Below are 57,671 nucleotides of genomic sequence, written 5' to 3'. Positions count from 1 at the left end.
TCGAACACCTGACAAAGCGCAATGACGGCGAAGAATGGGCCAACGAGGAAGCCAACGACGCAACTAAGCGCTCCGATGGGGCCGCGAAGTTGTTCGCCCATGCAAATAACCAGATTGACCACATTCGCGCCAGGCAACATTTGTGAGATAGCAAGACTGCTGGCGAAGTCATCTTCATCGATCCAGCGATGTTGCAGCACGAACCCCTGATACAGCCAGCCGGTCAGGCCGCCGCCAAAGCTCAATATGCCTATCTTGAAGCAGAGCATGAAAAGCGAGCGCAGGCGCGGCGGCGGCAAGGAGTGGGAAAGATCTGACACGGGCAATGCCGTCCTTTCACTGAGACCCTCAGGAGGTGGACCGCCCATGGATCAAGCCTGTATTCAAATCCAACACACCACTGGCGGATCAGGGTAAGAAAGCGCCGCCATTGACGTGCAGCGTCTGGCCGGTGACAAAGCGGGCCGGCTCGCTCGCGAGATACATGACCGCAGCTGCAACTTCCTCAGGCGTTCCGCGCCTTCCCACCAGCGTGCGCGTGGTGTTGTGGTGCGCCGGCTCACCGCCAGACGATGCGTGCACGCGGTTCGTATCGATCATCCCGGGAGAAACCAGATTGACCGTTACTCCACGCGGTCCAAGTTCATGGGCCAGTGCCTTGGTGAAGCCGTCGAGCCCAGCCTTGGCCGATATGACATGGGCGCGGTGCACCGCGCCGGTGTAGGCCGTCAATCCGCCAATGTTTATGATGGTACCCCTTCCGCCGGAGAGTAAATGAGGGATCGCAGCGCGGCTCATGAGGAACGCGCCATCGAGCGTCACGCTCATTACTTCCCGCCAATCCTCGAACGACAAGGCTTCAATGGGGGCTTCACGCCGTATGGCGGCATTGTTGACGAGGATGTCGAGGCGCCCGAGCTGTTCGGCCGCAAGCCCGACGAGGCGGTCGGCATCGGCTTCATTCGCCACATCGCCAAGAAGGACGACGGCGCGGCTGCCCCGTTGCTCAACCTCACGTGCGACAGTCTCCGCCGCTGCCTGATCCGATCTGGCCACAATGGCGATCCCGGCGCCGGCGTCAGCCAGGGCAAGGGCGATCGCCCGACCGATATTGCGCGAGGCACCGGTTACCAGCGCCACCTGTCCGTCGAGTTCCCGCCGCGTTGTTTGATCCGCGTTCATGCGCGTGCTCCCGCCAGATCGATAGGACCGCCAGCCGCGATTTGTTCGAGGGATGCGCGCAGCGCCGCAATGCTGCGCTCCCCCAGGCCACCAAAGCGCAGATTCGCTTCGAACTTGCTCGCCATCTCGGCGTCAGGCAAGGGTTCGCGCGCTCCGCCGCGCATATAGGGCTGGTGGAATTCATGAATCGTGCCGTCTTTCAAAACCGCCTTGAGATGGCCGGTAAAGTTCGACGGATAGGGATCGGCCGGATTGATTTCATACGAGATCTTGGCTGCCAGCGCTCGGATCGCGGCATCGCGCACCCGCTCATCGGTAAACTGCCCGAGCCCGGCCTCCCCGTCCAGGAATCCGACTGCCATGCAATAGGGTGTCGAAAACTTGCCGGCATACCCATTCGGCGGCCTTTGTTTTTCGGCCAATGGCTCCCATAGACGATGAACCGTGCCCTCCCCGACCTTGCAGACGATGGATGCTATCTCCTCGGCCCCGATACCGAGCGCTGCCAGCTTCTTGGCGCAGTCGATGAAGGGTTGGGTCATGGTTCCGCAGGCGTATGGTTTGAACGCCAGCGTCTCGACGATCCACTGCTTGCCCAGCCCCTCGAGCAACGGCATGAAATCGGGTGCCTTAGACGGAGCAAAGGCCCTGTACATTCCATGTGAGCCTTCGAAAACGCTTATGGGACCTGTGAAGCCGGCTTCTGCGAGCAGGGCGGCTCGCACGCCGGCCTGCGCTGCAGCGCCCGCATGCAGACGCTTTGTCGAGCTGCCATCTGCAAGATACTCGATGATGCCGGAAGCAAGGCTGCCCGAAATTCCGAGGGCCCTGCCAATCACGTCGGGCCCTAGCCCCAGCGCTGCACCGACAGCCGCCGCCGCTGCCGGCGCGCCGAATATGGCTGTCGGATGAAAGCCTGCCTTGTGCGTTGCCTGCGGTGCTACCAGGCTCATCCGGCACATGAGTTCGGCGCCCACCGCGATGCCGCGCATGGCGGCGCGACCGTCAAGTCCGCGCCTTTCGGCGATCGCAAGGACCGCGGAGACAACCACTGCGCCCGCGTGGATCGGACCACCTTCGAAGGTGTCATCGAAATCTTCGCCGTGTGCGGCTGTGCCGTTGACGAGCGCGGCGTCGTAAAGCCCAAGCTGGCGTTCATGACCGAAAGCGGTGCAGCTTCCGGCATCCACGGCACTTGCCAGTGCTGCTCCGACATAGTCGGTGCCCCGGGCAGCAACGGCCAGACCGACAATATCGAAGAGGAGCCGCCGGCTGACTGCGTCGACGGCGGCCGGCGGTGTGCATTCCGCGGCAAAACTCGCCAGTCTTGCCGCGACGGGCAATACTGGGGGAACGGTCTGGTTCATGAACGGGCTTCCTCTATTCTGGTCTTGCGGGCGTCGCGCACCTCGCGGCTAAGCGAGAAAACGACGAATATGAGCGCGATGGAAAGCAGCGCCACGGCGATAGGATCTTGAAGAAAGATCATGTGGTCACCCCCCGAAAGCACCAGCGAGCGGCGATAACTCGATTCGACCATGTGGCCGAGCACGACGCCAAGAATCATCGGCAGGACCGGGAATCCGGCGATGCGCATAAGGAAGCCGACCAGACCAAGCGCGAGCGCAATTCCAAGGTCGAACAGGCTGTTGTTCAGCGTGAAAATGCCCGACAGGATAAGCGCGAAGATGAAGCCAGCGCGGTAGGGGCGCGGACGATTGACCAGCCAAATGCAGGCCGGAAGGATGATGATACCGACACCGATTTGCGCAATGATCGCGATGAAGGAGCCGACATAAATGCTGTCGATCACCTGGGCGCTCTGTTCGAACAGGCGCGGTCCAGGAATCAGCCCGTGCATCAAAAGGCCGCCAAGCAGGACCGCCGTCGAATTCGAACTCGGGATGCCGAAGCTGAGAAGCGGGATGAGCGCGGTGCTTGCCACCGTGTTGTTGGCCGCCTCCGGCGCAGCGACGCCCTCCTCGGATCCCTTGCCAAACAAATGCGGTGTCTTCGACCAGCGCTTGGCCTCGTTATAGGACATGAACGCTGCAATCGAACCGCCGCCGCCGGGGGTGAGCCCCTCGAACAGGCCAAGCACGCAGCCGATGAACTGTGAACGCTTGAGCCTGTTCATGACAGCAAGGCTTGGCAGCTTGATCTTGATTTTCTGATTGAGTTGCGCCGTGTTGGTCGATCCTGATTGGCTCATCAACTCGGTCAACGCAAAAAGGCCGACCATCACAAGGACGGGTTCGACCCCGCCCAGCAGGTCCGGGATGTCAAATGTAAAGCGCGTCACGCCCGATATCGGATCGGTGCCCACTGTTGCGATCATCAGGCCGACAGTAGCAGCAGCAAGACCCTTGATGAGCGAGCCTCCGCTCATCGATGCAATAACGCTGAGGCCAAGGATACCGAGCCCGAAATAGGAGGCAGGCGTAAATGCCAGCGCCAGCCACGACAGTGGCTCCGTTAGCATTATCAGCATTGCGAGGCCGAACAGGCTGCCGATCACCCCTGACATAAGGGAAATGCCCAGCGCTTCGCCGGCTCGCCCCTGGCGATTGAGTTCGTAACCGTCGATCACAGTGGCTGCGGAAGAATTGGTGCCCGGCGTCCTGATTAGAATAGCCGGGATCGAGCCGCCATACTCGGCGCCGATATAGACGCAGGCGAGCAAGGCGATCGCCTGCGCAGGATCCATCGTATAGGTGAACGGCAAAACGAGGGCCATGGTGATGGAAGCCGAAATGCCCGGCAGGGCGCCGCCGAGAATGCCCCAGGTGAGGCCGGCGATGGAAACGAAAATGAGCGGCGTTTCCGTCAGAAGCCTGATTATGTCCATAATCGTCGTCATCAGAATAACCCCTGTACCAGCGAACCTGCGGGCTGGTGGACCCCGAGCAGTTTGACGAAGACAGCCCAGTAGAAAATGCCACCGCCAATGGCGGCAACCGGTACGACCCAAGTGCGCGGCGCGCCCTCATAAAGCGCGATCCCCCCGATGAGGAGTGCGGTACCGATGACGTAGCCGACGAAAGGCAAAAGGATCACGTAAGCGGCACCGAACAGCAGGAAGCCGACGGCACGCGGAAGACGCGCATCTCTTTCATCGTCATCCGCACCCGCCGCCACCTGCCGTGCCTGGCTTGCGAGCAACGTTCGCCCCATAAGCAGTATTCCGAGGATGGCAAGTACGATGGCAAGCACATGCGGCAGTCCGGCCGCGCCAACCTCGTCCGCCAAAGTGCTGTCGGCGATTTCACCTGCCCAGGCATAGTAGGTACCTGCGCCAGCAAGGAGAACGAGGCCGCTGATAAGGTCTTTTCTCATGGATCAACCCTTAACGATGATCGACGAGGGGCCAGCCTTTTCGCCAGCCCCCGCGATCAATCTCACTTGATGGCGCCCGTCGATTTCAGGAATTCCTCGGTCGACGTGGCAAAATTGTTGATGAATGCCGGATAGTCCTTTTCTCCGATCAACTGGGGAACGAGCACTTCGGCCGTGTAGGCTTTCTTGTATTCCGGATCGGCCAGCAGGTTCTTTATCGCCTCGTCCCAGACCGCCTTGGTGGCATCCGGAACGCCCTTGGGGCCAGCGAGGCCTCGGAATTTCACCAGGCTGACGTCGTAACCCAATTCCTTTACGGTAGGCACATCGGGCTTTTCGGTGATGCGTTCAGGATTGAATGTAGCGAGCAGCGTAATCTTGCCGGCATCGAGTTGCGATCGAAGCTCCTGGATCTCGCCAATACCGATGTCGAGCGTGCCGTTGAGAACATTGAGCATCATGTCGCCGCCGCCCTCATGGGTGACGATCGCCGGTGTCACGCCCGCGGCGCGCTTCAGCTGCTCGGCCGCCTGCCGTTCCAGGGATGCGGGATTGGCAGCGCCCCACCGGCCGCGTTCTTTCTTGGCATGCTCGATCACATCCTTCAGCGACTTGTAGGGCCCATCCGTACGCGTGTAGATCACTTCGCTGTCGGCGAAGATGTTAACCAGCGGATCCATGTCCTTGTAAGTGCTCTGCGGCTTGCTCATCAAGGATGTGTAGATATAAGTCGGGGTCGTCGCATAGAAGACGCTCCCGTCAGCTGGTCCGCTCGCAACCCGAGCCATGGCCTTGGCGCCGCTGCCACCCTGTACATTTTCGACGATGAACGTGGCGTCGATGTACTTGCCGAGATATTTGGTCATTTCGCGCAGGAACACGTCGCTGCCACCGCCGGGACTTGAGTGCGTCACCAGCGTCACCACCTTGTTCGGGTATGGCAGAGGTTCAGCTTGGGCATTTGCGCCGGAAACAATCGCTAGCGTGGCAAGGCCAAGCACTGCCTGGCCGATAGACTTGATGAATGTCATTTCTCTCTCCCATTTAGCTACCGTTTCTCCAGAACGGCTTCCTCAAACTCAGTTCACGGGGCTTTTCCTTCCCCGCTGATCAATTCCATACAGCGACCGACGTCGGCGCCGGCATCGATATTTCGCACGAGCGCCAGCAATTCTTCCTGCGCTTCACGATCAATGACGCCCTCGGCACACATGCGGAACTTGTCGTCCAGACCGGCATCGCTGATCGGGTTGGACGGGCCGCCCCGATAGCGCTCGTCCGCCTCCTGCACCAATGTCCGGCCGTCCTTCGTAACCACTTCGATGCGCGACCGTATGCGGTCGTACCCTGCCGCGTCGATAGCCGGATCGTTTATCACGTCGGTTCGTGCCTGAAGATCCTGCATAGCCTCGCCGGCAACAAAGCTGTCCTCGAATTCATGATGGCTTGCCCGCCGGCACAGAATGATCATGGCGAGCAGTGCGGGCATGGAGAACTTCGCCTGAAGATGGTTCTGCGCAATCGGATAGCGGATCGGTTCGATGATATTTTTGCCGGCAAAGAATCTGATGCGCTCTACCTCTTCAGGCTTGAGATCATGGTCGATCACCAGCTTCAACATCGCATCCATTGATTGATGCGTGAGAATGCCCGAAGGGTACGGCTTTATGCTGACGCCGGGCTCGATGATCGTCAAGGGCGCGGCAAATCCCGCAGCTGCCTTGTCCGGATCGAGACCCTCGCCCATCACCGAGAAGAAACCCCACTGTCCGTCGAGGACTGATGGGTCCGCCTCAAAGCCACGTGCGGCAAGCAGGGCAGCGGTTACGCCATTCTCGCAGGCTCGGCCGACATGGAGCGGCTTCGTCATGGTGCCGAAATTGGCGCGTATGCCAGCGGCAAAACTTGCGGCCAATCCGAGCGCGTGTGCGAGCGCGTCGCCCTTCAATCCGAGAAGTTTCGCGGCAGCCGCCGTCGCCCCGAACGTGCCGACGGTACCGCTCGTGTGGTGGCCGCGCCGATAGTGGCGTGGTTTCATCCATTCCGCGATCTTGCATTCGACTTCGAAACCCACCTGGAACGCAAGCATCAATTCACGCCCGTCCACGATCCCTTCGCGGCTTGCGATGATGAGCGCGGCGGTGAGGGGTGGAACAGACGGATGCGTAAGCAGGCCGTAGACATGGGCCGGATCGTGCGAAACCTGCGTATCATCCCAATCGTGGGCGTGTCCGGCAGTGCCCCAGACGCGGGCGGCCAGGGGGGCCGGAACCTTCTGCGTCCCGGCGCCTGGCAGGGGCGCGTCCTCGCGCCCGGCCTGATCCAGTGCATCGCCAATAAGGATTTCAACCGAAGCCTCGCGGCTGCCGGCCAGATATAGGCCTGCCGTATCGACCATGCAACGCCGGCCAATAATGAGCGCCTCTTCCGGCAAATCCGCATAGGTCGTGCGTTCTATGAAACGTATGGCCTGGGCCGTAATGTCGAGTGAGGGAGTCACACATATCTCCAGTGCTATGCAAGAGGGTTTGTCGCCGCCATGAGCCGGCCCTTCGCCGTCTCGACGTGGTTGGCGTGAGCTTTGAAGGCCTGCACCGGGTCGCGAGCGGCGATGGCATCGACCATCATGTGATGTTCCAGGTTGGAAGCGTGGATCGCGTCGCCGTGCATCAGGCTGTGGGCCCGGTGGAGCCTGAGCTGCTTGACCAGCGTCAGATACTGCTGAGCCAGAACTTCGTTTCCTGATTGAACGACAATGAATTCATGCAAGGCGAAATTAAGCGAGATATAGCGGGCATGGTCATCCGCGCCGATGGCTTCGTCCATGTCCCCGACGAAGCGCCTCAGCCTTGCAATATCATCGTCGGTCGCGCGTTCTGCCAGAACCTTTCCGGCAAGACCGAAGAGCACCATGCGCACGTCATAAACGTCGGATGCTTCTGCTGCGCTGAGCCGGCGGACGAAGAAGCCACGGTTGGGTACCTGCTCGATGAGGCCTGATGACTCGAGCGATCGGAGTGCTTCGCGGACGGGCCCGCGGCTGATGCCGAACCGGAACGCAATCTCCTTTTCATTCAAATGACCGCCAGGCGCTACCTCGCCGTCGAGAATGAATCGTTCGATCTCCTGTTCCAACAGTCCCGGAAGGGACGTGGACCTGAGAATTTCGAAGGCTGTCTGATTCATCCGCCTATTCCTGTTTCAACAGGAGATAGATTGCAGATTGCTTATTGTCAACAATTTATTGCAAACCGCTGCTTCTTGGCGGATAGCGCACGTGAAACGTTGACCCAGCCGGATGCTGGGTCTGATCTCGTCTGCGGACCTGAATCCATACGCCGCGCTGTTTCACGGTTAGCGACCGTTGATCCTCACAATCGCATCGGTGTCGTAGAACGCCTGTCGCAGCGGGAACCTAGAGGAACCGGAGAGCGCTTTTATTACCCGGCAAAGCGCATCTCAGGAACGCCCCTGATGCCAAGTCCAGTGATTGCAAACAGGCTGCCACGTAGAACCCCATCGCCCGGAAAGCGCGGTAGCGGCGGCTTTGCCATGGAGGTTACATAAAGAATGTCGAGGTTCGGGCCGCCGAACATGACACTGGTCACTTTTTTCACCGGCATATCAATGACCCGGTCCACCGATCCGTCCGGCCTGTAGCGGATCACCTTCCCGTCATAGACTTGAGCGTTCCACAAGCATCCCTCGGCGTCCACCGTGGAACCGTCGGCAGCACCACCCGTCGATGTGTCGAGTTTCACGAACGTGCGGCGATTGGATACACTCCCTTTGGCCTGGTCGTAATCATAGGCCCAGATCTCGCCCGACCAGGAATCCGCAAAATAGAATGTACTTCCGTCCGGGCTCCAGCACGGACCGTTCGAAACAATGATGCCCTCATCGAGGGTATGAACGCTCAAATCGGGATCGACCCGGTAAAGCGCGCCATTGGGACCGCTCTCCATCGTGTCCATCGAGCCCGCAACGAAACGGCCCTGCTTATCCACCTTGCCGTCATTGATGCGATTTTCGTGCTTATCGGGTTCAGGATCGTGAATGAGGTCGACATCGCCTGTTTTGAAGTCGAGGAGATGAAAGCCCCGGGCGAGTGAGACGATTGCCCCGTTTCCATCCTTGCGCAGCGCCATGGAGCCGATTTTCATCGGCACATCCCAGGCGCGCAGTTCACGCCCGTCGGCGGTAGCCCGGAAAACGCGTCCGTCGAAACTGTCGATCCAGTAGAGTCGTTCCTGGTCCACGTCCCATAGCGGGCCCTCGCCGAGGGTTGTCTTGACGTCTACCACCACTTCTATTTTCATGTCGCTCCCCTATCCTTTGAAACGCGGTTCCGGCAACCCGCGGACACCCAGCCCATGAACCGCAAACATGCAGCCCGCTTCGCGCTCGCGATGGTATTGGTTGTTGAATGGCCGGGCCATCGACGTTACGAACGCAATGTCAAGTTCCGGCCCGCCGAACGTGATGCTTGTGGTCGATTGGACCGGAAGGCCAACGATGCGATCGATAACTCCATTCGGGTCGAAGCGGATCAGGCGCCCGGAATATACTTCGACACTCCACACGTACCCTTCCGCATCCACCGTCGCGCCATCCGGATGGCCGCGCAGACCCTCGAAACTCGTGAAGATGCGGCGCGACCCTACAGCGCCGGTCGCCGCGTCGTAAGCATATGCATGGATCTTCCGTGTGCCGGTGTCGGCGAAATAGAGGGTTGCGCCGTCGGGACTGAAGCACGGGCCATTCGAGCAGACGATGCCGGTATCGAGGATGTGAAGCGACAGGTCGGGGTCAAGGCGGTAAAGCGTGCCGATGGGATCCCGCTCCTCGAAATCCATCGAGCCGGCTATGAAGCGGCCCTGGCGATCAACTTTCCCGTCATTCAGCCGCGGACGAAGTTCTCCCGGATGCGTTTCGTGGAGCAGTTCCACTGCTCCCGTTGCGAAGTCCAGCGTGTAAAACCCGTTTCTCAGCGAAACGATCGCTCCGCCCCTGGAGCGCAAGGCCATCGACCCAATGGGCTCCGGCATTTTCCAGGTCTTGCGGTCCCCGCCATTTGCATCGCAGGAATAAACGGCCGGCGCGTATGAGTCGATCCAGTAAAGCCGTTGCTGTTCGACGTCCCATAGGGGACCCTCACCGAGCTCATTCCGGTCGCTGCTGAAAACTTCGATGCGCAACATGGCTCTCTCCTAGAACGCGACCTTGTCGCCTCCCTTGAGTTGAAGAATCTCGCGAGCCTCATCGGGCGTTGCCACCTCCATGCCGAGACCTTCGATGATCTTGCGCGCCAGCAACACCTGTTCGGCATTCGACTTGGCGAGTTTACCCTTCCCCGCCCACAGGCTGTCTTCAAGACCAACCCTGATATTGCCTCCGAGAGCCGCGGCCTGAGCGGCGATGCGCAACTGGCTCGAGCCCGCGCCGAGAACGGACCACCGGAAACTATCGCCGAAGAGCCGATCTGCCGTGCGTTTCATGTGGGCGACGTCTTCCGGATGCGTTCCGATTGCGCCGAGCAGCCCGAACACCGACTGCACGAAGAACGGTGCCTTCACGAGACCGCGATCCGCAAAATGCGCGAGGTTGTAGAGATGCGCAATGTCGTAGCACTCGAATTCAAAGCGCGTGCCATTGTCGTAGCAGGTTGCCAGAATGTACTCTATATCCTTGAAACTGTTGCGAAAAACGAGGTCACGCGTGGCTTCCAGATGCGGCTTTTCCCAGTCGAACTTGAATTCCTTGTATTTGTCGACAAGGTGATAAAGTCCGAAATTGATAGAACCCATGTTGAGCGAAGCCACCTCGGGCTTGAATGTCGCTGCCGGTTTGACCCGCTCCTCGACCTTCATATAGGGACTGCCACCCGTGGTGATGTTTATCGCGGCCTTCGTGTTCTGCTTGATCCGTGGCAGAAACCTGGCGAAAGCTTCAGGCGTTTGGTCCGGTTTGCCAGTTTCAGGGTCGCGCGCATGCAGATGCAGGATCGCAGCTCCGGCATCTGCCGCTGCCAGCGCTTCCTTGGCGATTTCGTCGGGCGTGATCGGCAAATAAGGGGACATCGTCGGCGTGTGGATCGCACCCGTGATGGCGCAGGTGATGATGACCTTGCCCTTTATAGTTGATCCTCCGGTCACTCTCGCTGTCTCGCTCATCGTCCGAACTCCTGCGTTGATTTTTGCTTGTGTGCCGCGAGTGCCATCAGGCGGCGGTCACGCCAGACCTGGCGTTCCACCAACTTTTCCTTGGGGAGTTTCTCGCGCCGGCCGGATTCCACAGTCTCCAGCACGTCGCCGGCCCAGTCGACGCGGCGCTGCATCTGCGGGAACAACCGCTCGTAGATAATCTGATATCTCTCCACATAGTCGCGAACCCCGCCCGGAGCGTTCAAGTCGATCGTCTCGAACGGCCCCATGAACGACCAGCGCAAGGCAAGACCGTCCCTGATGCCTATATCGACGTCCTCGACCGTGGCGTATCCATCAGCGACAAGCCGAAAAGCTTCCTCGAGCAATGCGCCTTGCATTCTGTTCATGATGAACCCATCCAGTTCGCGTTTCATCACAAGCGGTGCATGACCGGCAGCGACCAGGAATGCACGCGTCCGCTCCACCACGTCTGGCGATGTCCATGGTGCGGGCACGACCTCCGCCGCTGGTATCAGGTAGGGTGGATTGATCGGATGAACGACCAGGCAGCGATGGCGGTTGGCCAGATGTTCGGTAAATTTCGACGGCAACAGCGCCGACGTTGAACTGGCGATCACCGCAGAAGGACTGGCCGCCTCGTCGAGCTGGGAGAAAACCTTGATCTTGATCTTGAGGTCTTCGGGCGTGTTCTCCTGGATGTGGATCGCACCGTCCAGGGCCTTTGCCAAATCTGCTTCGGGGGTAATCCTTTCCAGCACCGCTTCCGGTGTATGCCCGTTCAGAAGATCATTTCGTTCAAGGTCGGTGAGGACCTCGGCAACATAATCGCGGGCCTTGGCAACGGCCTCGGACGACTGATCCCATAGAGCGACCTCATAGCCTGCCCTGGCGAAGCTTATCGCCCAGGCCCTGCCGATAAAGCCGCTACCGATAATCGCTGTTTTCTCCGTCATTTTTCCCTCACAAGGTCTCGACATTGCCGTCGACGCCGAGCGACTGGCCAGAAATATTGACCCCGGCATTGGAAAGCAGAAATGCGACCATATTTGCCACGTCATAGGGGCTAACCATCCGGCGAAGCGAAACGTTCTGCAGATAGCGTTCAGTCATCTCTTCGTGAGATATGCCCAACTGTTTCGCACGGTTGCTGATGACGTTTTCAATTCGTGGTCCCTCAACGATACCGGGCAGGATGGCATTCACTCTGATCGCATGAGGTCCGAGTTCCTTGGCAAGGCTTTGGGTAAAACCAACCACGCCGAATTTGGCCGCCGAATAGGGCGAACGGAACGCATAACCGTGCCTGCCTGCGGCTGACGACATGTTGACGATCGATCCGCCACCGGCGGCCTTGAGCAGCGGTGTCGCGCGCCGCGCGCAGAGAAATTGTCCGGTCAGGCAGATGTCGATGCATCGCCGCCAGTCTTCGGTGCTGATCTCGTCAACGCCCCCGGTCGGTCCGGCAATTCCCGCATTATTGATCAGAGCGTCGAGCCCGCCCAAAGAAGCCGACACGTCATCGAACATGCGGTCGACATCTGCCTCGCTCGAAACGTCGGCAACGGTTGCGAGAGCCGGCTTCATCGAAGCGCTCGCTTCTTCAAGCAAAGCCTGTGAAATGTCGCAGATTGCCACGCGCGCACCGAGCGCCGATAGCGTTGAAGCGATAGCAAATCCGATGCCCGAACCGCCTGCGGTTACCAGTATACGCTGTCCGCGCACGCCGCCCAAGAACTCTTCCGCCGATGCTGGAGCCACCCTGTTCATCATCCATCCCCTCTTAAGATCGCTTCTCACGAAGCGCCATGACCGCGCCAAGCACGACAAGTCCAAACAGGATCGCGCGTGTGGCGTAAGGCAACGTTGTTCCGGCGAGGAACATCTGCAGTGCCGTAAGCAGGAGTACGCCTCCAAGCATGCCGAGATAATGCCCTCGCCCCCCGGTTATCAAAGCGCCACCGACAACCACCACGGCAATGGAGGGCAGCAGGTAATCATCGCCCATGCCAAGGCTCGCTTGCCCGGAAAACCCGGTGAGCAATACGCCAACGAGACCAGCGCAAAAACCGGAAAGGACATAGACGAGAATGAGCGTGCGCCCAACCGCGATCCCGGAAAGCTGTGCGGCGCGCAGGCCATTGCCGATACCGTAGACCCTGCGGCCGAAGGCGGTTCTTCCGAGGAGGAGCACCGACACTATGACGAACAGCACCATGAAAGGGACAACGGGCGTCACAGTCCATATCTTGCCGGTCATGAACCAGCGAAGCATGGGCGAGGAGAAGCCGGCTGGCGTCCCTTGCGAATAAACCAGCGCAAAACCTTGCAGGATCCCGTTCATTGCCAGCGTCATCACGATCGGCGAAATGCCAAGGATTAAGATACCGACGCCATTTATGAAGCCTATCGCTGCAGCGATCAAAAGGACGGCAGGCAAGGCATAGGTCAAGGCAGCGTCCGAGCCATTGACGATCCCTGCGAGCAGGATGCCCGAAATGCCGATCGTCCAAGGCACCGAAAGGTCAAGGCCGCCGGTGAGGATCACCGTTCCCTGTCCAAGCGCCAGGATGGCTAGGAAGGTGGAGAGAACCGCCAATGAGTTCCAATAGGTCGGATTTAAGACGGCTCGGCCAAGCCAGAGCTGCGTGACGATGACGACGAGGAGAAGGCAAACATAGGCAGGAAGCGCATAGCGGATGGTCTCGCGGTTGCGCGACAGAAATGATGCCGACACCGGCTTGAAACGCGTTGGGCCGGCAAGTTTTAATCTCCGGTCGGTCCGGTCGAGCTGCGATGGCAGCAAGCCGTTTCGCCAGGCTGAAAACTGGGCGCCCGCGCTGCGGATCTGCTTGGCAAGGGTGGAACTGTACGAGATCGATCCCGCAAGGACCGCCAGAATGAGGATCGTCCCCTCGGCAATGGTGGAGTAGTAAGCGGATACATTGAGCACCAGCAGGATATTCACGACCATCATCAGGATATAGGCCCCGAACACAGTGCCTAGTGGGCCGCCGCGCCCGCCGCCAAGGCGCGTTCCGCCAACGACCACAGCCGCAAACATCGAAAGCAGCAGCGGATTTCCAACCAGCGGATCGGCACTCCCCGTCTGGGCGCTGATGAAGACGCCCGCCAGGCCATAGCAGCCGCCGGCAATGACATAGACCAGGAATTTCGTCAGCTTGACGCGGATGCCGATTGCCGCGGCAGCGTCCGGATCACTACCGACGGCATATATGGCTGTTCCGAGGCGCGTATTCTTCAACCAGAGCCAGGCGAGAAGAACGATGCCGATTACCACGAGCGGCATGGGAAGCCATCCGGTAACAGCATCCCCGAGATAAAACGTACCGAGATCAGGAGCGACGAAGCCGCCTGGCTTGTCCATGACGAGCAAAGTCAGACCCTGGATGATAAACATGGTGGACAGGGTGACGACGATGGGTTGCAGCCGGAAGAAAGCGATAAAAATGCCGTTGAACGCGCCGGTCAACATTCCGACACCGATCCCGACGCATGTCCAATAGAACACGCTCGTCTCAGCGGCCGCCGGATCCATGCTCTGCGCAAGAACGACGTTGACGAGCGATATGACCGCGCCGGCCGAAAGGTCAAACCCGCCGGACAATACAACGACGGTCTGGCCGATGGCGGCGAGTGCCGAAGTCGCCCCACCGCTCGAGAGGAATGAAATGTCGAAGTAGCTGAGTGGCCCCGTGCTGACGAGATCGACGATGCCAAGCAGACCAAGAAATACCACGATCGCAATGACCACACTGCGACGCTCCGGCGACATGGCGAGAAACCGGAGCCTGTCGCGTCTGGGGGCCGCCATACTGGTCATCGTCATTCGGCTGCCTCCTGCGTCGGTGTTTCGTGACCGAGGGCCGGGCGCATGATCGAGGTCTCCGTCAACTGGTCACGCGTCAGGAACGCCGCAACGCGACCATCGTAGAGGACAAGGACGCGGTCGCATAAATGCACGAGTTCCGGGATTTCGGTCGAGTGCAGCAAGACGGAACCGCCGGAATCGGTAAAATTTCGCATCATCACATAAAGCTCATGTTTCGTGCCGACATCGATGCCGCGGGTCGGATCGAACAAAAGCAGGATGCGGCTCTGCGCCACGAGCCACTTGGCAATCGCAATCTTTTGTTGATTGCCCCCGGAAAACGACCCTGCCCTCGTCCAAAGAGCGCGTTCGTCCACTTCCACTGTGCCGAAGGCGGTGCGGACCGCCTCTTGCTCAAGTCCGGTTTGAATCAAGCCGAATCGTGAAAATCGCTGGATTACCGGAAGGGACGCATTGACCGTGCCGTTGAGCTTCAGAAACAGGCCTTCGGTCTTGCGGTCTTCGGGTACGAGCCCGATGGCAATGTTGGGTTTCAGGGCGTCCGCCGGCGAGCCAAACCGGACCTTGCGGCCGTCGACGAGGATGTCGCCGTGCACGACCTCCGTCATCCCGAAGCAGGCCAGAAAAAGGTCGAGCTGACCCATGCCCTGCAGGCCGGCGACGCCGAGAATCTCGCCCTTTCGCAAATCAAAGCTGGCATCTTGGAGTTTTTTACCTGCAACGAGATTGCGCACCCCAAGTACCGGCGCGCCAAATGCAGAGTCATTTTTCGGTCGTTCGGGGAAAGTCTGCGCGATGCTGCGGCCAACGATGCTCTCTATGACCTGTGCATCGGTAATGGATTCCACCGAGCAAGTCGTTATATGCTGGCCGTTGCGCAATATCGTCAGCGTGTCGCAGAATGCGCGGACCTCGCGCATGCGGTGTGTGATGAAGACGATGGTCGTTCCTGCCGACTTCAACTTGGCAATGATACGGCCGAGCCACTCGACGTCACCGCCGGCAAGCGTCGATGTCGGCTCATCGAGGAGTAGTATGCGGGGCTTGCGGTAGATCGCGCGCGCGATCTCGATTTTCTGTTGGACAGCCAAATCCAGGGTTCCGACCTCGGCATCGAGATCAACCGAAAAGTCGAGTTCCTTCAGATGCTCGACGATGGCGCGTCGCGCCGAGGCGCGGCGGATCAAGCCTGTAATCCCCATCGGCGCATAGGGCATAAGCAGGTTATCAAGGACGGTGAGGTCGCGGGCCAGAGTCATTTCCTGGAACGCAGTTTGCACGCCACGTGCATGGGCATAACGCGGCGCCTTCAATGTCACCTTCTCTCCGAATACCGATATCTGACCCTCATCCGGGCGCAGGAGGCCGGACAGGAGCTTGACGATCGTCGACTTGCCAGCACCGTTTTCGCCAAGCAGCGCGTGGGTGCTTCCGGGAGCGATCGCGAATGACACGCCGTTCACCGCAACCGTCGCACCGAATGCCTTGCGAAGGTCCGCAACTTCTATCGCGGCTTGTTCAACTGCTGATTTCATCCCGGAGGGTCCTGCCTTTATTATGATAATTGGGCCGGCAAGCGTGGAGCGGCCAATCCGCTCCACGCTCTGTCCTCTAGTTTTCGGGTTGGCCTACGAGTGCCGCGTTCAGACCAATTTCTGGTGTCTGATCGGAAAAGATCGAGGCGAACCAACCGGGATTCGAGACGATCGCGGGCTTGAAGGCATTGCAGCCTTCCTTCATTTCCTGCCAGGTGCCTTCCTGGCACAGCTTGATCGTTTCGTTCGTTACCAAAGGCAGTGGCAATACCGTCTTTTTCGGCACATCCTTGCCTTCGATCGCCTCAACAGCGAGCTTCAGGGCCAGAGCACCGGAATAAGGCGGCGAGGCATAGGAAATGCGTGGGGCACCGAGCGGTGCATAGGGCGAAGTGGCCCCTTCGACTTCAGTGCCGGCGGGAAGCATCTGTATACGCCCGCCATTCGATCCCTCGCCTGCGCATGGGAGCAACTGTTCCGGCTTCTTGCCGGCTTCAAGCTGCATGGAGTTTGCCGTGAAGCAACCCACCTGCATCCAGAGCCCGTTGATCTCGTCCCAGTTGCGGGTTGCCAAAATCTTGGACAGTTCGGTACGGGCAACCGCCTGACTCCACATGCCGACGGCTTCACCGACGATCTTGATGTCTGGATATTTGGCGAAAACTTCCTTTGCCGCCTTGGTGCGTAGATTATCGACGGAAGTCCCGGGTACGCCCGTAATCGCAATAATGTTGCCCTTGCCGTTGAGCTTCTTTACCAGCCATTCCGCCGTAACGCGGCCGGCCTCTTCCTGATCGATCGCTATATTATAAGCGCATGGCTCGGTGATTTCGCCGTCATAGGCAAATACCTTTACGCCCTTGTCGCAAGCATTCTTGACGACCTGGTTGAGTGCAGTCGGAGAAATCGGGAACACGACGATCGCCTCGGCGCCTGCTTGCACCATCGCGTTGATTTGTTGAATCTGACGTTGAGCATTGGGCCCGGCCACCTGAACTTGCAGGTCGACCTTGTCGGTGAGACTCTTATGGGCTGCCATCGCCTTGACCATGTTGGCGGCTTCCGCCTGCCAGTCATTGCCGATAAAGCTCATGCTCAGGAAGATTTTATGCTTTTCAGCGGCGTCCGCGTGCCCGACAGCCAGTGTAGCTCCGGCGGCAATCCCAGCGCATACGACAAGTCGCTGGATTCTCGATATGACATCCATCGTTTAACTCCTCCCCTTTGTGCGAAACACCTCCCAAGACGCTTCCTCAAACGTCTTGCCGTTCCGCTGCAAGGACCGTATCACCATTTGATCAAAGATCAATGATAAATTAATATAACAAAGGCCGATGCGTGTGATAAACAGACATGGCTTGACGCGCTCCTGCAGAGGTTGCATTGCGAGCAGACAACACGGGGACAACCGCCCCGACACAGAAGGCATAGCAAATGGCTGAGGCTGGTTTTAAACGGCCAGGAGTTGAGATAGTCCCGCTTTCAAGGGAGACCTTGCAGGACCGCGTATACCGTCAAGTCACAGGGCTCATCCTGGAGGGTGGCATTGTGCCGGGCGAGATGGTTCCGGTGCAGAGCCTCGCCGATGCGTTCGGCGTGAGCGCCATGCCCGTACGCGAGGCTTTAAGGCGGTTGACGGCTGCCAACGCCTTGACCGTCGTCTCAGGCCGATCGATCGGCATACCGCGCTTGAGCCGCGCCAAGCTGACAGATCTTCGGAATGTGCGCATTGAGATTGAGGCCTTGGCAGGAAAATGGGCTGCCGAACGCATACAGCAGGAAGAACTGGATGCCCTGCGGGTCGTGCTGGAGTCGCTTGAGGCAGGGAATGCGTCTGGAAACATAAAATCCTATCTACGCGCGAATTATGCCTTCCATTTTTCCATTTACCGCGCTGCCGGCTCCGAAAGCATCCTCAACATCATCGAGAATCTGTGGTTGCAGGTGAGTCCATACTTCAACATGCTGCACGATTCCGGCAACTACACCAAGGCCAATGAACATCACCGCGCGATGTTTGCTGCCCTGAGCGCCCATGACGGGGATCGGGTCAAACTGGCTATACAATCCGATATCGACGCGGCTTATGAAGTTCTTTTGGAACTTGTGACCTGACACCGATATCCACCGTCCCTTGATGTGTCAGTCTACGGCCGGACTTAAATTTCCGTAGACGCTGCCGATCGAGTTTACATCGAATTCCGTAATTGGATCTCGGCTACGACCATGCAAAGCTCCTGATAATAAAAACAAACCACCGATCGAATAGATCGGAATGGCCCGGGGGCGATATGTCCAAATTTTCGATCGCATTTGTCGACGATCATCCCATTCTTCTAGAAGGTATCGCCAGTATCTTTGCGAGCGACAACGCCTATCACGTTGTTGGGAAAGGCGGCACAGCGGCGGATGCCCTCGATATTACCAATCGCTTGAAGCCGAATGTCCTTATCGTCGACCTGAATATGCCGGGTGATACGCTCGAGGCGATGACATCCATTTCACAAACTATGCCGGAAACGAAGATCGTGGCTTTCACCTCCGCCGTCGGTGTCGACAGCGCGGTAGAGGCCTTCGAAGCCGGCGCCAGCGGCTACGTGTTGAAGGGCAGCAGCGCCGACGACCTTCGCCAGGCGGTTCGGGCCGTTCTTGGCGGCGAAACCTATATCACGCAAAGCCTTGCAGCGCAGGTCATCCTCGCGCTCCGCCGTGTCTCGATGCAAAAGAACAAGAGCGAGGCCATACGCTTGAGTGTTCGCGAAGAGCAAATCGTAAATTTGCTTCTAGAAGGGCGGACCAACAAGGAAATTGGCGAGCAACTCGACATCAGCGTAAAGACCGTCAAGCACTATATGACCATCCTCATGCAGAAGCTGCACGCGCGCAACCGGCTGGAAGTCGTGCTTGCGGCCCAGAAACGCCTGCCCGGCTCCGTGGGGAGCCAGACCCGGCAACTCCTCAACTAACCGAATTGTTTCTGACTGGAAGGCTGCTTCATTCCTCGCGGAATGCGCGTCGAAACTGATCCATGAGGGGCTTTGACAGGAACGACAGAGCCGTGCGGTTCTCGGTTGATATGAACGCCTCGACAGGCATTCCCGGCTTCAGCTCATTTCCCGCCAATCCTTCCATTTCCTCCTCGCTCACTTCGATCTCGGCCAGGTAGTAGACCTGACCGGTGGTCGTATCGGTCGACGTGGAAGGCGAAACAAATGCGACCGTACCCGAGACTTCGGGCGTGGTCCGTTGATTGAACGCGGAAAAGCGAAGCTTGGCTTTTTGTCCGGTCGATACCTGGTCGATATCGGTCGGCTGGATGCGCGCGACGATCTTCAGCTTCGCATTGTCGGGAACGAGCGTGATCAATTGAGCGGCCGGCGTCACCACGCCTCCGATCGTATGCACGGCAAGCTCGTTGATCGTGCCCGCGAGCGGCGCGCGAATATCGGTGCGGGACAGCCGGTCTTCGACGGCAACACGGCGTTCGTTAAGTTCGGCGATCTTCGGTTCGATGGTCGTCAGTTCGCGCTGAGCCTCGTTTCGGGCCGTCTCGTCGACGGAAAGTATCTGCAATTGCAATTCGCTGCAGCGCGACCTTGCCCTTGCAATACCGGCTTCCGCTTCAGCGCGGGTGGCGCGAAGGCTCGCCAACTCGCGTTCGATCACATAGATGCGGTTGCCTTCGATCAGCTTCTTGTCGGCAAGTCCCTTGATCTTTCCATGTTCGAGCTCGACCAGACGGATCTCTTCGTTCTTGGCGGCACGCTGTGCTTCAAGCCCTTTGATCTCTTCGCCTAGCTGGGCAATGCCAAGATCAAGTTGCCTTTTCTGGCTGTTGCGGTGCCCGCGATTGCCGCGCAGAAGGCGTTCTTCGCCGGCCAGCGTCATTGTGGAATGCTGATCGCTGCCAAGCGTCCGTTCCGGCAATATGAGATGATCAAGATCATCGCGCTCGGAAACGAGGCGGGCTTTCCTTACCGTCAATTCGACCAGCTGCGAGCGGATGATCGCAAGTTCAGCTCGCGTTTGGGCATCGTCGAGCCGCAGCATGACCTGGCCCTTTTCAACGAAATCACCCTCGCGCACTGCTATTTCCGAAACAATGCCGCCATCCCGGTGCTGAATGGCCTTGAGGTTACGGTCTACCTTGACGGAACCTGACGCGATGACTGCGCCGGTAAGCTGCGCGGTAGCTGCCCATCCGCCGGCGCCGGCCAGCAGCAAGAATCCGAATGCCAGGCCGCAAATGATCCGGGCACGCAGCCGGAAATGTTCGTCGTCGGCTACGGCTATTGCCGCAACACTGTTTCGCAAGGCTTGCCGATTTTTCATGGTTCTCGTTTCCCCGTTCTATAATTGCGTTCAAACGTTCTCGACGAACATCAGCATGTGATGGCCGTCGAGGCTGATGGTCAGCTCCTGATGGCCGTCGCCATCCAGATCCGCTTCGATCAAAGTACGGTTCATATTCTCGGTCTGTGCATGGCTGATGCGTATCGGAAGATCTGGTCGTTCCGTTTCGCCGTAGATGTTTTCGAAGCGGTCTTCGATTGCGTCCATCACTTCATTAAAGATGTCGTACTGCGAGATGCGAATACGGTCGCCGACCATGAAGTCCAGTATTTCGTGGATGATGGCTGCGCCGTCACCTTTTGCTTTGAACTCGAAGATGTCATCGCCATTTCCGCCGGTAAGAGAAACGGTGTCGCTCGCGGCGATCAGGTGATCGTTACCCTCGCCGCCAATGACGCGTTCAAAGCCGTCAATAATGTCGGAACCGACCATGACGCCGGTCGCGGTGCCATTGTCCATGTCTATGACGACCCCGGCTCCCGACTGGGCATAGCTGATAGTATCGACGCCCGCCGAACCGATAAACCTGTCGTTGGCGCCGTCGGCTGCAGCAAGGATGGTATCATTGCCGCTTCCCGCGTCGATCGTGTCGCAACCACCGCCATCCACTATGGTGTCGTCGCCTTCGTTCGTGAAGATCGCATCGTCGAGGAGGCTGCCTATGACTGTGTCGTCGCCAGCTCCGGTTCTGTATATCTCGAAACCCGAGATCGTATCCTCCCCGATCTCGACGCCCGTAGCGCACCCGGCCGCGGCATCGAGGGCAATATCGCGCCGCGCGGAAGAATAGTCGATCGTATCAATCCCGGCATCGCCGGAGTAGCTGTCGGCAACGGCATCCATGTCGCCCGCAACCACATCATTACCCTGGCCGCCAGCCACCGTATCCGAACCTTCGCCGCCCGAGAGAAAATCATTCCCGCCGCCGCCATCGAGTTTGTCTGCGCCGCTTGCGCCGAGAAGACGGTCGTTTCCATCCCCTCCGAAAACACTGTCGTCGCCGTCTCCTCCTTCCAGAACGTCATCGCCGGTTTCACCCAGCAAGCTGTCATTGCCGCTGCCGCCGAAGATCAGATCACTGCCTTCGCCGCCAGAAATCCAATCGTCGCCATCGTCGCCGAACGCGATGTCGTTGCCGGACCCGGCAAACACGCGATCTTTGCCCGCACCGCCCGAGATCCAGTCATTGCCGCTTCCACCAAGGAGAATATCGTTGCCGGCTCCTCCGTAGATCGTATCGTCGCCGGAACGGCCCACGACATTGTCATCGCCATCGCTGGCGAAAATGCTATCCTTGCCCGCGCGCGCGTCGATTATATCGTCGCCGCTCGTGCCGCTGATGTCGTCGGCCAAATCGGTGCCGACAAAAACACCGCCGGTGCCGGCTAAAGGTTCGGCCACCACGGCGAAATATGCGGTCTGCCAGATGCTAAGCGCGCCATCGGTGATCTGGTAGCTGATCGTGACGGGCCCAAGCTCCATCGCCTCGAACATCCATCCGCCCGACGAATGCGTGATGGCGCCGGATGACGTACTGACATTGCGTATCGAGAGAGCATCACCGTCGGGATCGGTCGTGTTGCGCAGCAGATCTGCCAGGGTGATATAGGCCAAACCGCAGCCGACAACGTCGTGAAGCTGGACCGGACCTGCGGTTCGCGGCGCACGGTTCTGGTGCGGCTTTTCCGGCGTGGGTTCGCCATCCTCGTCAGGATCTTGGTCCTGCTCAAACGCAACCGGGCCATTGTTCTGACCCCACTCGTCAGCCCCGCCAACTGCACCCGCCGCCGGCGACCGGGCCGCAAAATCCGGCGGGTTGTCGTTGGCTGCGCGCAGCGACAGGGAAACGGGTCCAAAGCCCCGAACGAAGTCCTCGATCGAAAAATCCATCTTTTGTGGCGACGCGACCATTGTTGCCGCGACGGAGTTCGACACGACACCGACGTCGAAGCTGGAGTTCCGCGTCGGGGTCAGGATTGGCGCTTCGCGGTCGCGTACTGCCAAACCGGCCACGTCGGACACATCATCCGCCCAGGTATCATAATTTCCGACGAGCTTGAGAACGGGCGGGGTCGGATCCTGCACGTCGGCTTCAGGTTCGCCTTCCTCGCTTGCCGCCGTTTTCTGATCATCCGGCCAGAAGCTCTTCAAATACAGCATTATGCCGGTCAGCACGATGATGACATAACGCGGCAAGGAGGATCGCTTTTTCTCTGAAAGAAGATAACGGGCCTGCGGATCGGCCTCCACACCATCGACCTTGGTTGATTTGACGTCGATGATCATGCCGGTACCCTTTCCGCTTGCTCGGCGCGGACCGGTCGCTTTTCGACTGGTTGAGCCGAGGCTCCAAGTATTTCGTTTCTCTCGCCAAATGCCGTCAGTTTGCCGGCCTGAACGACGGCAACGAGATTGACCGCAGCAAGAGCGCTCGGCCGATGAGCGATCACGATCGCGATGCCGCCGCGGGCACGGATGTCCTGGATGGCGCGCGTCAGCGCCGCTTCCCCTTCCGCATCGAGATTGGAATTGGGTTCGTCGAGCAGCACAACGAATGGATTGGCGTAAAGTGATCGGGCAAGGCCGATGCGCTGCCTCTGCCCGGCCGAAAGAGCCGTGCCCTGCGGACCCAGTTGCGTGTGGTAGCCGTCAGGCATACGCACGATCATCTCGTGAATCCCGGCATTGCGCGCCGCTTCGACGATAGCGCGCGGATCGGGCTGCGGCGCAAGCCGGCAGATATTCTCCTCGATCGTACCATCGAGCAATCCCACATCCTGGGGCAGATAGCCGATGTGGTCGCCAATGACATCGCTGCGCCATTGGGTGAGTTCAGCATCGTCAAGCCGCACACTGCCGCGAAGCACGGGCCAGATGCCGGTCAGGGCCCGGATCAGCGTGGTCTTGCCGCCGCCGCTCGGGCCTATGATACCGAGTGCGTCGCCCGCCTTGATCTCAAAGCTGACGTCGCTCAGGAGAACGCGACCCGTCCCGGGAGCGGCAACGGTAATCTTTTCTACCTTGAGGCTCATGCACGGGGTCGGAAGGTCCATCGGGAGGTCGGCATTGCTGAGCGCGATGACCGTTTCCCTGATGCGCTGCCATGCACCACGGGCAGCAACGACGCCTTTCCAGTTCGATATGGCAAGGTCGACCGGGGCCATCGCTCGCGCCGACGCTACTGACGCCGCGATAATGGCGCCGGACGAGAGTTCGCCCTGGATCGTGAGATAGGCACCGAGGCCGAGAATGGCCGATTGCAGGATCATCCGCAGCACGCGGGAGATCGCGCCGAAGGTGCCGCTGATGTCATTTGTGCGGGTCTGAAGCTGCAAATGTTGCGCATTGGCCTCGGTGAAGCGATCGATGGCGCGGTGGGCAAAACCCATTGCACACAGGATATCGGCGTTGCGGGCATTGGAGTCGGCGATAGCATTGCGGGCAATCGCGGACTGGTGCGAGGCGCCTGCCAGCCGGCGCGTCATGAGTTCGGTGGCGACAGTCAGGCAGACAAGGATGAATGCCCCTCCCAGGGTCAAGGCGCCAAGCATCGGATGCAGGAGGTAGACGAATACGAGGTAGAGCGGCATCCACGGCAGATCGAACAGCGCAATCGGTCCCTGGCTTCCCAGAAAGCCGCGGACCGTGTCGACGTCGCGGCCACGCTCGAGTGCTTCCGCGGTCGAGAAGCCGAAGCGCGGCATGTCGATTGCGACCTGATGAGCAAGGGGAGCAAGCTTCTTGTCAAGCCGCGCTCCCACCCGCACGAGGATCTGGGAGCGAATGACATCGAACAGGCCCTGGAACAGATAGAGTCCAATTGCCAGGAGCGAGAGGGCGACGAGTGTCGGTATGCTTCCGCTGGTCAATGCCCGATCATAGATCTGCAGCATGTAGAACGAGCCGGTCAGAGCAAGGATGTTGATGACGCCTGACAGCGAGAAAACGAAGAAAAATACGCTGCGCAGGCCTTTGACAAATTGTTGGGTTGCGTCGCTGTTTTTGGCGGTCCGGTTGTTGCTTTTGGCCATTACTGATCCCCGATCTTTGCGATTTCTTATGGAGGGCTGGCGGGCCGGCATGGCCCGCCATCAAGCAATTACAGTTCGAAGTCCCATGCAGTCAGCGCGTGTGTTCCCTTGATGCTGATCTTGAACTCCGCGCCGCTTCCACCATCCTGATTGCCGTGAACCACGGTGTAGTCGCCGTCGCCGCGCGCTTCATGCGTAACCTTCAGCGCACCCTCGGCATTGAACCCCGATCCCGTGACCAACGTGAAGGCCTGATTACCGGCAATGGAACCCTTGGCATCAATGCCGCTGAGGTCGATTTTGTCGCCGGGCTGGAAGCCATGGATGGTATCGCCGTCGGCATCGTCGGCGGAAAGGAAGCGGAACGTATCGTTGCCCGCGCCCCCATCGATTATGTTGACGGCCGCGCTTGCAACTATCGTGTCATTGCCGCTGCCGGTAATGACATTCTCGATGCCCCAGAGCGTGTCGCTGCCGGTAAGACTGCTCGTTGCGCTACCTCGACCCATGAAACCTGAGCCGAGATCGACATTGATGTTGGCGGTAATTGCCGCCATATCCAATGTGTCGCTGCCGACAGAGCAGGCGGACGATTCATCGCCGTAGTAGACATCGTTGCCGTCATTGGCGGACGCTACGAAATGGTCGTTTCCAGCTCCGCCATGAGCGATGTCGTCGCCTGCCCCGCCATCAATGATGTCGCGACCATCGCCACCGAAGAGCCGGTCGGCGCCCGCGTCTCCGTAGAGCATATCGTCGTCGCCGCCGCCAAAGAGATCGTCGTTCCCCGCGCCGCCGAACAGCATGTCCCGGCCACCTTCGCCGCTAAGATAATCGTCGCCATCCGCGCCGCGTATAATGTCCCGGCCTGAACCGCCAAGAGCACTGTCATTGCCGGCAAGGCCGAGGATCGTATCGTCATTGGCAGTTCCGACGAGAACATCGTCGCCGGCAGTGCCGACACCCGTGTGCTGGCCAGTCGATTCGCCCGGGGCATCGACATCGTCATCATCATCGTGATCGCCGCCATCATCGTCGTCGTCATCATCATCGCCGGGGAGATGCGGATAGTCGTCGTCATCGCCGTCCGGATCATAACCCTCGTCGGCAAACTGCGGCATGCCCTCGAGCGCGGTGAAAGTGATGCTGTAGTCGTCGCCGACAAGCGTGGTCTGCCCCGTTTCGCTGATCGAAACTTCATAATCTGCGATCGTCGTTCCAGCCGGAAGTGCGATCACATCCTGCGGACGGAGTGAACCCACGATCGTGTCATTGCCACCATTCGACCGGAAGACAATGCGATGTGCAGAGCCGAGCGAGGTGATATCGACCATGTCGTCCCCGATCGTACCCTCGATCGTGATCGTATTGGGACGGAGGCTCGTAGCGGAGAAATCCCCGATGATTTCGATGGTGTCTCCACCGGCCGTACCTGGGGCTGCCGGATCAACACCGTTGATGCGAATTTCCTCGATATCGGTCAGCTCGGCAATGACATTGGCAAAGCCGGTTCCATTGCGCGTTATGACTATTTCGGGCGTGCGCCCATTGAAGCTGGAAAGGTTATTTCCAGGAACCGCATCCCATGCAGCGAGCGTATAGATCCGATATGTCTCGGCCGAGGCGTTGCCGTTGATGACGAATGTATCGCCGGCTGTACCTTCGGTGCCGCCATTGACGATATCCCGTCCATCGGTGGCTCCAGAGGCATTGGCATTCCAGATAATGAGGTCGTCGCCGCCGAGCGCGTTGATGATGTCATTGCCGAGATTGCCGTCGAGCGTATTGTTACCGTTGGTCCCCGTGATTGTTGTGCCGAAATCATTGCCTGTCACGGGCGTGGACGGCGTCGTAAAGATGAAGTCGGCAGCGGTGACGGTGCTGTTGTCGACCTCCTCCAGCCTGATCGAGCCGATGACGTTACTGCCCGCATCACGTATCGTGATCAGCGTATCGTCGACTGCGCCGTCTTCTATATCCTCAATCTGAATGCGGGATGCGCTCGTCGTTCCGATGTCGGATGCGGACAGGCCGAAAGCGCTGAGATCGATGCGATCCTGACCCTGCGCTGCATTGGCATCGAAGCCATTGATAATATCGGCGCCGAAGTTGCTGGCGGTATAGCGGATAATATCGTCGGTGCCGTTCGAAGTGGTGAGGTTGATGATATCGTTGCCGTCGCCGCCGACAATGACGTTGTCGCCGGTTCCGGCATTGATCGTATCATTTCCCGTGCCGCCATCGATGAAATCATTGCCGCCACCGCCATTGATCGTGTCATTGCCGCCCGCACCGAAGAGCTGGTTGTCGCCGCCATTGCCGTTGATGACATTGGTTTCCGAATTGCCGGTGCCGTTAATGTCGCCATTGCCGCCAAGGGTAAGGTTTTCCACAAATGCGCCGAGCTGGTAGCTCTGGTCGGTCTGCACGGCATCCGTGCCGCCCGTCGCAGTTTCTACGATCACGTCGCCGGCCGTCACGATATAGGTGTCGTTGCCATCGAGGCCTATCAGGGTATCGATTCCGTCACCGCCTTCGATACGATTGGCGAGCTGATTGCCCGTGCCGGCAAAGGCGCCAGCGCCGGTGAAGGTTAGATTCTCGACATTTGCGCCGAGGGTGTAGGCGGCAAGTGTAGTTTCAACCGTATCGGTTCCTTCGTTCAACGCTTCGATGACGACGTCTCCGGCGTCATCGACCTGGTAAACATCATTGTTGGTACCCCCGACCATCGTGTCGGCTCCAAGACCGCCGATCAATTCGTCATTGCCCGACCCACCGACGAGAAGGTCGTCCCCGGCACCGCCGTCAAGATCGTCATCGCCGGCATTGCCAAACAGCAGGTCGTTGCCGTCATTGCCCACGAGGTCATCGCCGCCGGACGTTCCGGCAAGCACCGTATTCACCCCTGCTGCTGCGGTGCGAGTTCCGTTGTCGTCGATGCTGATGGCGAAATCGCCATCGAGCGCATAACCCTCATAGGTACCGCCATTGAAGTTGACGAACTCCACCGCCTCGCCCGATTGGTCGAAATGATCGACAACCGTAATTTGCTGGCCGTTGAACTGGATCAGGAGATTGTCATTGGCGCTGGCGGGTGACGTGAGTTCGCTGAAGGCCAGGCCCGTAAGCGCGCCAGCCGCGATAGAGATGCGGTCGGTACCACTGGTTTCTGTGATTGTGTCACTGCCATCGCCAAGGCCGAACGCATAGGTGTCGTCGCCGCTGCCGCCGTTCAGCGTATCGTTACCAGTCCCTCCCAACAGAATGTCGTTCCCGGCAAGACCGTTGAGTATGTCGTTGCCGCCCTTGCCCACAATGAGATCGTCGTCGCCGGTACCATTCAGCGTTTCCGATGCCGCCGTACCTTCGATTACGTTGAGTACGCCGTCGGTGAAGCGCAGCTTCTCGATACCGCGCACGGTATCGCGACCATCCGATACGGGGTTTGGATTGGCCTCGTTCTCCCCTGCATCATCGTCCTGCTGCGGCTCGACAAAACCGCTATGGTCGATATAGAGGCTCGCATCACTGTTCAGCCCGAACGTATAGTTGGCGCGAACGTCGGTATAAACTGCCGTGTCGATATCACCGGCGACATTGCCGTCCAGTATTTCGCGGACGATCGACAATTGTCCCGGCTTGATTTCTCCCGAAAGCATGCGCGGGGCAAGTTCCGTCATGCTGTCGACGCTGAACGCTGTCCAGGCCTGACCCGGCAGCGGCGTCACCAGAATGCGCACATTGAGCCATTTGTCGCCGTCGATCACATCGTTGCCGGCGAGACCTTTGATGATGTCGTCGCCCCCGCCGCCAAGAAGGATGTCGGAGGCGTCGGCCGTATCCATGACAACCTGTTCGACCACACCGTTGTTGCCGGTTTGCGATGTACGCGCAATGTGGGCCACGAGAGCCCTAAGGCCTGTGATGAGATCCACGTTCTTTTCAAGAAGTGCATTGGAATAGGAGTCGAGCGCGGAGTCCGGGCCGGGGATTGCCGCGGTGCCAGTGGCTTCGGCACGTGTGTTCACAGCTTCGCGACGACCCGTGAGGGTGTCGTCATGTATCCAGCCTGACAAGCCCTCGACCAGATCGAAGCGATCGCGGAGAATGAAGGCTTCCTGGGTTGCAAAGAGCGGTATGCCGAGATCGGAATTTGCCGCGTTGACATCGCCCTTGTGAATGGCCCAGTCAAAACCGGCCATGCCGTTGCTACGCTGGATACCCTCGCTCTGGAACATGATGTCATCGCCGGATTCACCATCGTAGTCGGTGTCGCCGCTGCCGCCGTTGAGGACATCGTGGCCGATGATGGAGGAGTTGAAAAACAGTTCAGAGTTTTCGCCCGCAAGCGTATCGAAGCGTTGGCCGCCTTCGAGCCAGTCATCGCCCTCATTACCCAGAAGGAAGTCGCCGCCGGTACCGCCGAGGATGAAATCGTTGCCAGTACCGCCGAACGCTTCCTTGCCGTCGGGACCAGTGATGATGAAGTCGTTGCCCTCGTTGCCGAAGATCAGCGACAGGCCGGAACCGCCATGGATGACGTCATTGCCCGCATTGCCATGAAGGAAATCGGCCTCGCCGATGTCGGTGCCGGCATTGGTGATGATGTCATCGCCATCACCGCCAAAAACCTTGTCGACACCGTAGCCCGCCTCGATCCGGTCATTGCCGCCCCGCCCCCAGATGGCATCGTCACCGCCCCCGGAAATGATCGTGTCGTCGTTTTCGGTGCCGCCGATGGTAAAATGCTCATTGCTGTTGACGCGGATGTAGCTTGCATCCGTCACCGTGTCGTTGATCAGGTTGCCATTGGCGTCGCGACGTTCCACCAGCCGTGAGAAGGCCTGCAGGGTGGGATCGTCCTGGACCGGGTCGGCGCCTAGCTGCTTGCTGATGTCCATTTCGAGCGTCGGCATCTGGAACGCAGAGAACACATTGCCAGGGAGCGCCGTCGATCCCGGCTCGCCGAGATCGGTATTGCGCATGACGATCTCTGCAAACGTGTTGTTCTCAAGCTCGTTGAGAAGATTAAGACCCTGGGTACGCGACAGATAATAGAACCGGTCGGCGTCCTGCAGGTTCTCCATCGTCATCTGAAATACAAAACTGAAGGTCGAGCCGAGCATGCCGCCGAACGACATCTTCTTCTCGGCAAGACCACCTATCCAGAAGTCGACATTGTTGAGGCCGCCCAGAACCCCGCCCGCGTAACTTCCCGAAGCATTGAGGAAATCGAGCCGGTCGGCTGGAGCGCCAGCGCCCCCAAGCACGAGGAGCGTTGCAGCTGAGCGCTTGGCCTCGACCGTCAAGGCCTGGGTGATGCTGTCATGCGTGCCATAGGCCGCAATGAAGTTGATGATCGATGCGGGATTCTTGAGGTTAAGCGCAAAGTCCGCCCAACTTTGATAGGGCTTGAGCAGCGTATCGCCTGTTCCATCATAAAATTTCTGGCGCGCTGCATTCAGTGGCGGCGTTCCCACATCGCGTCCGCGGGCGATGTTGATCGTGGCAAGATCGAGCGGTACGCCGAGCAATTGGTTGCGCAGCACGTCGGTCACGAATTCATCGATCTCATTGCCCGTCTGCCTGGTCATGCCGCGGATAATCGCTCCGGCGGCCGTGTCGGCATCGCCTGCATTGGCAAAGGCAACCGGATTGAGGAAGCCATCGAAGAGCGCGAGATCGTCCACGACGGGATCGCCATTCTCATCGAGGGAAATGCGGGCTATATCCTCGCGCAGCATCGAATGGCCGAACCGGTAGACAACGTGCGCAAATTCGGCCGCGATGCTCGGATTGATATCGGCTGAAGGTTCGAACACGAAGGCATCGATATCCGGCTGCATCATGCGGCCGAATTCCTCGAAGACCAGATGCTGATATTCCATTTCGTTGGTGAAGCGTCCAGCCTGAAACAGGCGCTCGCCATCCCAGACAAGCGCAGCCAGTTCCTCCGGAGTTGCAGGCATGGCAGCAACATCGACGAGCAACCAGTCGTTGAGGAAATCGAGATCCCCCGACGCAAGCGCAATCTCCTTGGTCTGATCGATAAGGCGATTGTGCTCGGAATGGAAAACGTGATGGACGGCCGTCAGCGCGATGTTTTCATTGGCTCTGCCGTCGCCTGCCACATAATGAGCGTCAAGCATTTCATTGTCGTAAGCCAATTGACCGCCGCGGGTGTTGAAGCCGCCGGCCGTACCATCGGCATTGAAATACCCTATGCCTGAGTCGGTATCGGCCTGCAGGGCTCCCAACGCGTCAAGGATGGGAACTGCCGCATGAGCGATGTCGTCGAGGAACGCATGGCCCGTCAGAATGGCGCCTTGGGTGCTCACGGGTTCGGCCGGGTTACCCTCGCGCAGCACATCGTCCGCCGTTCCCAATTGGCCATCTGGGCCAAGCCCGACGACGAGTTGCGGATAGCCGTTTGGTCCAGGTATGAAGTTGCCGTATTCGTCCGCCGCTATCAGGGGAATTTTGCCGACATCAGCATCGGTAAGACGAATGCCGAGAACGTTGGCGGCTTGCGCCTTGATGTCCGCCCAGGTCGCAAGGCCCCCTGCGGTGCCTTCCAGCAAATAACCCGTGGCAATCGGCTTGCCATCTGGACCGGCAACATACTCGCGCATGAAAACCTGCTTGGAGGCAGTTGAGCCATAAGTCTGGTTCTGATCGACCCACGGCGTCGTCAGGTTGACCGGATGCGCGGGACCATCGTCGGCTGTATTGGCAATGCCATCGAGGCCAAGTCCGTCATCGGCAGTACCTATCAGGCCGTCACGGCCGGCATCAACCGTCACACGGGTCAATGCCATGAAATTGGTGTGACTGCCGGGAACATAGAGCGGATCGTCCGGCTGCAGCGGCACATAGACCGTCCCGTTGCCGCCCTTGGCGACGAGATCGAGACCATGGTCAAAAAACTGACCGAAGATGGTCATCCAACCATTATAGGGCGAGGAAAGACCATCGTCGGGGGACACATTGGGGAGCAGCACGCTGTTGCCGTCCATCTCGATGCCATGCTCCTGCAGCAGGCCATCGAGCACGCCCTTGGCAAGTGTATAGGCATTCGACGGTGTCTGGCCTGGTCCCGGAGCCGGAATGGCTTTGAGAATGGTATGGGCGTTGACGATTTCGGTGAGTGCCGTCGTCAGTGCGGCGCCTCTCACCCCTGCATGCATCAGCGCCGCACTGATCGCGGCTGGATTGTTGAGGGTCTGATCGACGATCAGGTTGGAGATAAGGCGGGGATCGGCATCGATCACCGTTCCGCTGCCTGGGGCATAGGTCTGGCCGGGGCCCGTCCCGCTTGCGGGCCGGCCATCACCACCGCCGCTGCCGCCAACGCCATAATCGTTGTTGTCATAGATCATGCCAGGGCCGAAGACGAGACTGTCGCCGTCAGCATCGTTCATGTAGTTCGGGTCAAAAATACCGGGGAAGCTCTGGTCGGCTGCGCCCCAACTCTCCCGGCCAGGGATGAGGTTGTTGTAGCTGCCATCGACGGTGCGAAGACCATAGGGAAGCAGGTGCGCCTGGGTAAGGCCATCATTGCCGTTATAGCCTGCCACCAGTTCGGCCAGGTCACCGCCCGCTGCGTGCGCTTCCGCTATCTTGATCTGCTTAAGGATAAACTCGAGATCGTGCTTTACCAACGTTACCATGACAGTCTCCCACGGAACTATGCTGTTGTCCTCGCCTCTGCTTCAAAGACGAAGCGGGCATTGTGGGAAGCATCTCTCGAACGGGTCACGGGTGTAACGGAACAAGGTCTGCCCAATTCCACTGTTCCAGGTCGTAAATCGCATTGTCGCAAGGTCGGAAAATGAATCAGACCTAAGGCTGATGGTCGATTGGACCAACGGCCTATGGAACACATGTCCTAATCTCCTAGCGGTCGCGCGTTCCTGCCGTATATTAGGGTCTGATCGGCTAGCTTCGGGAGGAATGCTTGCAAGGTAAATGGAGGCAAGAAATCAAGGCGTGGTTTGGCGAGAAAAGCCTGTCAACGCAATTTGCCCTTGCCGGCGGCGTGTTCATGCTCGGAGCCATGTTTCTTGCAGGGTCCGTTGTTTCGAACATCGTATCGAAGGTTACTGTCGAAGACACCGCCAGTGCGACCGCACTGTTTCTCCAAAGCTTGATCACCCCTCTCGTTCACGACCTCGCAACGGTCGAATCTCTGTCGGCAGAACAGATCCAAAGGCTGGACGCTTTGCTGGGCGGCGATGAATTCAGCAAAAGGTTTCCGCACCTCGAGATCTGGAAGGATGACGGCCTGATTGTCTATTCCAGATCGGCGGAGATTATCGGGCGAAGGTTTACCGCACCGCATGGCCTCGTCGACGCTCTTGCCGGAGAAGTATCGGCGCAGTATGCGGACCTGTCGGCCGCCGAACACACGGTGCGGGAATTCAACAAATCCTATCTCGAAATTTATGTCCCTATCCGCGAGCTCCTTTCAGGCAACATCATTGCCGTTGCCGAGATCCACGAGGTACCCAGCCAGCTCGAAGAAAAGCTGACCCTTGTGCAAAGACGCACTTGGCTGGCCATTGTGGCCGCGACCCTCCTTATCGTTCTAGGGCTGTTTGGAATCGTCTATCGTGGCAGCCGGTTGATCGATGTTCAGAAAGCCGGCCTCGTGCAGCGCCTTAGAAAGATCGAACAGATTTCGGAGCACAATCGTCGCCTGCGCGAGCGATCGCAGCAAGCCTCAAGCCGTGTTGCCGAGTTCAATGAAAGGGCGCTTCGCAACATCGGCGCCGATCTGCATGATGGTCCGGCGCAGTTGATAACGCTGGCGGCACTAAAACTGGATGAGGTACACCGTGCCCCGAATGGAGCCGCGCGGAAAATTGAGCTCAAGAAAATCGGCGGCGCGCTTTCGGAAGCACTGGATGAAATACGTTCGATCTCGAAAGGCCTGATGTTGCCGGATATCGAGAAGCTCGCACTTTCCGATTTGATTTTTCGCGTTGCGCGAAGTCACGAGCAGCGAACGAATACCAAAGTGGACGTAGACTGTCTGCCAATTACGGAGCCCCTCCCCCTTGCCATCAAAATCTGCGTCTATCGCTTCGTTCAGGAAGGGTTGACAAACGCCTTCCGCCATGCGCGCGGTCACGAACAATCAGTCATATGTACCTTTGACGGCATGCAGCTTAACGTTTCAGTTAAAAGCGGAAACAACCTTCAAGACAGGGAGCCCCCCGTCTGGCGCGAAGGCATGGGTCTCAACGGGCTGCGGGATCGCGTCGAGAGCCTCGGAGGATCATTCCAGGTGTATTCAGGACATAACAGCGCCAACCGAATCGAGATGACCCTTGATTTCAGGAATTAGCCCAGCACCCTTGTCGCACACATTGCGAGCGCCTGGCATTTCTCACCAGTGACGCTCATAGCTGGGCCGGACGAAGCTGCCAACTATCTTCGACCCTAGCCGCATTATGGTTAACAAATTGTTTTACTAGCATATATTCGTGATAATTGAACCTAATACGGCATTCGTTTCTGTGTCTTGGATAATTGATTAGCCATTGCATTCCAATTTGTCGGACACGTTTTGTCGAATTCACGTCCGGCGATCGCGTGAACGACGTCGCGCGGATCGTGCGCGCGGCTGTTTCCTCAGTCAAACATGTGCTCCACCGGAAAGGAAACTCGGCCTTCGGGCGTAAACTAAGGCAACCTCCATCCTCATTCCCCAGCCACCAGTGTCGGGCGTATTCCATTGGCTTTGAGCGCCGCCATCAGCATGGGGCCGACGGTGAACTCTCCTGCCCGCGCCTTCTCGGTCAAGGCTCGCAGATAGCCGCCGGCGGAATTGATGTGCTGGGCCCGTTCGAGGATCAGGGCGATGACGATGGCGGTGTTTTCTTCGCCAAAGACGTCGAGCGCCTCCGCATAGGCCGAGGGCGAAATGCCAAGGTAACCTCGTACCTGCGCCGCCGTCGCCATGAAGCCGCGCCAGTTGTCGATGCCGGCCGCCGCATAGTCGGTAATTTCCGGACACGCCTTCATCACCAGCCCCAATGGATAGGTCTTGGTGACATCCTCGGCCTTCTGCCGGATGGGTTCGGATCTCGCGCCTTGGCTTCTTCTTGAGCCGGGTTCAAAGTCAGATTGAGACTCGGTATTTGAATTCTGTTGCTGCGGCTCAGTCTGAGACTCATTGCCGCTCGTATTTCTGGTATTAATGTTGTTTTCCAGAAGGATAGCGACTTCCTCATGCAAATCCGCCAATGCAGCGAGGATCGGCTCCAGCGCGGCGAGGACCGCCTGGCGCGGAATGGCCTCGACCAGGGTGCGCAGACGCTGCCACAGCGTCGCCCAGTCGCCTGGGATGGCTTCGGCAACGGCAACCTCGATCAGCTTGGCTATATCGCGGCGATGCAGGGTAATACGCTCACGCACGAGCTTCAGCGCCCGTTTTTCAGCGCGCACACTTTCTGCTGCGGCTTCGATCTCCTCGGCGCGGGCAAGCAGGGGCGCCAGCGAAAAGCCGAAAGCGTCGGTAATCTCCCCTCCCCTGCCCTTGCGCGAATAGCGCTTGCCGTTGGGGCTGTCCTTGCGGGTGATGAGGCCGCATTCGACCAGCGCTGCCAGATGCCGGCGCAGAGTCGCGCTCGCCATGCCGTGCGCGCGCATTGAGAGCTGAGCGTTGGAGGGAAAGACGACGAGCCCGTTAGCGCTGGAAAGTTCATTGTCCGGCAGGAACGACAACAGCGCATTGAGAACGGCAAGCGCCCGATCGCCGATGCCGATGATGTCCTTGCCTTCGCACAGCCAACGATAGATCTGCCATTTGTCGGCCGTCTTGTCCTGATCCACCGTCTGCGCCTGGCGCTGGGCCTCCAACTGGCCAAGCGACATCGCCCGCCGCCCGAAGGGCGTCGTTATGAGATTTCCGAGCATCTCGTTTCACCTTTTCAAAAAGGCAAAAGAACTCAACTCGCCAAAACGACGCCAATGACTCTTGACAGTGATTCGGGGAAATGCGATTCTCAAGTTGCTACAGATGAGAAGGGCTTCCACGACGGCAACGTTTGGGGGCCTTTTTCTTTTGCGGTTTAGTCTCCCGTTGTTTCCTTGGCCGACTTCCGGAAAGCCTCATAGAGATCTCCCAGATTGTCGGCGATCCATTCGGCAAAGCGTGGGCCGTTGCTCGCCTCGAGCGTGACCGTGGCCTTCTTTGCGGTTGTTTTCAGCGTAACGCTGACCGACTTGTCACTTGGAACCCAGACCTTGGCCCCGGTGGCTGCTTGCGCCTTGTCAGGCCTTCGGCTCAATATCTCGACGGCCTTTTGAAAGCGCTGGTCACTGGACATGGCCCTGCAGTTGTCCGCGGACAACAACGCCAATAAGTTCTTGAGCCTTGATTTCGGTGCAAGCTCGGCAAACTCCATCCACCGCCGCCTCCCGACCTCCGGTGCCGCGCCGATTGCCTCAATAAGCTCGGTCGGAATTTGCCGTACAACCGAGATCATCTTCGAGAGGGCCGCCTTGTCCACGCCAAGCGCAGCCATGATCGTATCGCGCGAGAACGACCGCTCTTCGAGACGAACCGCAAAGAGGGCCCGCTCGATATAGGAAAGGTTGGTTCGCGCATTATTCTCCTGTCCCTGACTGACAACCAGCTGGTCATCAGAAAGCTCCCGGATGACGGCGCGAACCCTGGTGCCCAGCTGCCGGACCGCCGCCAGCCGGCGGTGACCGTAGGCGACCTGATAGCGGCCCTTATCTTGCGGATGCGGACGCACGAGGATCGGCACTTGCTGGCCATGGCTCTTGATCTGTTCAACGAGTTCGGCAAGTTCCGCCGCATCGATGCCAAGGCGATCGCTGATGAAAGACCCGTCAACGATGGCAGGATCGAGTTCGACGATCGTCTGCCCTTCGGCCAGCTGTTTCTCTATATCCTGCGCACGCTCGAACTTCTGCGTGATGCTACCGAGCGTCTTCGTGATGCCGCCAATGGGCGTGCTGCGCACAGTCGGCGCGACAAAGCCGGCGAGCGGTCTCGTGGCCGTCATTGGCGTTGCCGTATCCGGGGCGGCACTCTCGGCGGCGGAAACCTCGATGAGGTTCTTGCGGGCCATTATTTCCTCCCCCAGGTAGCGTTGAGGAGGCCTTCGATTTCGGAATTGACCGAGTTCAGCGACTCCATCGCCCGGTCGTAGGTGCCCCGCGTAAACTGGCTCCGCTCGACCTCATAGAGCGTCTGCTTGGTCACGCCCGCATCGGAAATGGCGGTCGATTTCAGCATGGGATTGTGTAGCATTCGATTGCCGAAAATCGCCCGCATGAATCCGGTCATCTGGTTCTGCGGACCATCATTGGGCTCGTAGCGCGTCACGAGATAGCGCATCCAGTCATAGCTTGTGCGGCCGCCTGCCCGCTCGACCACGGCCATCATCTCGCTGGTCATGGCTAGAAACTGCGACATGGACATCACGTCGAGCATTTGCGGATGCACGGTAATCAAAACCGACGTTGCTGCGCACAATGCCGACATCGTCAGGAAGCCGAGCTGTGGCGGGCAATCGATGATAACGACGTCGTAAAGGCTTTCAATGTCGGCGAGCACCTCGCCTATGCGCGCGAAGAACATCGTCTCCGCCGATCCCGATGTGATTGCCCGTGGCGTTTCATGCTCGAACTCCATGAGTTCCAGATTGCCCGGCACGATATGGAGGTTTTGTGTATATGTGGCCCGAACGATCTCTGCGATCGGTCGCGGGTCCTCGTAGCGTATAGCACCGTAGAGCGTTTCGCCCTCGCCTACGTCGAGTTCCGGTTGATGGCCGAAAAGCGCCGACAGCGAAGCCTGTGGATCGAGATCCACCGCCAGAACGCGCTGGCCGCGCAGCGCGAGATATTGCGCCAGATGCGCAGAGGTTGTCGTCTTGGCCGACCCCCCCTTGAAGTTCATTACCGCGATGACTTGCAGCTTTTCTCCGGACCGGCGGTTGGGTACGTATTTTTGCGATCCGTTCTTTTCGTCGAGGGAGCGCCGGATCCGCTCCATATCGGCTGGCGTATACATCCGCCTGCCGTTTGCAAGGGGTTCCGGTCCATGTCCTTCCGATGCCACCTGCCGCAGATAGCCTTCACCAATACCGATATAGTAGGCGGCCTCGGCCGGCGTGAACTGCCGGATGCTTTTCTGGGACGTTGGCGGAAATATCTTCTGCTGGTGAAGCTGGAGCTGGCGTGACAATTCCAGCGAATCCGCGGACAACATCGATGGCAGGTGCTCCTGCTCGCCGCTTTGGATTGGTGTCTGCAACATCGGTGATCCTCGAACTGCGCAATTGACGAAACTTTAGCTCAAACTGCGCAGTTACAATATGGCCCGATTCGTAAAGAATTCACAAACATTTAACCATGGCGCGAATTGGCGGCCTGAGCGGCTGTTGTCCGCGGACAACTTTGGTAATTTAAAGCCACCTGCATCCCTTTGAGTTAGACTCTGGAACTGCCGCAGCCTTACGATAGGGGAGGGGAGATCGTCGTCGCCATAACGCCTAATATAGAGCCCGCATCCCGCGTTCTTCGCACTGGGAATATACCCTCCACAGGCAACAGCCAGCCACACGGACAGCCACGGTCTCGCCTGTAGAAATATTACCGGAAATGCATTTTTGCCCCCTGACAATTGCGATTTCCTTCACTAAGTTGCTCTCAGGGCCTGAAGGTGCGCCTGCCGTCCGCACTCCAGAAATGGAGCATGGTGAACGCCTTCGCATAATGTTTCCTGACCTTCCAACGTCGGGCGAAATTATCTGCAACGCGGGCACGGGTATGAATTTCGCCGGATGAAAGGAAACGTTATGCGTGATTACCGCAATGCGAAAGCTATGGCGAAAGTGCTGAGAGATGCATTCGCCGAACGCGAACAGGCCATCAAACAAAGCGAAGCACTCGAGATTGTGGCTCGGCAGTTTGGCCTGGCGAACTGGAACATCCTTGCCGCGCGGATCGATGGCGTGGCGGAGAACAGTGCTATCGCCTTTGAACAGGCTGTCCCAATCGTCAGAATATTCGACGTGGCGAAGGCGCACGAATTCTATCTGGGGTTCCTCGGCTTCAAGGTCGATTGGGAACATCGCTACGGCGACAACTTTCCGCTTTACACGCAAATCTCACGCGGCGGCCTGCGGCTGCACCTGTCCGAACATGCAGGCGATGCAACGCCGGGTGGCAACATGGTCATCTACATGAAGGGAATACGAACGTTCCACGCGGAGCTTTCAGCAAAAAACTACCGCTACATGAAGCCTGGACTTCATGACGAGGGCACTCGGCTTGAACTCGAGGTGACCGACCCCTTCAACAATCACATGCGATTCATGGAAGTAACGGACGCGTAATCCACTTAACCGCCAAAGGCGAGGGGAACGTCAAACGCCCAGCTCGAGCGTTTGGCGTCGGCGGGGATCGGAGGGAAGGGCGCAGCACGCCTGACTGTCTCAATCCCCGCCCGATCGACGGCGGGATTGCCAGAACTGCGGCCTACGGCAACGCTCGATACGCTGCCATTATTGGCGACGACGAAGGAAACGATCAACTCACCCCGCAATCGCCCCTGGCGGCGCAAAGCACGCCGAAGCTTGGACGTCACCGTACCCGGATAGTTGGATACCGCCGCATTTCCCTCAACGGTGGACTTTCCTTTGGCGTTGCCATCAGAACTTTTGTCGCCATCGCTCTTGCCGTCGGCAACGCCGACGCGCGCTGTGCGCTCATTCGAGCCCTCACGGCCCTGTGCTGCTAGTGGCTTGGATGGCTTAGCCGGCTTTGCTTCGCTCTCTATTTTTGCCGTTCGCTGCACGGGTTTTTGAACCGGGGCGGGGTCGGTCTTCTCGACGATGTGCGTCGCTTCCGCCGGACTCTCGGCAGGCTCTTCAACCGGCTGGACTGAATCGGTCTTAACATCCGCCGCCTGCGTTACCGGGGCGACGCTGCCGTGTTCAGACGGAACCTGCACCGCAAGCACTTCCAATGCGTCAGCGGGTGCAACGGTTGCTGGCGTCTCCTCGACGGCCGTGACATTTTCTGCCGGTTCAACAGGCATAATCGCTTCCGCAGGTACCGGTGTCTCAATTGGGGCGTCGCTGGCGGCAGGGGAGGGCGGTACTTCGACATTTTCCACAGGTATCGGGATTGGTGCCTGCATCGATATCAGTGTGACGTTGGTCGCATCAGGAAGTTGATCCGGCTCACCTGAGCTGTTCATGTCGACCGCACCGTCGCCAAGCAAAGACGCCATGGTCTGCTGGCTTCCAGCAATCAGGACTTCGTCTGCGATGAATCCGACCATGAAGAGTGCCAGCGCGGCATGAAACCCGCACGACAGAAGGAGCTTGCGATACCAGCTTGTTGCGACAGGCACCGGCGTGCTTGACAGGCTTTCGCCTGCGTTGGCATCCGGTGAAAGTTCCATCGCCGACGCGCCCGGTAGTTGCTGATGCTCTTCGGGGTGCGCGTAGGAGAGGAGCAGACTGGTATCGGAGACAAGATGCAGCGCTGGCGGTTCCGCCAGCCTGACAGGCTGGGGCTCGGAACGAAATGCCAGCGCGTAGGCCATCACTCAGCTCCCGAACTGCACCGATGATTTGGTGATGGGCTTCAACTGCCGGATACAGGCTTTCGGGTCGATCCCGGCGCCGGAGCACTCAGTAGCATCGTTGATGAGGACACGCGTCACCTTGGCACAGTCAGTGTCGCCGAGATCGAAGCGCCGCACCTTGGTCTTGCCTTCGGGGAGGTCCTTGAAGTCAAGCACCGTGATGCGGTCTACGACGTTCGCCTCGTTGAACAGAGCGATCTCGAAGGCCGCCTTGTCGAGCGGAGCTTTGAGCTTATTGCTGACGACGAAGGTAAGGCGGCAGCCCTTTTCGGAGGGCTGCAGCGCATTCAATTCGAGAGTCAGGGCTGGCGCCGGGGTGGACTCTTCCCCCGACGCCAGCCCCGTTGCGGCAAGAAGTGATATGGCTGTAACAGCGGTCATGCTAAAGCCAAGACTTGCTGCAAATTTCATGGTTACCATCCAAATTGTTTGGCCAAGGTGAGTTTGAAGGTCCGGCCCTTGGCGTCTGTGCCGGACAGATTCTCGCGATATTGCCGATCGAAGATGTTCTCGACAGCGAAGCGGGCTTCGAAACCGGCATATTTGCCCTCCTCGGGCTTCCAGCTTGTGAAGATGTCGTGAACGCCGTAGCCCGGTGTCGGCTGGCCGGTGAAGCCTGTATCGGTGTGGGCGGCGAATTGGCCGCGCCAGCCATACTCCACGCCGTAATCGACCATCCGGCCGCCAACAGTCATCGTCAGTTGCTGCGCGGGGATCGTTGTCAGCGGAGCACCCGTCTGCTCGTCCTCGCCCTTTATGTTGCTGTAGGCGAGGCGAGTGAAGAAGACCTCAGCGTCATAGGACCCTTCGACTTCAACGCCATAAATTTTCGCTTCGGCGATGTTAACGTAGTAGGTGACGGGCAAGCGGCTGCGGTTGTTTGGATTGGTGCTGATGAGGTTGCGGATCTGGTTGTAGAAACCGGTGGTCTTCAGTTGCAACGTATCGCCGGCCCGCATCAGATCGTAACCGGCGACAGAAAAGCCGGCTTCGTAATTGTTCGACGTCTCCTTCTCGAGATCCAGGCTGGCAGTGCGACCGCCAGGATAGGTCCCGCGTCCAGGACCCGACGTTGAGTAGAACTCATCGATGGTCGGGAACCGTTCCGTGTGGGCCACCGACCCGAACACCGAGAAGCTGTCGTTGAATTTGTAAAGCGCTGCAAGCTTCGGCGAAATTGCATCATCCGAGGTGTCTTCGGCACTGGCGATACCTTCGCCCGGCGATGTGTCGCGGTAGTCATAACGGATGCCGGGGATCAAGGTCAGCTTTTCCCGCCACACGAATTCGTCCTGGGCGTAGAACCCGTACTTGTTCTCGGTTCCCTCAGGATGGAACAGAATCGGCCCAGGCCGGACACCGCTGAGCGATTCGGCGTCGCGATCCTGACGGCTGATTTGCGTGCCGATCGTCAGGTAGTTCTCGAAATCGTCAGCCTTGTACTCAAAGGTATTCTCGAGACGAGCCTGCAACGTCTGGTACGAATAATCCGAATCGTCGAACAGCTGGTCGGGCATGCCTATTCCCGAAGCATTGGTCTGTTCGTTCGCAGTGTCCGAATAGGAGAGTTCGAACTTGAGATTGAGCCATGGATTGTCGCTGGCGGGATTCTCGTAGCTGAAGACGGCCGTCTGGTCAGTCACCTTGCGATCGACTGTTCCAAAATCAAAATTGTCGGTCTGTGAATAGGCCTGGTCGTCGCCGCTGCCCTGCCAGCGCTGATAGGAAAGGCGGATGGTCTGTTCGTTACCATCGCCGAAACGATAGGTGCCTTTCGCCAGACCAGACCAGGATTCGAAATTCGAACCCTGGATCGTGTCGCCATCGCCGTCCTTGTAATCGTCGCTCTGGCGATAATTGCCCATCCCAAGGAATTCGAAATTCTCGTTCAGGCGCGTCGCATAAATGGTTGAGCCGAGAATGCCCGTACCATTGGAATCATAGGCGCTCTTTACGCGCACGGAATTGTTCTGACCGTTCACCAGAAAATCTGCCGCGTCTTTCGTCGTCAGATTGATGACGCCGCCGAGGGCTCCGGAACCGTAGAGGGTAGACGAAGCCGGGCCGCGCAGGACTTCGACCTGCTTGTAAAGCTCGGGATCGCTGAAAAAGGATCCCATGCGGTACTGCTCGTAGAATTTGGGCGTACCATCGACATTGATGATGATCTTCGATTCGTCCGCCGCCGCGGCTCCGCCGATACCACGGATGTTGAACGCCTCGCCAAAAATACGGTCGCTGCCGATCGCGGTGACACCGGGCACGTCGCGCAGCGTATCGCCGATCGTCGTCGGCTGGTCCTGATCCATCTGTTCCTGATCGACCACGGTTACGGCCTGCGGCGTATCGATCGCGATCTTGTCGACGCCGGCGCCGATCACCAGTCGCTGCAGCAGCGTCACGCGCCCCTTCTTTGCAGCTTCACCCTCGGGCTGTTGCGCCCCCGGTTGTGCATTTGGAGTGACCTGCTGCGCCCCCGCAACCGCCGAGCCAATCATTACCATCAGCGCCGCTCCGCCGAGCAGAGCAGCCGTATTCCGTGCAATAAGCCCCATAATTACCCATTCTCTCCAGAGTCTGAATGCTGGCTGGCTTAAAGGCGCTCTTGAAAAAGCTCATTGCTCGCTTGCAAACGATTGTTTCTAGAAGGTCATTTCAAATCTTGACTGGTTGACTCTTCTTTGTGTTGAGTAATAAAGGTGACTTTAAGAGTCAAGTTTGAAAAATGGCATTCTTGCCCGCTTCAGACTTTCATTCGAGGACAAAACATCAAGGGGCGCTCGTCATGGCTGAACCAGTAAAATCTACTCCCGAAACCATTCGGCAGGCTCGTGCTGAAAATCCGAAAATGCGCGAGCGGGACCTTGCGCAGCAGCTCGGCGTCTCGGAAGCCGAGCTCGTCGCTGCCTATTGCGGAATCAGCGTCGTGCGCATCAGCCCGCGCATCGAGACGTTTCTGACCGAGATTGCTTCACTTGGCGAAGTAATGGCACTTACCCGTAACGAAAGCGCCGTGCATGAGAAGATCGGCACTTACGAAAACGCCCATGTCAGCAAACATGCTAGCATGGTTCTCGGCGAACAAATCGACATGCGAATCTTTCAGAGCCATTGGGCCCACGGCTTCGCAGTTGCCAAGGAAGACGAGGACGGTAGCGTCCGCCGCAGCCTGCAATTCTTCGACGCAGCGGGCGAAGCAATACACAAGATTCATTTGCGGCCGGCTTCCAGCCTCGATGCGTATGAAGTGCTGGTCGCCAAGCTGCGCCTCGACGACCAATCGCAGACAATCGAACTGACTTCATTGCCCGAAATCGAGGAAAAGAAACTGGCAATCGAAGAGCTCGACGCATCCAGCCTGCGTGATCGCTGGAAGAAAATGCGCGACGTCCACGAATTCTTCGGCATATTGCGGTCGTTGAGCATGACGCGCCACCAGGCGGTGCAAGTCATCGGCGACGATTTCGCTTGGCGTCTCGACGGGCAGACGGTGACCACGATGCTGCACCAGGCGGCCAAGGGCGAAATGCCGATCATGTGCTTTATCGGCAATCGCGGTTGCATTCAGATTCACAGCGGACCGATCCAGGCGGTGAAGCCCATGGGGCCCTGGATCAACATCCTCGACGAGACGTTCCATATGCATCTGCGAACCGATCACATCGCCGAAGTATGGGCCGTACGTAAGCCGACTAAAGATGGCCACGTAACATCCCTGGAGGCTTACGATGCGAAAGGCGCGTTGATCGTGCAGTTTTTCGGCAAGCGGGCCGAAGGATCGGGCGAACGCAGTGACTGGCGCGACCTTGTAGAAAATCTTCCCAACCTCATGCATGCAGCGGCGTGAGGCGACCATGACACTCAGGACAATTGTCTGCGCGGGCTTCCTGTTGACAACGCTTGTGCCAACCCAGGCCGAAGAGGTTACTGGTGCGTTGCCCGATGCGAGCCGTATTGTGTCGATTGGCGATTCGATCACCGAGATCATCTATGCGCTGGGCGAAGAGTCGCGGCTCGTCGGCAGGGACTCGACGAGTACGTTCCCTGATGCAGCGACCAAGCTTCCCGACATCGGTTATATGCGCGCACTGTCTCCCGAGGGTGTGCTCTCGATCAATCCGACGGCAATCATCGCCGTCGAAGGCAGTGGACCAAAAGAGACGATCGATGTCCTGAAGAAGGCGAGCGTTCCCATGGTGGCAGTGCCGGAGAGCTATTCGGGCCCGGGCATTGTCGCGAAAGTCGAGGTCGTCGGCAAAGCCCTCGGAGCCGAGGCCAAGGCGAAAGCGCTTGCCGGCGAACTTGAAAAGAAGCTCGCATCAGCTGCGGCCGAAACCAAGGATATTCAGGAGCGCAAACGGGTCCTGTTCATCCTCAGCGCGCAGGGCGGCAAGATCCTTAGTTCCGGCACCAAGACCGCTGCCAACGGGATCATCGAACTTGCAGGGGCCGAGAATGCGATCAGCGGCTTTGAGGGCTACAAGCCGCTGACCGACGAGGCGATCATTACCGCAAAACCGGATGTCATTCTCGTCATGGACAGGGGAGGGGATCATGCGGCCGCCAACGCTGACCTGCTTGCCAACAAGGCCATTGCCGCGACTCCGGCCGGCGCTTCGAAATCGATTATACGCATGAACGGGCAATATCTCCTCGGTTTCGGTCCACGCACGCCCAACGCCGTGCATGACCTTGCCAAGGCAATTTATGGCGACAAACTCAGCCAATGAGCGAAGCCTTGACCACAAAACTCATGGGGCGGCGCCAGACATCGACGAGGCACCTCGCCGATGGCGATCGATCCCATCTGGCAAGGGCAGTCATCGTCATCTTGTGTGGCTGCCTTCTGGCTTCCATGGCGTTCAGCCTTACGGCCGGCGCATCGGATGCGTCTGCTCTTTCAGTGCTCTCCAGTTTATTCTCCGCTTCGCAGGACAGTCTGGACGCGGTATCGCTCCGCGACCGGATCATCGTCTACGACATCAGATTGCCGCGGGTCATCCTTGGCGCACTGATCGGTGCCTCACTTGCGGTGTCCGGGGCGGTGATGCAGGGCCTCTTCCGCAATCCCCTCGCCGATCCCGGCATTGTCGGGGTCTCGGCTGGCGCAGGACTTGGCGCGGTGAGCATGATCGTGCTTGGCGGCACGGCGCTCGCGCCCATGATCGCATTCTTCGGTAGTTACGCCCTGCCGCTTGCAGCGTTTGCAGGCGCCTTGAGTTTCACTGCGATTCTCTACCGGGTAGCGACCCGGCGCGGACAAACGTCGATCGCGACGATGCTGCTCGCCGGCATCGCGCTCGGCGCCATGGCCGGCGCCTACATGGGCATACTGGTCTACGTTGCCGATGACAGGCAGTTGCGTGATCTCACCTTCTGGGGGCTTGGTTCCCTTGCCGGCGCCAGTTGGATCAAGATCGCGGCGGCCGGACCCTTCATCATCGCCTCGCTGCTTGCCTCCCCGTTCCTCGCGCAAGGCCTGAACGGGCTCGCCCTCGGTGAAGCCTCCGCCGGCCACCTCGGCATTCCGGTGCAGAGGCTGAAGTATATTGCCATCGTCACAGTCGCCGCGGCGACCGGCGCATCCGTTGCAGTCAGCGGTGGCATAGGCTTTGTGGGGATTGTCGTACCGCATCTTCTGCGCATCGTTATCGGCCCGGATCACCGCTACCTCCTGCCAGCCGCGGCGCTGCTCGGCGCATGCATGCTGCTGCTTGCCGATACGGTGAGCCGGACGATCGTGGCACCCTCGGAACTGCCGATAGGCATTGTCACCGCCGCTGTTGGAGCACCTTTCTTCCTCTGGATATTGCTGCGCAGACGCGGCATCCTCGATCTCTAGGACCCGCACAATGGCGAATTCCCATTGCATTGACGTGAGCGACGTAACTGTCTTCCTTGGCCGCAAAAAGATCATCGACTGCGCTGCTTTCACGGCTGAAGCCGGAAAATTCACCGTCGTCGTAGGGCCGAACGGATCGGGCAAGACGACATTGCTTCGGGCGATGGCGGGCGACCTGCCATTTACGGGCCGCATAAGCCTCAACGGTACACCGATCGACAGGATGAAACCCTGGCAGATGGCTACCGCGCGCGCCATCCTGCCGCAAGCCACCTCGCTCTCATTCCCGTTCACTGTCCGGGAAATCGTCAAGCTGGGAGTGATCGCCGGTCGTACCGGTGCAGGGCCGGCAAGGGATCTGCCGGATCTCGCCCTGGACCTTGTGGATCTTGCCGGATTCGGCGGCCGGTTCTACCAGGAACTCTCAGGCGGCGAGCAACAGCGTGTGCAACTTGCCCGCGTTCTCTGCCAGGTCTGGCAACCCGTGCTCGACGGACAGCCGCGTTTTCTCTTCCTCGATGAGCCCGTCTCGAGCCTGGACATCAAGCATCAGTTGATCATCATGCGGATCGCGCGCGCCTTTGCTGAACGCGGGGGAGGGGTCGTTGCGATCCTGCATGATCTCAATCTCACCGCGATGTACGGCGACAAGGTTGTTATCATGAATCGCGGTCATACCGATTGCGTCGGCACGCCGGCTGAGGTGCTCACGGATGAGCGCATCTTACGGGTCTATGATTGTGCGCTTAAGGTTGGCGCATTTCCGGCGCCGGGCACGCCGTTTGTCCTGCCGCATTCTGTATTGTCCTGAATAGTAGCCGCAAGCAAGACGGAACCTTGGGCTCAGGCAGCACCCGGGCAAAACCGTCCACGCCGCAAAAGGCAGACATTTCACAGCATAATTTATTTCTGGTTGCATGAAGCGGAGACTCGCTCTCCCTTCGATGCCGAATTCTATCGCACCCCGCCTATGCTAACCGGCATCCCGAGGATAAAAGGGGCGAAAGCGGCGCAATATTCGTGCTTCGAGAAGGTTGAAATGGCTCAGAAACCAGCGACGTTGAAGGATGTGGCAGCTTTTGCGAACGTCTCCCGCGCGACGGCTGCTCGTGCGCTCAACAGCTATGGTTACGTTGGCGACGAGACCGCGCAGCGCGTTCAGGAAGCGGCGGAAAAGCTCGGTTACAGGGGCAATCGCCTGGCACAGGCGCTGCGCAACGGCCAATTGCCGATCATCGGCTGCATTCTCGGTGACATTCAGAATCCATTTTTCGCCCGGATCGCGCATGATATCGAGGCTTTGGCGCGTCAAAGCCGGTACAATCTGATTATCGGCAGCAGCGAAGAGCAACTGGAACAGGAAGTCTCCTTGCTGGCGAGCCTGCAGTCCCTGAGCATTCGGGGCTTCATCGTCGCGCCGACATCGGACGAGAACAACATCCATCTAAAGCGCCTGATCGAGGAAAACGTCCCGCTGGTGCTGATCGACCGTGTCGTGCAAGGAATCGATTGCGACAGTGTCGTCGTCGATAATGAAGGCGGAGCGCGCAAGGCCATCGAATACCTCATCGCCATGGGCCACCGACGCATCGGCCTTCTCCAGGACGATACGCGCATCTTCACGTCGCGCGCACGCTTGAGCGGCTATCAAAGCGCGCTTGTCGCCGCAGGCATCAACCCGGACGACAGAATGATTTCCGTATCCCAATCGACCGTCGAACACGCGATCGATGCGACCATTCGACTGTTCAGCCAGAAATCGCCACCGACTGCACTCTTCACCGTCGACAGTTTGATGACCCAAGGCGCGCTGTTAGCATTTCGTTCGATGGGAATCTCCATCCCCCATGACGTGTCGCTCATCGGATTCGACGACTTCAACCTGGCGACATTTACCGATCCGCAGATCACAGTCGTTGCACAGCCGGTGTCGGAAATCGGCCTTGCTGCGGCCCGGCTCCTTTTTGAACGGCTCTCCGGACATAACCGCCAGACAAGACAAATTCGCTTTGAAACCAAGCTGTTGGTCAGAGGTTCGGTGAGCCGTCGACAGGACGTTTGAGCCACACCGCCCATCTCAGCAAAAAAATATTCCAACCCACTTGTCAGCGTGAAATTCTTGTGCGCTAAATATGTGTGAGATCGATCTCACATTGTCTTAACGAACATTCGCGCAAGACGGTACCTCGCTCTCCAGCGGTGTTGATATGCGCAAACGGGAAGGTTCTAATGCTCAACTTCGATAAAGATCGCTTTGTGAAGATACAAAGTGGCGCAGTCGCAATCGCCGATGACGTGCGCGCCCTGGTGCGCAAGCTGCTCGACGATGGCCTCGAACGGATTTTCTTCATGGGCACGGGCGGCGTGCAGTTTCTGACGCAGCCGGCGATCGAGCTTGCCCGGAACGGAACTGTTTTCCCGGTCTCGGCGGCATTTCCGGCGCAGGTCGTTCTCGAAGCGCCGGCTGGCCTTGATGAACGGGCGCTCGTCATTCTTCCGTCGCTATCGGGAACAACCAAGGAAAGCGTCCAGCTTATGGCTTTCCTGAAGGAGCGCGGCGTAAAGACGCTTTCCCTCACCGGGCATAAGAACACGCCTCTCGGCCTCGATGCGGACTACAATTTCACCAACTTCGCCGAAGACGATACATCCTCGGAATCGTTCTACCTGCAAACTCTCCTGATCGTTCTCGCCCTGCTGGCTGAGCGTGGTGAATTTGCGGACTTCGATGCGACTGTGGCAGAGCTTAAGAAGCTGCCGGAATTGCTCGTATCGGTGAAGGAAGATTACGAGGCTGGCGCTGCCGGGCTCGCCCAGGAAATCAAGGACGAGACCTATCACATCTTCACCGGCGCAGGTTCGGTCTGGCCGGAAGCGCATTATTACGGGATGTGCATCCTTGAGGAAATGCAGTGGATCCGCACACGTCCGGTTCATGCGTCCGATTTCTTCCACGGCACGCTGGAGTTGGTCGAGCCCGGTGTCAGCCTGTTCATCTTCAAGGGTGAGGATGCCTGCCGCCCACTGACCGATCGCGTCGAAAATTTCGCAAAACGCTATACCGACAAGGTTCGGGTTCTGGACGCAGCCGCTGTCAAGCTGCCGGGAATTTCCGAGAATACGCGCAAGCTGATCTCTCCGATTATCCTCGCCACCATGCTGGAGCGTCTGAGCGCCCATCTCGAAGTTTTGCGCGACCATCCGCTGACAACGCGCCGCTACTACAAGCGCGTCGAATACTGAGATTGTCCCGATCCGATCATGTCGGATCGGGATTGATTCATTCACAGAAACGAAAGATCAAAAAAGAGAGGAACTGCGAAATGAAAAGCACCACGTTTTTAAGCACGACGAGTCTCGCTTCTTTCATGGCGGCCGGATTGATTGCCGGCAGCGCAAATGTCGCGCTGGCAAAAGACCCGGTCGTCGCGGATCCGGATGCAAAAGTTGAATATTCGGGCACGCTCAGCATTCTCACTAAGTTCGGTCTGCAGCAGCTTTCTCCGTTTTTCGTCGATGCCGCCAAGGAATATGAAAAGCTTCATCCAGGCGTCAAAGTCGAACTTATTCAGGAGAGCGACGACAGCGTGAAGGGCAAGACGAAGGCTCTCGTTGCGTCCAATTCCTTGCCTGATATCTATTTCTCCTGGACCGGCAGCTGGGGCGAAAACTTCGTCCGCGGCAATCGCGCGGTCGACCTTAGCAAGGTGATCGGTCCCGATACCGCCTGGGGCAAGCAACTTGCCGGCGCCGCAGTCAGCGCCTTCCAGTACAATGGCAAGCTCTATGGCATTCCGCTCTATCTCGACGCCAAGTTCATGGGCTACAGCAAGCCGCTGTTCGAAAAAGCTGGCGTTTCCGAACCCAAGACTTTTGATGAATTGCTCACCGCCTGCGCGGCCCTACGCAAGTCGGGCGTCACACCGATCTCCTTCGGCAACAAGGAAGGCTGGCCGGCGGTTCATTATGCCGGGCAACTGCTCTCCTATAACGTGCCGCAGGCGACGCTCGAAAAGGATTTCACGCCGGCCACCGCCGACTACTCCGATCCGGGCTATGTGCTGAGCCTGACCCAGTTCAAGCAGTTGATCGATGAATGTTCGGATGGTTCCGGGACGAACGGCTCGTCCTATGCATCGGCGCTGCAGCAGTTCTCCAATGCCAAGTCGGCCATGTATTATCAGGAAATCATCGAGTTCGATCAGAGCACTGCCGACGGCGCCTTGAAGCGGGACGATTTCGGCTACTTCAAACTGCCGGCACCGAAGGACGCAAAGGGCGACGTGAAGTCGATCGAAGGCGCGCCGGAAGGTTACATGATCAATGCCGCTTCGAAGAACATTCCGCTTGCCATCGACTTCATGAAGTTCGTCACTTCTGCAGATAATGGCAAGGTTCTGTCGGCTCCGCCTTATGGCCAGCCGAGTGCGACCGTCGGAGGATATTCCGCCGATACGATGAATCCGGCGGTCGTCGGTGGCCTGAAAGTTATCGCAGACTCTTCCTATCTCATGCCCTGGCTCGATACGGCCAACCCACCGCGCGTGGCGGCTGCCTGGCTTTCGGGCCTGCAGGCACTCATCGGCGGCTCGCAGACACCCGAGCAGGTCATGGAACAAGTGAAGAAAGCTGCGGCTTCTTCAAAGTAAGAAAGCTCTCAGACAATGACTGTCGTGAAGCATGACTATAAGGGTGAAGCCGCCGCTATCGGCTTCACCCTGCAGAGGAAAGCCGGGAATGATCAGACCAGCCCCTTGTCGGGCTTGCTGTCGTTCCGCTGGGTGCTGGTCGCATTCGTTCTGATCCTTTGGTTCGTCTATTATCCAATCATCGACAACTTCATCGTCAGCACGAAGAACCAGGATATTTTCACCGGCGAAACCGCCTTTGTCGGCCTCGACAACTATCGCCGGCTCCAGAGCGATCCGATCGTCTGGACCGCGATCCTCAACAACACGCTTTATGCGGTCATCTCGATTGTTTTCCAGGTATTTGGTGCATTCGTGCTCGCCGCGCTCATCGAAGGACTCGACAACGAAAGATGGCGCAGGTTCTGGCGCGCCGTCTATTTCATCCCCTCTGCGATTTCGATCACCGTCACCGGCCTGCTGTTCTACTTCATCTATCAACCGGACATCGGTCTGCTTGACTCCTTTCTCACACAGATTGGCCTCGGGAATTGGTCGCGGGCGTGGCTCGGCGAAGAGCATACGGCGATCTATGCAATCATAGCCATGAGCCAATGGCAGGGTTTCGGCTATTCGACGCTGTTGTTCGGCATTGCGATCCAGAAGATACCGCGCGAACTTTATGATGCAGCGATCATGGACGGGGCTGGCACCTGGCGGCGCCTGTGGAACATCACCATGCCTCTGACACGCGAGATGACAGGCCTGATGGTCATTGTCACGATCACCGGCGCCTTCCAGGTTTTCAACGAGGTCATGGTCATGACGGCCGGCGGTCCGAACAATTCCAGCCAGGTGCTTGGAACCTGGCTCTATCAACAGGGCTTCATCGAAAACGACTTTGGCTATGGCGCCGCCGTGGCAACCGTGATCTTCGTAATCACCTTGCTGACCGGCTTCGCCCAGCTCTGGTACACAAGGAAGCGGAGGGTGCATCTGTGAGCGTCACCCTTCAATCCCTCGAGAGGGAACCGGTCGATTTCGTTCAAATGTTGGCAAAGGTCTGCCTTGTCACCTTTCTTGTCAGCCTCGGCGTCATCGTCATCTATCCATTGATCTGGATGGCCCTGAACGGCTTCAAGAGCAACTCGGAGATCTTCGGCAATCCATTTGCGCTTCCGACCAGCTTTACGATCGGAAACTATATTTCTGCCTGGAACCAGGGCATCCGCAATTACATTGCGACGAGCATAATCGTGACGCTTGGTTCCGCCATCTGCACCGTTCTCGTAAGCGCGTGGACCGCATACGGCCTGACGCGCTCAAGCTTGCCCGGGAAGCCTTATTTCGTGGGCATCGTGCTTGGCGGCCTCATGCTCAGCCCGACTGTCGCGGTAATCCCGCTCGTGCGCATGATGCAGGATCTCGGCCTCTACAACACCTATTGGGCGCTGATCATTCTTTATACAGCCTTCCGCATCCCGTTCACGACCTTTCTCATTCGCGCCTACATGCTCGGACTCCCACGCGATCTCGATGAGGCAGCGATCATGGACGGTGCGACCGAGGGCCAGATCTTTTGGAAGGTGATCCTGCCGCTGTGCAAGCCGATACTTGTATCCTGTGTCATCCTGCACGTGCTTTTCGCCTGGAATGAATATCTCTTCGCGATGATTTTCACGAGCGGCGCAGACTTGCAGACACTGCCTGTCGGCCTGACATCGATCATGGCGAAACACGGAACCAATTACGCCATCGTCTTCGCTGCGATGACATTGTCAGCACTTCCCATCGTCATCGTTTTCTTCGCCGCGCAGCGCTTCTTCATCCGGGGCCTTGCCGAAGGCATCGGCAAATAAGGGGAGCGGGAAATGTTGAGACGTGAACAACTCATCGGAGCAAATTTCTCCTTTCAGCACCACCCGTTCCGGTGGGTCGCGGAGCAGCTGCGCCCGATGGGATTCAGCCGCATGGAGCTTTGGGGAATTGCTCCCCACCTCGACCTCTTCAACGATAGCAATTCGCGCCTGAGGGAATTGAAGGCCGTCCTCGTCGACAATCAGTTGTCGGTTCACTGCTTCACGCCGGAACAGGTGCTCTATCCCATCAACATCGCATCGGGCGACGACACCTATCGCGCAAAGAGCGTGGAGCGCTTTCTCCACGCTGCCGATATTTGTGCTGAACTTGGTGCGAAATACCTGTTTCTGACCCCAGGCCGCGGGTTTGAAAATGAAAGCCGCGAGCGCGCCTGGGCTCGTTCGATCGAGTCAGTCAACACGATTGCCCGGCACGCCAGGAGCAATGGGGTTGCCTGTCTTCTGGAACCACTGCAACGAACCGAGAGCAATATCGTCAACAACGCGGATGATCTCTTTGCCTTCTGGCGCGAGCTCGACGCAGATAATGTCGACGTCGTTCTCGATATCGTGGCCATGGCAACGGCGAAGGACAGCGTCGGCGCCTATGTCGAGAAGTTCGGCGAGCGCCTTTCCCATGTTCATATCGTTGACGGGACGCCGGCCGGCCACCTGGTCTGGGGCGATGGCAACCTGCCATTGCACGACTATCTCGCCGAACTCGATGCGAGTTCCTTTACGGGGACCCTTACCTTCGAACCGTTCGGCAATGGATCTTATGCGCTCGATCCCGTCGCGGCCTTGCAACGTTGTCTGACCGCGATTGCTCCTCTTCTTGACCGTGCGGAGCAATGATGCAGAACGCCAGTCCAACGCTGATTGCTGTCGGCGACAATTGCCTTGATGCCTACCTGACCAAAGGCTTCGTCACGGTAGGAGGAAATGCGCTCAATGTCGCGGTTCAATGGCAACGACACGGCCACAATGCGCGCTATTTCGGCGCCCTCGGCCATGATGAAGAAGCCGAGATCATGCTCGACGAGATCGAGCGTGTCGGCCTCGCTCCGGGCGACGTGGAATTGCTGACAGGGAGTTCCGCGGTAACCCTCCTTGCCGACGATGCCGGCGAGCGGCGCTTCCTGCTCGAGTCCCTCGGCGTCGGGGCAGACTATTACCCCAAGGGCGAACATTATGATGCGCTGCTGCGGGCCGACTGGGTCCATCTTGGCACAAATGCGAGCCAAGAGCTGGTTCGCCGGCTTGTAGCGGATGGCGTAAGGTTCAGCGTCGACCTGTCGACGCGACACTTCGATTTGCCGCTGGATAATGTACCACTGGTTTTTGCGTCAGGTCCAGGCGATCCGGACGAACCGGTCAAGCCGCTCATCGAAAAGTTCAAGCGGGCAGGGGCCCGCGAAGTCGTGGTCACATGCGGCAAGCGCGGCTCCTTCTACGATAATGGCAGCGCTCTGTTCTTCGCGGATTCCGTCCCGGTATCTGTCGTTGATACCTGCGGCGCCGGCGACAGCTTCATCGCAACATTCATCGTTAGCCGCTTTCTTGAAGGCTGCTCGGAGGAAACCGCGCTTAATCGTTCGGCCGTGCGGGCTGCGGAAACCTGTACGCATCTCGGCGGGTTTCCGCAGGCGATCCTGCCTATACCGCAATGGCTTCTCGACAAATACGACAGCGTCATCCGTACCGCGCAAAGGGCTTGAGCATGAGCAGCATCAAAATGAGACCGCCGGTTGGGGCCCCAAGAGAAGACCGGTCCTTTTGGTTGCAGAGCATTGCCGCCGATGCCGCAACGACACCGCTCAAGGGCAGCGAGACGTGCGATATTGCGATCGTCGGCGGTGGTTACGCTGGCCTGTGGACTGCGCTGCGGATAAAAGAGCATGCGCCCGAGACGCGCGTTACGATCCTCGAAGCTGATTTTTGCGGGTCGGGCGCTTCGGGCAGGAATGGGGGACAAGTCCACACCTGGTTCGCCGAGATCGACATGCTGCGGGCACTCGTGGGTACTGAAGACGCGCTCATGTTGTGCCGCGCTACTGCCGACGCCATCGATGAACTCAAGACCCTGCAGGATTCCGGCACGATCGACATGGATTTACGACTGGACGGCTGGTTGTGGACGGCAAGTTCCGCCGCCCAGGAAGGGGCGTGGTCGAAGGCCTATGAGCTCACCCGAGCGTTAGGCGAGAAGCGATTTCGGACCCTTGACCGGGCCGACATGCTGAAGCGGACCGGTTCTTCCGCGTCCTACCTTGGCATCGTGGAAGACCGGGCAGGGACGGTCCAGCCGGCAAAGCTGGCGCTGGGTTTGCGCCAGCTTGCAATCTCGAAAGGCGTCATTATTCACGAACAGAGTCCGGTTCTGGAGATCGTACCTGGGGCACAACCGCAATTGCGCACGGCTCAGGGTACGTTGTCTGCCAAGAAGATCGTCCTCGCTGCCAACGCATGGCTTTCGGCGATTCCGGAACTGCACCCCTATCTCTATGTTGTCAGCAGTCAGCTCATCGCAACCGCGCCTGCTGCCGACATTCTGGATGAGATCGGTTGGGTCGACGGTGCATCGATCTGCGATGCCCAACACCACGTGCTCTACTACCAGCGCACCCCTTCAGGCCGGGTGATCTTCGGCCGGGGAACCGGCGGCATTGCGTATCAGGACCGCATCGGCTCCAGCTTCAACCGGAGCGGAGACAAGGGTTTGGACAATATCCGCGAGCTGCACCGCGTCTATCCGCAACTTAAAGAAGTTGAGGTGCAATATGATTGGAGCGGACCAATCGACTGCACTGCCCAGCATCTGCCGGTTTTCGATCATCTGAAAGAGCATCGGAACATCTTTTACGCTGTCGGTTTCAACGGCACCGGAATTGCCCAGACGCCCGTTGCCGGCCGCATCATGGCAAGCCTCGTTTTGGGACGCGACGACAAGTGGGCCAGATGCGGGCTGGTCGGCATCACGCGCCGGACGAAGCTCCCGCCCGAACCGTTGCGCTATGTCGGTGCAAAAATCGTCAGGGGCGCCATTCGCCGCAAGAATGACGTGGAAATTCTCAATCAGAAGCCGGATCGGATCACGCGATTCCTGGCCAATCTTGCTCCCTGAGTGATGGGAAGCAAATATAAGGAACGGAACGATGGCTGACTTGTCGCTGAGAAACATACGTAAGTCATACTCCAATCTGGAGGTCCTTCACGGCATCGATCTCGACATCAAATCCGGTGAGTTCATCGTTTTTGTGGGCCCCTCGGGCTGTGGAAAATCGACACTGCTACGCTCGATTGCCGGGTTGGAAACGATTACCTCCGGTGACCTCATCATTGACGGCGAGCGGATCAACAATGTGGCGCCGTCCAAGCGCGGCATTTCGATGGTGTTCCAGTCCTACGCCCTGTACCCGCACATGACTGTCTTCGAGAACATGGCCTTCGGTTTGCGCATAGCCGGCCTGCCCAAAGCCGAAATCGATAAACGTGTGCGCAATGCGGCGAGCATCCTTCAGCTCGACAGTTATCTGCAGCGGCTGCCAAAGGCTCTTTCCGGCGGACAGAGGCAGCGTGTTGCCATCGGCCGCGCCATCGTACGCGATCCGCGCGTGTTTCTCTTCGATGAACCATTGTCCAATCTCGATGCGGCGCTGCGCGTGGCGACCCGGATCGAGATTGCGAAGCTGAAGCAGAGCATGCCGGACGTCACCATGATCTACGTGACACACGACCAGGTCGAGGCCATGACACTGGCTGATCGTATTGTCGTCTTCAAAGACGGAAACATCGAGCAGGTTGGAACGCCGATCGAGCTCTACAAAAATCCAGCCAATCTTTTCGTTGCGCAGTTCATCGGGTCGCCTTCGATGAACATATTGGAGGGGAAACTCGAAAAGGACTTGTCGGGCTCCGCGAAATGCAAGCTGGATTGCGGGGTCGCTCTCGATCTTGGTGTGCTGCCCGCTGGCGTTTCTGCTGGGGATCGGCTCAGCATCGGTATTCGTCCTGAAAATACACAGATCGCAGATGCAAAAACGAATGGCCCCGTGTTTACCGGTACCATCGATTTTGTCGAACACCTCGGGGAAGTACAAATCCTCTATGTCGATATGCCGGGCTCTGATCGAAAATATCTCATCAAGGTAGACGGTACAGGCACTTACGCCAGGACGGACAAGATTCGCTTTACCGCGCGACCGCAAGACGTCCACATTTTCGATGCCAATGGCGCTGCTATCGCGCGCTTGTCACAAGCCGGCGTCCAAAAGCAAAGTGAATACGGGATGCAATGAAACCTGCTTTTGAGGCGAGCGGGCGGGAAAGGGTGTTCCGCCGCTATTAGACTTAAATATGATTGTGAGACTCCTCTTTGCAGTTTATGAAAAAATTCAAACCAGCAAGGAGGCTTTCGTGGCAGGGATCTTATTCAAGCGTGCGCGCGCGCTCGGTATCGTGGCATTATTGGCTTCAGGCAGCGCTTTCGCTGCCGATCCAGGCAAGATGTCGATTGTCGATGATCGCGGCGTCACGGTCGAAGTTCCTGCACAACCGAAGCGCATCGCCTCGATCTCCTACTTCGCCGATGACATCGCGCTGGCCCTCGGCGTCAAGCCGGTCGCAAGCACATATATGACAGCGGGCCGCGAACCGGATTTCTTGCTTGGCCTGACCTCGCAGATGAAGCGGATCGGACAGCGGGCCAAACCGAACCTTGAACTACTTTCCGAAGCAAAGCCCGACCTCATCATCGCAATCCGCCGCTATACCGTCGGCAACGCTGCGCAGTTGCAGGGCATCGCACCCTATGTGGCGTACAACATGGAGTTGCTCGACGAAAGCTATAAGGAAGTTGCCGAGATTTCGAAGCTGCTCGGCCAGCCCGAGCGCGGCGAGCAGTTGAATGCCGACTTCCGCAAGAACCTGGCCGACTTCGCAGCCAAGGCACCGAAGGATGTCCATCCGCGCTTCATGATCATGTGGGGCGGAGCAACGCCCTTTGCGTTCCATACCGAAAACACATCCGCCTCCATCGTGGCGGCTATAGGGGGCGACAATATCGCCGGTCCGAAGTCGCCGGGCGGCGAGTTCGGTATCGATCTCAGTCTCGAGACCATGCTGGAGAAAGATCCGGAGGTCATCTTCGTCTACGACTCCGGGCCGGACCGCCCCCACGAAAGCAATCCGATCTGGTCGCAGCTCTCAGCCGTCAAGAACAACCGGGTTTTCTATGTCGGTGACC

General features: G+C 58.4%; 44 protein-coding genes (2 of these 44 only partly in view). 18 read left to right on the top strand and 26 right to left on the bottom strand.

Annotated elements, in window-relative coordinates; genetic code table 11:
• The 16 genes from BR48_RS0118680 to BR48_RS0118605 all read right to left on the bottom strand — a co-directional run.
• On the bottom strand, positions 1 to 320 hold the 5' portion of the coding sequence (locus BR48_RS0118680) for a chromate transporter (protein ID WP_197030371.1). The gene continues 235 nt to the left of window position 1, outside the view; the window shows 320 of its 555 coding nt (coding positions 1–320); its start codon is at positions 318 to 320; the stop codon falls past the left edge of the window.
• Positions 321 to 408: 88 nt separating this feature from the next.
• On the bottom strand, positions 409 to 1,182 hold the full coding sequence (gene fabG, locus BR48_RS0118675; protein ID WP_051615197.1) for a 3-oxoacyl-ACP reductase FabG: 774 nt from the start codon (positions 1,180 to 1,182) through the stop codon (positions 409 to 411).
• Positions 1,179 to 2,549 (bottom strand): MmgE/PrpD family protein, encoded by a 1,371-nt coding sequence (locus BR48_RS0118670; protein WP_027232707.1) that lies wholly within the window; start codon positions 2,547 to 2,549, stop codon positions 1,179 to 1,181. The genes fabG and BR48_RS0118670 overlap by 4 nt, the downstream gene beginning before the upstream one ends.
• A complete protein-coding gene (locus BR48_RS0118665) occupies positions 2,546 to 4,042 on the bottom strand; it encodes a tripartite tricarboxylate transporter permease (RefSeq protein ID WP_027232706.1) in 1,497 nt (498 codons plus the stop codon). Before BR48_RS0118665 ends, BR48_RS0118670 begins: the two co-directional genes overlap by 4 nt.
• Positions 4,042 to 4,518 carry a tripartite tricarboxylate transporter TctB family protein gene (locus BR48_RS0118660; protein WP_027232705.1) on the bottom strand — a complete coding sequence of 159 codons (477 nt, stop codon included), beginning with the start codon at positions 4,516 to 4,518 and terminating at the stop codon, positions 4,042 to 4,044. Before BR48_RS0118660 ends, BR48_RS0118665 begins: the two co-directional genes overlap by 1 nt.
• A 62-nt stretch (positions 4,519 to 4,580) precedes the next feature.
• The gene (locus BR48_RS0118655; RefSeq protein ID WP_027232704.1) at positions 4,581 to 5,549 is read right to left on the bottom strand and encodes a tripartite tricarboxylate transporter substrate binding protein; all 969 of its coding nucleotides are present in this window, start codon (positions 5,547 to 5,549) and stop codon (positions 4,581 to 4,583) included.
• A 53-nt stretch (positions 5,550 to 5,602) separates the two neighbouring features.
• Entirely contained in the window at positions 5,603 to 7,018 is a 1,416-nt protein-coding gene (locus BR48_RS0118650) for an MmgE/PrpD family protein (protein ID WP_027232703.1), read from the bottom strand.
• Between the two features lie 14 nt (positions 7,019 to 7,032).
• The gene (locus BR48_RS0118645) at positions 7,033 to 7,704 is read right to left on the bottom strand and encodes an FCD domain-containing protein (RefSeq protein WP_027232702.1); all 672 of its coding nucleotides are present in this window, start codon (positions 7,702 to 7,704) and stop codon (positions 7,033 to 7,035) included.
• A 254-nt stretch (positions 7,705 to 7,958) separates the two neighbouring features.
• Positions 7,959 to 8,837 carry an SMP-30/gluconolactonase/LRE family protein gene (locus BR48_RS0118640; RefSeq protein WP_027232701.1) on the bottom strand — a complete coding sequence of 293 codons (879 nt, stop codon included), beginning with the start codon at positions 8,835 to 8,837 and terminating at the stop codon, positions 7,959 to 7,961.
• Positions 8,838 to 8,846: 9 nt separating this feature from the next.
• Positions 8,847 to 9,719, bottom strand: a complete 873-nt coding sequence (locus BR48_RS0118635; RefSeq protein ID WP_036814905.1) for an SMP-30/gluconolactonase/LRE family protein — start codon at positions 9,717 to 9,719, stop codon at positions 8,847 to 8,849.
• A 9-nt stretch (positions 9,720 to 9,728) separates the two neighbouring features.
• Complete coding sequence (locus tag BR48_RS0118630; protein ID WP_036814903.1) at positions 9,729 to 10,691, bottom strand: 3-keto-5-aminohexanoate cleavage protein; 963 nt, start codon at positions 10,689 to 10,691, stop codon at positions 9,729 to 9,731.
• The gene (locus BR48_RS0118625) at positions 10,688 to 11,638 is read right to left on the bottom strand and encodes a 3-hydroxyacyl-CoA dehydrogenase (protein ID WP_027232698.1); all 951 of its coding nucleotides are present in this window, start codon (positions 11,636 to 11,638) and stop codon (positions 10,688 to 10,690) included. The genes BR48_RS0118630 and BR48_RS0118625 overlap by 4 nt, the downstream gene beginning before the upstream one ends.
• A gap of 7 nt (positions 11,639 to 11,645) precedes the next feature.
• Positions 11,646 to 12,452: an SDR family oxidoreductase gene (locus BR48_RS0118620; protein ID WP_027232697.1), complete on the bottom strand. Its 807-nt coding sequence runs from the start codon at positions 12,450 to 12,452 to the stop codon at positions 11,646 to 11,648.
• Between the two features lie 13 nt (positions 12,453 to 12,465).
• Positions 12,466 to 14,478, bottom strand: a complete 2,013-nt coding sequence (locus BR48_RS0118615) for an ABC transporter permease (protein WP_245273589.1) — start codon at positions 14,476 to 14,478, stop codon at positions 12,466 to 12,468.
• A gap of 50 nt (positions 14,479 to 14,528) precedes the next feature.
• Positions 14,529 to 16,070 (bottom strand): sugar ABC transporter ATP-binding protein, encoded by a 1,542-nt coding sequence (locus BR48_RS0118610; protein ID WP_027232695.1) that lies wholly within the window; start codon positions 16,068 to 16,070, stop codon positions 14,529 to 14,531.
• Between the two features lie 76 nt (positions 16,071 to 16,146).
• Positions 16,147 to 17,277: a sugar ABC transporter substrate-binding protein gene (locus BR48_RS0118605; protein WP_027232694.1), complete on the bottom strand. Its 1,131-nt coding sequence runs from the start codon at positions 17,275 to 17,277 to the stop codon at positions 16,147 to 16,149.
• A gap of 227 nt (positions 17,278 to 17,504) precedes the next feature.
• Between BR48_RS0118605 and BR48_RS0118600 the strand changes: the two genes are divergently transcribed.
• Positions 17,505 to 18,185 carry a GntR family transcriptional regulator gene (locus BR48_RS0118600; RefSeq protein ID WP_027232693.1) on the top strand — a complete coding sequence of 227 codons (681 nt, stop codon included), beginning with the start codon at positions 17,505 to 17,507 and terminating at the stop codon, positions 18,183 to 18,185.
• A gap of 176 nt (positions 18,186 to 18,361) precedes the next feature.
• A complete protein-coding gene (locus tag BR48_RS0118595; protein WP_027232692.1) occupies positions 18,362 to 19,036 on the top strand; it encodes a response regulator transcription factor in 675 nt (224 codons plus the stop codon).
• 28 nt (positions 19,037 to 19,064) lie between these two features.
• Here the strand turns inward: BR48_RS0118595 and BR48_RS0118590 are convergent, their stop codons facing one another.
• From BR48_RS0118590 to BR48_RS24955, 4 genes are all read right to left on the bottom strand, one after another.
• Entirely contained in the window at positions 19,065 to 20,402 is a 1,338-nt protein-coding gene (locus BR48_RS0118590) for an HlyD family type I secretion periplasmic adaptor subunit (protein ID WP_027232691.1), read from the bottom strand.
• Between the two features lie 30 nt (positions 20,403 to 20,432).
• Positions 20,433 to 22,709, bottom strand: a complete 2,277-nt coding sequence (locus BR48_RS26785) for a cadherin-like domain-containing protein (protein WP_051615192.1) — start codon at positions 22,707 to 22,709, stop codon at positions 20,433 to 20,435.
• On the bottom strand, positions 22,706 to 24,454 hold the full coding sequence (locus tag BR48_RS24960) for a type I secretion system permease/ATPase (protein WP_051615190.1): 1,749 nt from the start codon (positions 24,452 to 24,454) through the stop codon (positions 22,706 to 22,708). The genes BR48_RS26785 and BR48_RS24960 overlap by 4 nt, the downstream gene beginning before the upstream one ends.
• A 68-nt stretch (positions 24,455 to 24,522) precedes the next feature.
• Positions 24,523 to 32,127 (bottom strand): peroxidase family protein, encoded by a 7,605-nt coding sequence (locus BR48_RS24955; protein ID WP_051615188.1) that lies wholly within the window; start codon positions 32,125 to 32,127, stop codon positions 24,523 to 24,525.
• A 551-nt stretch (positions 32,128 to 32,678) separates the two neighbouring features.
• On the opposite strand from BR48_RS24955, the gene BR48_RS0118570 reads away from it, so the two are divergent.
• On the top strand, positions 32,679 to 33,806 hold the full coding sequence (locus BR48_RS0118570; protein WP_197030370.1) for a sensor histidine kinase: 1,128 nt from the start codon (positions 32,679 to 32,681) through the stop codon (positions 33,804 to 33,806).
• Positions 33,807 to 34,162: 356 nt separating this feature from the next.
• Here the strand turns inward: BR48_RS0118570 and repC are convergent, their stop codons facing one another.
• From repC to repA, 3 genes are all read right to left on the bottom strand, one after another.
• Complete coding sequence (gene repC / locus BR48_RS0118565) at positions 34,163 to 35,380, bottom strand: plasmid replication protein RepC (RefSeq protein ID WP_027232688.1); 1,218 nt, start codon at positions 35,378 to 35,380, stop codon at positions 34,163 to 34,165.
• Between the two features lie 155 nt (positions 35,381 to 35,535).
• Positions 35,536 to 36,564: a plasmid partitioning protein RepB gene (repB, locus tag BR48_RS0118560; protein WP_027232687.1), complete on the bottom strand. Its 1,029-nt coding sequence runs from the start codon at positions 36,562 to 36,564 to the stop codon at positions 35,536 to 35,538.
• Complete coding sequence (gene repA, locus BR48_RS0118555; RefSeq protein ID WP_027232686.1) at positions 36,564 to 37,757, bottom strand: plasmid partitioning protein RepA; 1,194 nt, start codon at positions 37,755 to 37,757, stop codon at positions 36,564 to 36,566. The genes repB and repA overlap by 1 nt, the downstream gene beginning before the upstream one ends.
• Positions 37,758 to 38,298: 541 nt before the next feature.
• Between repA and BR48_RS0118550 the strand changes: the two genes are divergently transcribed.
• The gene (locus tag BR48_RS0118550; protein ID WP_027232685.1) at positions 38,299 to 38,838 is read left to right on the top strand and encodes a glyoxalase superfamily protein; all 540 of its coding nucleotides are present in this window, start codon (positions 38,299 to 38,301) and stop codon (positions 38,836 to 38,838) included.
• A 5-nt stretch (positions 38,839 to 38,843) separates the two neighbouring features.
• Here BR48_RS0118550 and BR48_RS25570 read toward each other — a convergent pair whose 3' ends face one another.
• Genes BR48_RS25570 through BR48_RS0118535 form a run of 3 tightly spaced genes read right to left on the bottom strand, consistent with a single transcriptional unit; the run spans position 38,844 to position 42,652 of the window.
• Positions 38,844 to 40,055 (bottom strand): TonB family protein, encoded by a 1,212-nt coding sequence (locus tag BR48_RS25570; protein WP_027232684.1) that lies wholly within the window; start codon positions 40,053 to 40,055, stop codon positions 38,844 to 38,846.
• Positions 40,056 to 40,058: 3 nt separating this feature from the next.
• On the bottom strand, positions 40,059 to 40,508 hold the full coding sequence (locus BR48_RS0118540; RefSeq protein WP_027232683.1) for a hypothetical protein: 450 nt from the start codon (positions 40,506 to 40,508) through the stop codon (positions 40,059 to 40,061).
• Positions 40,509 to 40,510: 2 nt separating this feature from the next.
• Positions 40,511 to 42,652: a TonB-dependent hemoglobin/transferrin/lactoferrin family receptor gene (locus tag BR48_RS0118535; RefSeq protein WP_036814898.1), complete on the bottom strand. Its 2,142-nt coding sequence runs from the start codon at positions 42,650 to 42,652 to the stop codon at positions 40,511 to 40,513.
• Between the two features lie 230 nt (positions 42,653 to 42,882).
• Here BR48_RS0118535 and BR48_RS0118530 point away from each other — a divergent pair, with 230 nt between their 5' ends.
• The 14 genes from BR48_RS0118530 to BR48_RS0118465 form a co-directional block, all read left to right on the top strand.
• Positions 42,883 to 43,944 carry a hemin-degrading factor gene (locus BR48_RS0118530; RefSeq protein ID WP_027232681.1) on the top strand — a complete coding sequence of 354 codons (1,062 nt, stop codon included), beginning with the start codon at positions 42,883 to 42,885 and terminating at the stop codon, positions 43,942 to 43,944.
• Positions 43,945 to 43,951: 7 nt separating this feature from the next.
• Positions 43,952 to 44,827 carry an ABC transporter substrate-binding protein gene (locus tag BR48_RS0118525; RefSeq protein WP_027232680.1) on the top strand — a complete coding sequence of 292 codons (876 nt, stop codon included), beginning with the start codon at positions 43,952 to 43,954 and terminating at the stop codon, positions 44,825 to 44,827.
• Positions 44,828 to 44,850: 23 nt separating this feature from the next.
• Positions 44,851 to 45,939: an iron ABC transporter permease gene (locus BR48_RS0118520; RefSeq protein WP_027232679.1), complete on the top strand. Its 1,089-nt coding sequence runs from the start codon at positions 44,851 to 44,853 to the stop codon at positions 45,937 to 45,939.
• Between the two features lie 10 nt (positions 45,940 to 45,949).
• The gene (locus tag BR48_RS0118515; RefSeq protein ID WP_027232678.1) at positions 45,950 to 46,750 is read left to right on the top strand and encodes a heme ABC transporter ATP-binding protein; all 801 of its coding nucleotides are present in this window, start codon (positions 45,950 to 45,952) and stop codon (positions 46,748 to 46,750) included.
• A 228-nt stretch (positions 46,751 to 46,978) separates the two neighbouring features.
• On the top strand, positions 46,979 to 48,001 hold the full coding sequence (locus BR48_RS0118510; RefSeq protein WP_027232677.1) for a LacI family DNA-binding transcriptional regulator: 1,023 nt from the start codon (positions 46,979 to 46,981) through the stop codon (positions 47,999 to 48,001).
• A 167-nt stretch (positions 48,002 to 48,168) separates the two neighbouring features.
• The gene (locus BR48_RS0118505) at positions 48,169 to 49,182 is read left to right on the top strand and encodes an SIS domain-containing protein (protein ID WP_027232676.1); all 1,014 of its coding nucleotides are present in this window, start codon (positions 48,169 to 48,171) and stop codon (positions 49,180 to 49,182) included.
• Positions 49,183 to 49,262: 80 nt separating this feature from the next.
• Positions 49,263 to 50,588 carry an extracellular solute-binding protein gene (locus tag BR48_RS0118500; protein WP_027232675.1) on the top strand — a complete coding sequence of 442 codons (1,326 nt, stop codon included), beginning with the start codon at positions 49,263 to 49,265 and terminating at the stop codon, positions 50,586 to 50,588.
• Between the two features lie 15 nt (positions 50,589 to 50,603).
• Positions 50,604 to 51,569, top strand: a complete 966-nt coding sequence (locus BR48_RS0118495) for a sugar ABC transporter permease (RefSeq protein WP_027232674.1) — start codon at positions 50,604 to 50,606, stop codon at positions 51,567 to 51,569.
• Positions 51,566 to 52,426, top strand: a complete 861-nt coding sequence (locus tag BR48_RS0118490) for a carbohydrate ABC transporter permease (protein WP_027232673.1) — start codon at positions 51,566 to 51,568, stop codon at positions 52,424 to 52,426. Before BR48_RS0118495 ends, BR48_RS0118490 begins: the two co-directional genes overlap by 4 nt.
• Before the next feature lie 12 nt (positions 52,427 to 52,438).
• Positions 52,439 to 53,281 (top strand): sugar phosphate isomerase/epimerase family protein, encoded by an 843-nt coding sequence (locus tag BR48_RS0118485; RefSeq protein ID WP_027232672.1) that lies wholly within the window; start codon positions 52,439 to 52,441, stop codon positions 53,279 to 53,281.
• Positions 53,281 to 54,144 carry a PfkB family carbohydrate kinase gene (locus tag BR48_RS0118480; RefSeq protein WP_027232671.1) on the top strand — a complete coding sequence of 288 codons (864 nt, stop codon included), beginning with the start codon at positions 53,281 to 53,283 and terminating at the stop codon, positions 54,142 to 54,144. Before BR48_RS0118485 ends, BR48_RS0118480 begins: the two co-directional genes overlap by 1 nt.
• 2 nt (positions 54,145 to 54,146) lie before the next feature.
• The gene (locus BR48_RS0118475; protein ID WP_027232670.1) at positions 54,147 to 55,550 is read left to right on the top strand and encodes an FAD-binding oxidoreductase; all 1,404 of its coding nucleotides are present in this window, start codon (positions 54,147 to 54,149) and stop codon (positions 55,548 to 55,550) included.
• Positions 55,551 to 55,581: 31 nt separating this feature from the next.
• A complete protein-coding gene (gene ugpC, locus BR48_RS24945) occupies positions 55,582 to 56,724 on the top strand; it encodes a sn-glycerol-3-phosphate ABC transporter ATP-binding protein UgpC (RefSeq protein ID WP_051615183.1) in 1,143 nt (380 codons plus the stop codon).
• A 118-nt stretch (positions 56,725 to 56,842) separates the two neighbouring features.
• A protein-coding gene (locus tag BR48_RS0118465) for an ABC transporter substrate-binding protein (protein WP_051615233.1) crosses the window boundary here: on the top strand, positions 56,843 to 57,671 show its 5' portion. 140 nt of this gene lie beyond the right edge of the window; 829 of the gene's 969 nt are visible here — the first part of the coding sequence; the start codon lies at positions 56,843 to 56,845; the stop codon falls past the right edge of the window.

Source organism: Phyllobacterium sp. UNC302MFCol5.2, assembly GCF_000686005.1.
GTDB classification, from domain to species: Bacteria; Pseudomonadota; Alphaproteobacteria; order Rhizobiales; family Rhizobiaceae; genus Phyllobacterium; species Phyllobacterium pellucidum.
The sequence above is the reverse complement of the archived record's forward strand: the minus strand, read 5'-3'. Positions and strand labels throughout refer to the sequence as shown.

Bases quoted from the DNA above. Each gene is read 5' to 3' on its own strand.
- BR48_RS0118480 (WP_027232671.1), top strand. From the start codon at position 53,281: ATGCAGAACGCCAGTCCAACGCTGATTGCTGTCGGCGACAATTGCCTT.
- repC (WP_027232688.1), bottom strand. From the start codon at position 35,380: ATGCTCGGAAATCTCATAACGACGCCCTTCGGGCGGCGGGCGATGTCG.
- BR48_RS0118655 (WP_027232704.1), bottom strand. From the start codon at position 5,549: ATGACATTCATCAAGTCTATCGGCCAGGCAGTGCTTGGCCTTGCCACG.
- BR48_RS0118660 (WP_027232705.1), bottom strand. From the start codon at position 4,518: ATGAGAAAAGACCTTATCAGCGGCCTCGTTCTCCTTGCTGGCGCAGGT.
- repA (WP_027232686.1), bottom strand. From the start codon at position 37,757: ATGTTGCAGACACCAATCCAAAGCGGCGAGCAGGAGCACCTGCCATCG.
- BR48_RS0118520 (WP_027232679.1), top strand. From the start codon at position 44,851: ATGGGGCGGCGCCAGACATCGACGAGGCACCTCGCCGATGGCGATCGA.
- BR48_RS0118640 (WP_027232701.1), bottom strand. From the start codon at position 8,837: ATGAAAATAGAAGTGGTGGTAGACGTCAAGACAACCCTCGGCGAGGGC.
- BR48_RS24960 (WP_051615190.1), bottom strand. From the start codon at position 24,454: ATGGCCAAAAGCAACAACCGGACCGCCAAAAACAGCGACGCAACCCAA.
- ugpC (WP_051615183.1), top strand. From the start codon at position 55,582: ATGGCTGACTTGTCGCTGAGAAACATACGTAAGTCATACTCCAATCTG.
- BR48_RS0118595 (WP_027232692.1), top strand. From the start codon at position 18,362: ATGTCCAAATTTTCGATCGCATTTGTCGACGATCATCCCATTCTTCTA.
- BR48_RS0118495 (WP_027232674.1), top strand. From the start codon at position 50,604: ATGACTGTCGTGAAGCATGACTATAAGGGTGAAGCCGCCGCTATCGGC.
- BR48_RS0118670 (WP_027232707.1), bottom strand. From the start codon at position 2,549: ATGAACCAGACCGTTCCCCCAGTATTGCCCGTCGCGGCAAGACTGGCG.
- BR48_RS0118645 (WP_027232702.1), bottom strand. From the start codon at position 7,704: ATGAATCAGACAGCCTTCGAAATTCTCAGGTCCACGTCCCTTCCGGGA.
- BR48_RS0118600 (WP_027232693.1), top strand. From the start codon at position 17,505: ATGGCTGAGGCTGGTTTTAAACGGCCAGGAGTTGAGATAGTCCCGCTT.
- repB (WP_027232687.1), bottom strand. From the start codon at position 36,564: ATGGCCCGCAAGAACCTCATCGAGGTTTCCGCCGCCGAGAGTGCCGCC.
- BR48_RS0118635 (WP_036814905.1), bottom strand. From the start codon at position 9,719: ATGTTGCGCATCGAAGTTTTCAGCAGCGACCGGAATGAGCTCGGTGAG.
- BR48_RS0118540 (WP_027232683.1), bottom strand. From the start codon at position 40,508: ATGAAATTTGCAGCAAGTCTTGGCTTTAGCATGACCGCTGTTACAGCC.
- fabG (WP_051615197.1), bottom strand. From the start codon at position 1,182: ATGAACGCGGATCAAACAACGCGGCGGGAACTCGACGGACAGGTGGCG.
- BR48_RS26785 (WP_051615192.1), bottom strand. From the start codon at position 22,709: ATGATCATCGACGTCAAATCAACCAAGGTCGATGGTGTGGAGGCCGAT.
- BR48_RS0118590 (WP_027232691.1), bottom strand. From the start codon at position 20,402: ATGAAAAATCGGCAAGCCTTGCGAAACAGTGTTGCGGCAATAGCCGTA.
- BR48_RS0118515 (WP_027232678.1), top strand. From the start codon at position 45,950: ATGGCGAATTCCCATTGCATTGACGTGAGCGACGTAACTGTCTTCCTT.
- BR48_RS0118500 (WP_027232675.1), top strand. From the start codon at position 49,263: ATGAAAAGCACCACGTTTTTAAGCACGACGAGTCTCGCTTCTTTCATG.
- BR48_RS0118620 (WP_027232697.1), bottom strand. From the start codon at position 12,452: ATGAACAGGGTGGCTCCAGCATCGGCGGAAGAGTTCTTGGGCGGCGTG.
- BR48_RS0118475 (WP_027232670.1), top strand. From the start codon at position 54,147: ATGAGCAGCATCAAAATGAGACCGCCGGTTGGGGCCCCAAGAGAAGAC.
- BR48_RS25570 (WP_027232684.1), bottom strand. From the start codon at position 40,055: ATGGCCTACGCGCTGGCATTTCGTTCCGAGCCCCAGCCTGTCAGGCTG.
- BR48_RS0118610 (WP_027232695.1), bottom strand. From the start codon at position 16,070: ATGAAATCAGCAGTTGAACAAGCCGCGATAGAAGTTGCGGACCTTCGC.
- BR48_RS0118510 (WP_027232677.1), top strand. From the start codon at position 46,979: ATGGCTCAGAAACCAGCGACGTTGAAGGATGTGGCAGCTTTTGCGAAC.
- BR48_RS0118525 (WP_027232680.1), top strand. From the start codon at position 43,952: ATGACACTCAGGACAATTGTCTGCGCGGGCTTCCTGTTGACAACGCTT.
- BR48_RS24955 (WP_051615188.1), bottom strand. From the start codon at position 32,127: ATGGTAACGTTGGTAAAGCACGATCTCGAGTTTATCCTTAAGCAGATC.
- BR48_RS0118625 (WP_027232698.1), bottom strand. From the start codon at position 11,638: ATGACGGAGAAAACAGCGATTATCGGTAGCGGCTTTATCGGCAGGGCC.
- BR48_RS0118530 (WP_027232681.1), top strand. From the start codon at position 42,883: ATGGCTGAACCAGTAAAATCTACTCCCGAAACCATTCGGCAGGCTCGT.
- BR48_RS0118665 (WP_027232706.1), bottom strand. From the start codon at position 4,042: ATGACGACGATTATGGACATAATCAGGCTTCTGACGGAAACGCCGCTC.
- BR48_RS0118615 (WP_245273589.1), bottom strand. From the start codon at position 14,478: ATGTCGCCGGAGCGTCGCAGTGTGGTCATTGCGATCGTGGTATTTCTT.
- BR48_RS0118485 (WP_027232672.1), top strand. From the start codon at position 52,439: ATGTTGAGACGTGAACAACTCATCGGAGCAAATTTCTCCTTTCAGCAC.
- BR48_RS0118505 (WP_027232676.1), top strand. From the start codon at position 48,169: ATGCTCAACTTCGATAAAGATCGCTTTGTGAAGATACAAAGTGGCGCA.
- BR48_RS0118550 (WP_027232685.1), top strand. From the start codon at position 38,299: ATGCGTGATTACCGCAATGCGAAAGCTATGGCGAAAGTGCTGAGAGAT.
- BR48_RS0118605 (WP_027232694.1), bottom strand. From the start codon at position 17,277: ATGGATGTCATATCGAGAATCCAGCGACTTGTCGTATGCGCTGGGATT.
- BR48_RS0118535 (WP_036814898.1), bottom strand. From the start codon at position 42,652: ATGGGGCTTATTGCACGGAATACGGCTGCTCTGCTCGGCGGAGCGGCG.
- BR48_RS0118630 (WP_036814903.1), bottom strand. From the start codon at position 10,691: ATGAGCGAGACAGCGAGAGTGACCGGAGGATCAACTATAAAGGGCAAG.